The organism is Streptomyces iranensis (assembly GCF_017874715.1).
GTDB lineage: Bacteria > Actinomycetota > Actinomycetes > Streptomycetales > Streptomycetaceae > Streptomyces > Streptomyces iranensis.
This window is the reverse complement of record NZ_JAGGLR010000015.1, coordinates 57672-115342: the sequence shown is the minus strand read 5'-3', so window position 1 is coordinate 115342 and position 57671 is coordinate 57672. Positions and strand designations below refer to the sequence as shown.

Below are 57671 nucleotides of genomic sequence, written 5' to 3'. Positions count from 1 at the left end.
GCTGGCGGCCTGACGGGGGCGGGGTGCGGCTCGGTGGCCGACCTCCCGGTCAGGCCACCGGAACCGGCGCGCCCTCAAGCCACCGGCACGGGCGCGCCCTCAGGCCACCGGAACCGGCGCGCCCTCAAGCCACCGGAACCGGCGCGCCCTCAAGCCACCGGCACGGGCGCGTCCTCAGGCCACCGGAACCGGCGCGTCCAAGGCCGTGCGCCACTGGCCGACCGCGATGGCGTCCACCGGGCCCGACCAGCCGCCGGGGCGGGCCGCGCCGCCGATGTGGAAGGCGTTGACCCCGGCGGCGCGCAGGGTGGGCAGGTGGTCGAGGCGCAGGCCGCCGCCCGCCATGATGCGCGCTTCGTAGCCCGGGGCACCGGCCCGCTCGGCCTCGGCGATCAGGGTGGGCAGACCGTCGTCCACGCCGCGCGCCGACCCGGCGGTGAGATACGTGTCCAGGCCGGGGATGTCGGCGAGCCGCTTGCGCAGGCCGTCGCGATCGGCGGCGCGGTCGATGGCCCGGTGGAAGGTCCAGCGGCTCTCGTCCACGCCACCTCCGGCGCCCACGACCTCGGTCAGCGCGGTCACGGCGGCCAGGTCGACCCCGCCGTCGTCGGTCAGGAAGCCCAGGACGAACTCGTCCGCCCCCTCCGAGTGCAGCGCGGCGGCGGCCTCGCACAGCGCGTCGAACGCGTTTCCGGTCGCGAAGCCGTCCGATGCGCGGAGCATCACCCGCACCGGCAGATCGACGGCCGAACGAACGGCGGCGAAGGTCTCACGGGATGGGGTGAGCCCGTCGGCGGCCATGTCGGTGACCAGTTCGAGGCGGTCCGCCCCTCCGGCCTGTGCGGCGATCGCGTCCGCAGGGGTCAGGGCGATCACCTCGAGCAATGGTCTAGACATGCAGGACAGCTTGCCACACCGCACAAGAGGGCAAACCGCTGCCCCACAATTGGCCCATGCCCGCATCCGCGACCACCCGCCATCCGGCCCATGACGCGCTGCTCACCCGCTGGACGGAGCTCCTCACCAGCGCCCGCGACGCCACGACCCCGTCTCCCGTTCCCTACGGCGAAGATCTCCTGACCCGCTGGGCCGAGCCCCAGCGCCGCTACCACACCACCGATCACCTGCTCGCGGTCCTGGACCGGGTGGACGAGCTGCTCCCCCACGTCCAGGCCCCCGACCCCGCCGCGATCCGCCTCGCCGCCTGGTTCCACGACGCCGTCTACCTCCCCGACCGCTCCACCAACGAGGAACGCAGCGCCCGCCTCGCCGAACGCGCCCTCCCGGAAGCCGGCGTCCCGGAGCCCCGCGTGGCCGAAACCGTTCGCCTCGTCCTCCTCACCCGCGACCACGACCCCGCCGAGGGCGACACCAACGGCGAAGTCCTCTGCGACGCCGACCTCGCCATCCTGGCGGGCTCCCCCGAGAACTATGGCGCCTACGCGGCAGCGGTCCGCGAGGAGTACGGCTTCGTCCCCGACGACGCCTTCCGCGAGGGCCGCGCCAATGTCCTCCGTCATCTGCTGGGCCTGTCCCGTCTGTTCCGCACACCCACCGCCCACGACCGCTGGGAGGCCGCCGCCCGCCACAACATGACCACTGAGCTGGAACTGCTGAGTGCATAACATGTGCCGTTCGCGGCTCTAAAGTTGACGGACCATCCGCGCAACGCCAGGGGGGCAGCATGGACGACAGCGCAGTACACCTCGATGACCAGACAAACTTCATCAACGAGCAGGTCAGCCGCTTCCTGCGGGAAGCCAAGCGGGACGACACGCTATGGATCCTGCTCAGCGGGCACGGCCAGCACTACGAGGGCACCGACCATCTGATCCCCGAGGACGCCAGCTTCCACGTCCACCCCTTCGCCTCCAGCTGCGTCCCCATCGACTAGAGCAAGGAACTCAACGAGACCGCCGCCCCACGGGTGGTCTTCCTCATCGACGCCTGCCGGGAAGGCATCGAACAAGACTCCATGGGCCCAGCGGGTATCGAGGGCTGGAGCAGGCGTAAGCGCGAGGCGGCCCAGCACCGCAAGGTGGCGTATGTGTACGCCTGCTCGCCGGGGCAGTTCGCGCTGTTCGTGCAAGAAGGGGAAACCGTCCGCGACGGCACGGACATCGGAACGTCACCGGGCGAGTCCTTCAGCCTCTTCTCCCGGGCCGTATGCGACGTGGTGACCAATCTCCCGCACACCATGCATCTGGCGGAGTTCGAGGAGGCCACGCAGCAACGCATCGCCGAACTACACACCGCCTACCGCAAGTCCCGGCCACTACAGCGGATCCGGGTACGAACCGACGCCGAGAAGTCGGGCTTCCTGGTGCTGCCCGGCCCCGTCCGCGACGCGCTCAAAGATGTCTCCGTCTCGCTGGCCGCCCATCTTTCGGTCACCTATGAAACGTCTGTGGGCTCGCTGCGCGAAGATCCGACCTCCAGGCGCTTCGCGGCCGTCGTGCCGGACAGCTTCAGCGCACAGGCGACTTCCTCGCAGGTGAAGTTCCAGGCGGTCTCCGCGTCGCGCTCCCGTACGGCCGCCGGAAGCTCCGCCTCGGCTTCCGCTTCCAACGCGGCCAATCTGGGCCTGGTGCGCCTGGATCCACCCCGTATGACGCTCCAGGGCTTTCAGTGCGTCGATCCGGCCGGTGCGGGACAACTTATCCGCGGCCAGGACCGGCAACACGGACGCGGTCTCCGGCCCCGGGGCCGCCGCTGCCAGATAGGCAGCCCATTCGTCCGGTGCCCCCGGGCCGTTCAGCTCGCTGGTCGTCTCCTCCGTCATGTCGATCGCCCCCAGTGATCTCGTCGACCCGCCTCCCCCAGCGGGTTCACATCTCCATCCTTCCTCACTCAGCGTGACGAAACCAGATCACAACCGTCAGTCCACACCATCGAGTGAACGTTCGAGAAGCGCACATCCCGATGTTCCGCGCAGGAATGCCGACGTCGTTCCACGACGTTGAGCCTGGCATGCCCTCCTCCTCCCCAGCGGATTCCGCTCGCCCCCGCATGCCCCTGGCGGTCTACGTCCTCGGACTGTCCGTGTTCGCGCTCGGTACCTCCGAGTTCATGCTGTCCGGGCTGCTGCAACCCGTCGCGCGGGACATGGGGGTGTCGATCCCCACGGCCGGGCTGCTGATATCGGCGTTCGCAATCGGGATGGTGGTCGGGGCGCCGGTGCTGGCGGCGGCCACGTTGCGGCTGCCGCGGCGGACGACGCTGATGGCGCTGCTGGCGGTGTTCGGGCTCGGGCAGATCGCGGGGGCGGTGGCGCCGTCGTACGGGGTGCTGTTCGCGTCCCGGGTGGTGAGCGCGCTCGCGTGCGCTGGGTTCTGGGCCGTGGGCGCCGCGGTGGCGGTGTCGCTGGTGCCGGTGAACGCGCGGGCGAAGGCGATGGCGGTGATGGTCGGCGGGCTGAGCATCGCGAACATCGCCGGGGTCCCGGCCGGGGCGTTCCTCGGGCAGCACGCGGGATGGCGGGCCGCCTTCTGGGCGGTGGCCGGGCTGTCGGTGCTCGGGCTGGCCGGGGTCGTCGCGCTCGTACCGCGTACGAAGGTGCCCACCGGGGACGACCAGCCGCGGCTGCGGGCCGAGCTGCGCATCTACCGCGACCGGCAGGTGTGGCTGGCGCTGGCCGCCACCGCGCTGAGCGGTGGTGCGGTCTTCTGCCTGTTCTCCTACCTCGGGCCACTGCTGACGGATGTGGCGGGGCTGGACGAGGGCTGGGTACCGACCGTACTCGCGCTGTTCGGGGTCGGCGCGCTGCTGGGTACGGTGATCGGCGGGCGGATCGCGGACGCGCATCTGTTCGGCACGATGTTCGGCGGCATCATCGCCTCGACGGTCGTGCTGAGCGCGCTGGCGCTGACCGCGCACAGCGCGGTCGCGGCCGTGACCTTGGCGCTGATGCTCGGCTTCACCGCCTTCTTCACCGCGCCCGCGCTCAACGCCCGGATGTTCAACCTGGCGAACTCCGCGCCCACACTCGCGGGCGCGACGAACACCTCGGCCTTCAACATCGGCAACACCGTGGGCCCGTGGCTCGGCGGCCTCGTCATCGACGCGGGCTGGGGCTACTCGGCCGTGGCCTGGACGGGCGCCGCGCTCGCCGGTACGGGCGCGGTGACGACGGTGGCCGCGATGCGGTTGCACCGGGCGGAGGGCGCGTCCCGCGTCATCGCGTCCTCGGCACCGTCCTCGGCGTCGGCGTCGGCATCGGCATCGGCATCGGCATCGGCCACCTCATACGCTCCGGAGTCCCGGCCGTCGCAGCGTTCGGAGACGCGGTAGCGGAGCCCGGGACCGGGGCCGGGCGCGTCGCCGGTGGAGCCCGGGTCCGTCGCCTGTCTCCGGCACCTGCTCCGGGCTCCGGGCTCCGGCTCCGGTGAAGCCGCGCCGGTGTGACGACGCGACGGCGTGACGGTGTGACGGCGTGAGGCCGCGACGATGGCCACCAGCCCGCCGGGGCCCGGCCGGGCGGGCCCGGTGTCACCGCTCCGCTTCCCGCGCGGATGACACGGGTGGGGACGGCCCCGGTGCGGATGAGACCGACCGTGCTCCGGCACCGGGAGCCCGAGGGCCGGTGGCACCGGGCGAGTCCGGTGCCGGTGCCGGGGCGGGGGCATCGGGGGCGGGCTCCGGTCGCCCGCCGGGCAGGGCCGCGCGCGCCGACCGCAACCCGCGGGCCAGCATGTGCGCGCGCCCGGCGACGACGGGGCCGAGGACGGCGAGGACCAGGACGTAACCGGCGATGAACGGCGCCAGCCTGGCATCGAGTCCGGCGCTGGTCGCCATGGCGGCCAGGATCAGGGCGAACTCCCCGCGCGCCAGAAGCGTGGTGGCGATGTCCGCGGCGGGCTCGGGACCGTAGTGGTAGAGGCGCGCCACGAGCAATCCGGCGATCACGTTCATGACGATGGTCAGCGCCGCGGCTGCGGCCACCGGAGCGGCGACGGACGCGATGTCGCCGGGGTCGATGGCCAGTCCGAAGGCGAAGAAGAAGATGGCCGCGAAGGCGTCGCGCAGCGGGTGCACCAGTTCGCGGATCCGCGGTCCGGAGGGGGTACCCGCCAGGATCAGCCCGGCCATGAAGGCGCCGATGGCATCGGCGACTCCGAGGACTTCGGAGACTCCGGCCACGAGGACCGCGGTGCCGAGGAAGCTGATGACCAGCAGTTCGTTGTCGCGGACCGCGATCAGACGTCCGATCAGCCGAGTGCCGTAGCGGGCCGCGGCCGCCAGCACCAGCAGGAATCCGAATGCCTTGCCCGCCTGCAGAACCGTCTCCTGGATGCCCTGGGCAGCGCTGATGACGGGCTGGAGTGCGGCGAGGTAGAGCGCGAGGAAGATGTCCTCCACCACGATGACGCCCAGGATCAGACGCGTCTCCGGGTGGGCGATACGGCCCAGGTCGATCAAGATCTTGGTGACGATCGCGGAGGACGAGATGCCCAGGACACCCGCGAGCACCAGGGCCTCCCTGGCGCCCCAGCCAAGGGCGAACCCGAACCCGAGGCCCGCGCCGACATTCAGCAGCAGGTAGATACCGCCCGCGGCCAGCAGGCGCCGACCGCCGCTCCGGAGATCGTCGAGGTGGAACTCCAGACCCAGGTAGAACAGGAGCAGCACCAGCCCGAGGGCGGAGAGCATCTCGAAGTCGCGCGCATCCTCGACCAGGACCAGGCCCGGGGTGTGGGGACCCAGAAGGATCCCGGCGAGCATGAACAGCGGGATGGTCGGAAGCCCGATCCGGCTGCCGAGGCGGGCGAGGACAGCAGCGGCGAGGAAGGCGCCGCCCAGAGCGAGCAGGGTGTCGGCATGTCCCACGGGTCACCACCTTCGTCGGCTTCATCGCCTTCGTTGTCTTCGTCGGGTCCGTCAGGTTCGTCAGCGGGAACCGAGCCGGGTGTCGCCGTCGCGACGTCGCGGCGTACGCGTACCCGTACGCGTACGGGGTGGATACGTCCTCCTTCGTCCAGGGGAAGCCGTCCCTTGCCAAGGCAAGTCGCCCTTCAGCTCGGCCTTGGTCCCGCTACGACCCGGGCGCGACGTGCCGCGATGCGGGCTCAGCCGTCCTTCAGCGTGAGCTTGGGTTCCCTTCGGCTCGGGCTCATCCGTGCCTCGGCCCCGGCTCACTCGCGCCGCGCCGGAGGAACCGGCAGCCGGGGCCGGCGCCGGCCGGACCTGCGTCCGCGCGGGGATACGAACAGGTGCGCCGCCATACCCGCCACCACCAGGCCCGCCGCGAGGAGCAGGCCCTGCGGCAGCAGCATGCCGACCACCTGCATCGTCAGTGAGACAGCGAGCAGCGCCCACGCCGGTCCATGCCGGTACTCCCATGGCCGACAGGGCCGCCCCTCCCCCAGGCCACGGGCGAAACGCGGGTCACTCCGGGCCATCCGCTCCTCGAGCTCACGCAGCTGGGTGTCTCCGGGCTGTGCCATCGCTGCTCCTCCCACGGACCGGCCTGCACGGCGTCACTGCCACGGTCACATGGTGGCCGTGCGCCCCACCATCGGTGCCGACACCCATGTCCGCCGGTGGACGACCCCCATCCCGGCACCATCCCGACATCCGTTGCGGCCCGGCCCGTATCCCGACACCTGTCCGCCCCCGCCCCTTCCTCCGGCCGGGACAACGGGCGCGAGTGATAGAGAAAGAGAGAAGAAGCGAACGAGCCCTGCTCATCGGAGCCGAACTCGCCCTCGGGTCCGCTCCGGGAGGCGGCATCGACGTACGCCTGACCGTCTCCGTCTCCGTCCCCGCCCCCGTCACCCGTCACCCGTCGGAGCCAGTGACCATGCCCGAGGCGACCGAAACCCGCATCCTCCTCGCCGACGACCACGCTCTGGTCCGCCGCGGAGTCCGACTCATCCTCGAAGGCGAACCCGACCTCACCGTCGTCGCCGAGGCCGGAGACGGCGCCGAAGCCATCGAGGCCGCCCGCGCCCACCGGCCGGACCTGGCGATCCTCGACATCGCCATGCCCCGCCTGACCGGTCTCCAGGCCGCCCGGGAACTGGCTCGCAGCCAACCGGAGACGCGCATCCTCATTCTGACCATGTACGACAACGAGCAGTACTTCTTCGAGGCGCTGGCGGCAGGCGCCTCCGGCTACGTCCTGAAGTCCGTCGCCGACCGCGACCTGGTCGAAGCCTGCCGCGCCACCATGCGCGGCGAGCCCTTCCTCTATCCCGGCGCCGTCAACGCGCTCATCCACAGCTACCTGGGCCGTCTCCAGGAGGGCGAGGGCATCCCCGGACGTCCCATCACCAGCCGTGAGGAGGAGATCCTCAAGCTGGTCGCCGAGGGGCACAGTTCACAGCAGATCGCCGAGCTGCTCGTCATCAGCGTCAAGACCGTCGAGCGCCACCGCGCCAACCTGCTGCGCAAACTCGGCCTGAAGGACCGGCTGGAGCTGGCCCGTTACGCCATCCGCGTCGGCTTGATCGAACCGTAGGAGCCGTATCACTCCGCGCCCGCGGCCCGCTTGGGGCGGCGGAGGCCCGCGGCCTTGAGGCGGCGGAGGAGTTCCTTGCTGCCGACCTCCTCCGCGCCCGCCCCTACGGCCTTCGCGTACAGCTCGCTCGGCACGTCGTAGTGGTCGCGGTCGAAGCCTCGGCGCGGGGCGCCGATGCGGGCGGCGAAGGCGTGGAGTTCGGCGTAGGAGACATCGCTGACGAGGTGGGACCACAGGCGGCCGTGGCCCGGCCACGAGGGCGGGTCGATCAGGACGGCCATCAGAGGGTGGTGCCCAGCGATCCCACGGGCGCCACCGCGACCGCCGTCTTGCCGCAGACCCAGCGCGGGTCGGGGCCCAACTCGGGCTCCACGTCGAGGGCATGGAGGTCGCCGCCCTGGGTGCAGACGGGGCACAGCGGCCAGCGGCCATACCGTTCCAGCAGGGCGTCCTGGACGTCCTGGGCGACCAGACCCGCCACGTACGCGACGCCTTCCGGCCACTGCTCGACCCACCACCGCCGGTGCGCGATCGCGTCTTCGACCAGCGAGACGATGTCGGCGCGGGCGACCTCCCCCGCCGCGAGGTCGGCCAGGACGAGGGCGCGGGCCGCGTGCAGTGCCTGTTCGAGCTTCATGGGTCCCATTGTCACCTTAGCTTCCTCCCGGCGCCTGTTCGTTTCGTCCACCGTCTCGCCCACGGTCTCGGTCTCGGCCACAGCCACAGCCACAGCCACAGCCCGGACTCCCCCCGCGCCTGTTCGTCCGTCCCGGCTCGCACCGCGCCCGCTCGCCGACCCGCCGCGCCATGGTCCGGAGGGTTGACGGGCATCGTGGCCGGAAATAGTTTTCGCTGGTGAGTAGCGATCTGAAGGAAACTTTCATGCCTCCTCCGCAGCCCGACTCCACACCACCCATTCCCCCCGTCCCGCCCGCCCCACCTGCCCCGGCCGCCCTCGCCGCCAAGGTCCGCACGTTAGCCCCCTCCATGACCCGCTCCATGCACCGCGTCGCCGAAGCCGTGGCGGGCGATCCGGCCGGTTGCGCGGCGCTCACCGTCACCGGGCTCGCCGAGCGGACCGGCACCAGTGAGGCCACCGTCGTCCGCACCTCCCGGCTGCTCGGCTACCCCGGATACCGGGATCTGCGCCTCGCGCTCGCCGCGCTCGCCGCTCAGCAGGCCGCCGGCCGGGCCCCGGCCGTCACCGCGGACATCGCGGTGGACGATCCGATCGCCGACGTGGTCACCAAGCTGGCGCGGGAGGAGCAGCAGTGTCTGGCCGACACCGCCGCCGGGCTGGACACCAGCCAGGTCGAGGCGGCCGTCTCGGCGCTGGCCACCGCCCGCCGGATCGATGTGTACGGGGTCGGGGCGTCCAGCCTGGTCGGCCAGGACCTGGTCCAGAAGCTGCTGCGCATCGGGCTGATAGCCCACGCCCACGCCGATCCGCACCTCGCGGTCACCAACGCGGTCCAGCTGCACTCCGGCGACGTCGCCATCGCGATCACCCACTCCGGGCGCACGACGGACGTCATCGAACCGCTGCGGGTGGCCTTCGAGCGCGGGGCGACCACCGTCGCGATCACGGGGCGGCCGAACGGCGAGGTCGCGCAGTACGCGGACCTGGTGCTCACCACCTCCACGGCCCGCGAGAGCGAGCTGCGCCCGGCGGCCATGTCCAGCCGGACCAGCCAGCTGCTGGTGGTGGACTGCCTGTTCATAGGGGTCGCCCAGCGGACGTACGAATCGGCGGCGCCCGCGCTCTCCGCATCGTACGAGGCGCTCGCGCACCGCCACGATCCGCGTCCCGGGCACCGCTGAGCCCGACCGGTCCCGCCCGACGGCCCCGCCCTCGCGCTCCCACCCCCGATACCGGTCGCTGTTCCGCCCGGTGGCTGCCCTTCCAAGTCACCGTCACCGTCACCCCCACCCCCACCCTCACGCTGACGTACCGGAAAGAGCCGCTTCGCCATGACTACCGCCGACTCCGCACGGCTCCGCGCCCAGCTCGACACCCTGACCACCGAGGCCTTCCGCCCCGAACTCGCCAAGATCGACCGGCTCGAAACCCTCGAGATCGCCCGGATCATGAACGCGGAGGACGCCGCCGTCCCCACCGCCGTCGCCGGTCAGCTCCCCCGCATCGCCGCCGCCATCGACGCCATCGCCGTGCGGATGTCCCGTGGCGGCCGCCTCCTCTATACGGGCGCGGGCACCGCCGGACGGCTCGGGGTGCTCGACGCGAGCGAGTGCCCGCCCACCTTCAACACCCGGCCCGAGCAGGTAGTCGGGGTGATCGCGGGCGGCCCGGACGCCGTGGTGACCTCGGTCGAGGGCGCGGAGGACAGCGCGGAGCTGGCCGCCCGGGACCTCGACCGGCTCGGGATCGGGCCCGACGACACCGTGGTCGGCGTCTCGGCCTCCGGCCGCACCCCGTACGCCGTGGGCGCGGTCGAGCACGCCCGGCGGCGCGGCGCGCTCACCGTCGGGCTGTCCTGCAACGCCGGGTCGGCGCTCGCCGCCGCGGCCGACCACGGCATCGAGATCGTCGTTGGGCCGGAGCTGCTCACCGGCTCCACCCGGCTGAAGGCGGGCACGGCCCAGAAGCTGGTGCTCAACATGATCTCGACCATCACCATGATCCGGCTGGGCAAGACGTTCGGGAATCTGATGGTCGATGTGCGCGCCTCCAACGACAAGCTGCGGGCCCGTTCGCGGAGGATCGTCTTCCTGGCGACCGGCGCCTCCGACGAGCGGATCGAGAGCGCGCTGGCGGCCACGGACGGCGAGGTGAAGAACGCGATCCTCACCATCCTGGGCGAGGTGGACGCACCGACCGCCGAGAAGCTCCTCGCCGAGGCACACGGCCATCTGCGCACCGCCCTGGAGGCGGCCACGGGGTGAGCCCGGGACTGGGAGCCCGGGACTGGGCCCCGCATGCGCACAACCGCGCATCCACACAGCCCCGCAGCCCCGGATACGCCGTCGGGGCGGCACCCCTGGGAGAGGGTGCCGCCCCGACGTTTGGACGGTACGACCGACCGGCGAAGGAACGCGCCGAGTCGATCAGAAGTCCATGTCACCGCCCGGCATGCCGCCCGGAGCGCCCGCCGGGGCGGCCTTCTCCGGCTTGTCGGCGATGACGGCCTCGGTGGTGAGGAACAGCGCGGCGATCGACGCGGCGTTCTGCAGCGCGGAGCGCGTGACCTTGGCCGGGTCGATGATGCCCTCGGCGATCAGGTCCACGTACTCACCGGTCGCGGCGTTGAGGCCGTGACCCGGGGTCAGGTTGCGCACCTTCTCGACCACGACGCCGCCCTCGAGACCGGCGTTGACCGCGATCTGCTTCAGCGGGGCCTCCAGGGCCAGGCGCACGGCCTGGGCACCGGTGGCCTCGTCGCCCTCGAGCTCCAGCTTCTCGAAGACCGAGACGGTCTGGAGCAGGGCCACGCCACCACCGGCGACGATGCCCTCCTCGACGGCGGCCTTGGCGTTGCGCACCGCGTCCTCGATGCGGTGCTTGCGCTCCTTGAGCTCGACCTCGGTGGCGGCACCGGCCTTGATGACGGCCACGCCGCCGGCCAGCTTCGCCAGGCGCTCCTGGAGCTTCTCGCGGTCGTAGTCCGAGTCCGAGGACTCGATCTCGGCGCGGATCTGGTTGACGCGGCCCTGCACCTGCTCGGTGTCGCCGGCGCCGTCCACGATCGTGGTCTCGTCCTTGGTGACCGTGATCTTGCGGGCACGGCCGAGCAGGTCGAGACCGGCGTTCTCCAGCTTGAGGCCGACCTCCTCGGAGATGACGGTGCCACCGGTAAGGATGGCGATGTCACCGAGCATGGCCTTACGGCGGTCACCGAAGCCCGGGGCCTTGACGGCGACGGACTTGAAGGTGCCACGGATCTTGTTGACGACCAGGGTCGCCAGGGCCTCGCCCTCGACGTCCTCGGCGATGATCAGCAGCGGCTTACCCGACTGCATGACCTTCTCGAGCAGCGGGAGGAGGTCCTTCACGCTGCTGATCTTGGAGTTGACGATCAGGATGTACGGGTCGTCGAGCGACGCCTCCATACGCTCCATGTCCGTCGCGAAGTACGGGGAGATGTAGCCCTTGTCGAAGCGCATGCCCTCGGTGAGCTCGAGCTCGAGCCCGAAGGTCTGCGACTCCTCGACGGTGATGACGCCTTCCTTGCCGACCTTGTCCATCGCCTCGGCGATGAGCTCGCCGATCTGGGTGTCGGCGGCGGAGATGGAGGCGGTGGAGGCGATCTGCTCCTTGGTCTCCACGTCCTTGGCCTGCTCGAGCAGCTGGGCGGAGACGGCCTCGACGGCCTTCTCGATACCGCGCTTGAGCGCCATCGGGTTGGCACCCGCGGCTACGTTGCGGAGGCCCTCCTTGACCAGCGCCTGGGCAAGGACGGTCGCGGTCGTCGTGCCGTCACCGGCGACGTCGTCCGTCTTCTTCGCGACCTCCTTGACCAGCTCGGCGCCGATCTTCTCGTACGCGTCCTCGAGCTCGATCTCCTTGGCGATGGACACACCATCGTTGGTGATCGTGGGGGCGCCCCACTTCTTCTCGAGGACGACGTTGCGGCCCTTGGGGCCGAGGGTGACCTTGACGGCGTCGGCGAGCTGGTTCATCCCGCGCTCGAGGCCGCGCCGCGCCTCCTCGTCGAACGCGATGATCTTGGCCATGTGAAGTGGTCCTCCCAGAGACGGGGTGGATTGCTCCGGACCGCGCTGGCGCCCGCGACGGACGGCCTGCCTGCCGTGCGGTTCCTTGCCCCGCATGGCCTGGCGGGCCTCACCGACCCGGTCCTTCTGTCACTCTCAACGTCAGAGTGCTAACGCCAATGATTAGCACTCGGACCTGGTGAGTGCAAGCGGCATTGCACGCATGCGCCCCTCGCGCCAACCCCGTGATGATCAGCGCGGACACGCCGAAGGGCCCGTACCCTGTTCGGGACACGGACCCTACGGACTTGTTCGTTTCAGCTGCGTCGCGTCGGCGCGTCAGCCTACGGCCACGCGGACCATGTCGGCCTGCGGGCCCTTCTGACCCTGCGAGATCTCGAACTCGACCCGCTGGCCTTCCTCGAGGGTGCGGTACCCGTCCATCTGGATCGCGCTGTAGTGGACGAACACGTCCGCACCACCGTCGACCGCGATGAAGCCGTACCCCTTCTCCGCGTTGAACCACTTGACGGTGCCCTGAGCCATTCCTAACTCCCCTATTGCTGGCCCTTGCGCAGGACCGCACTCCGCGGACCCGGGTCAGACCTCACCCCCCGGATGTGGGGGGTGTGCGCCGGAACGCGTCGACCGCCGCTGAATGTATCCGTCCCAACGCCCTCTGCAACAGGTCAATCGGACGAGAATTCTGGGCACGGCCGAACGGTTAAAAGTGAGAAATTATGTGAAGTTCGGGCAAGCCGGGCCGGACATAAGGAACCAACCCGACAATTCGCGCTCACACTTTACGCACAACTTGACGAGTTCTCATATGTGGCTCCGACCCCGGAGCCGTCGGGGAATCCGGGCAACTGTATCGCGATTCCACAGACGGAATCGCCCCGTCCGGTTGTCCCCGGACGGGGCGATGCCAAAGGTGAGGAGGGGGACGCGGGGTCAGCAGCCGCCCGCGACCGCCGGGATGATCGAGATCCCGGCGCCGTCCGGGGTCGCCGTGGCCAGGCCGTCGGCGAAGCGGACGTCGTCGTCGTTGACGTAGACGTTCACGAAGCGGCGGAGCTTGCCGGTGTCGTCCAGGACGCGGGCCGAGATGCCCGCGTGGTTCTTCTCCAGGTCCGCCAGGACCTCGGCCAGGGTCGCGCCGTCGGCGGAGACCTCGGCCTGGCCGCCGGTGTAGGTGCGCAGGATGGTCGGGATTCGGACGTTGACGCTCATGCGAGTCCAGCCTCTCGGAACGAGTCAAGGGTGGGGCGGATGATGGCGGAGGGACCCGTGGTGGGGGCCACCGCGTCGAGGGTCTTGAGGCCGTCGCCGGTGTTGAGCACGACGGTCGTCAGGGACGGGTCGAGCAGACCGTCCTCGATCAGCTTCTTGGTCACGCCGACGGTCACGCCGCCCGCGGTCTCCGCGAAGATCCCCTCGGTGCGGGCCAGCAGCTTGATGGCGTCGACGATCTGCTCGTCGTTCACGTCCTCCACCGCGCCGCCCGTACGGCGGGCGATGTCCAGGACGTACGGGCCGTCCGCGGGGTTGCCGATGGCCAGCGACTTGGCGATGGTCCGCGGCTTCTGCGGCCGGACGACGTCATGGCCGGCCTTGAAGGCGGCGGAGACCGGGGAGCAGCCCTCGGCCTGGGCGCCGAAGATCTTGTAGGGCCGGTCCTCGACCAGACCGATCGCGATCAGCTCCTTCAGCCCCTTGTCGATCTTGGTGAGCTGGGAGCCGGAGGCGATCGGGACGACGATCTGGTCCGGCAGCCGCCAGCCGAGCTGCTCGCAGATCTCGTACGCCAGGGTCTTGGAGCCCTCGCCGTAGTACGGCCGCAGATTGACGTTGACGAAGCCCCAGCCCTCGCCCGCCGGGTCACCGATCAGCTCGCTGCAGAAGCGGTTGACGTCGTCGTAGTTGCCCTCGATGCCGACCAGCTCACCGCCGTAGACCGCGGCCATGACGACCTTGCCCGCCTCCAGGTCGTGCGGGATGAAGACGCAGGAGCGGAAGCCCGCGCGGGCGGCCGCGGCGCCCACCGCGCCGGCGAGGTTGCCGGTGGAGGAGCAGGAGAGGGTGGTGAAGCCGAAGGTGCGGGCGGCCTGGACGGCGATCGCGACGACCCGGTCCTTGAAGGAGTGGGTCGGGTTCCCGGAGTCGTCCTTGATGTGCAGCTCACCGGTGACGCCGAGCTCACGGGCGAGATTGTCGGCCTTGACCAGCTGGGTGAAGCCGGGGTTCAGGCTCGGCAGCTCCGCCACGTCCGCCGGGACGGGCAGCAGCGGGGCGTAGCGCCAGATGCTGTTCGGGCCGGTCTCGATCCGCCGGCGCAGCCCCTCCGGGTCGCCGGCCGGGAGCTCGTACGCGACCTCGAGGGGCCCGAAACAGGCCTCGCACGCGAAGATCGGACCCAGTTCGAACCGCTCACCGCACTCCCGGCAGGACAATGCGACGGCGGGGCCGAAGGCACCGGAGGCGGAGGGAGTGGTTGAGCTTTCTACTGACTGCACGGCCATGGATGGCGAGGCCCTTTCTCCTCATCTTCCTCGCGACGCATTTCGCCACGAGACGGAATTGGCACCTTCCCGAGCTGGGAGCCTCGCTGCGGAATGCGAGATCAGCTGGAGGGTTGCCGGGGCTTCAACGGGCCGTTCCCTCTGCCCCTCTGGATGAGCGGTATGGCACCGGGCGGACCCGGGGCGTTTGTCGGCACGGGCCTCGTCGGTACGTCGGTAAACACCGAGGTCGACCCCGACATACGACGGCCATGTGCGTTGTTCAAGACTGTAACCGAAGGCCCGGATGGTTGAGGTAGCCGTCCGATGCGCGAGATGGATCACAGCAGGGGAGACACACAGGTGCTGGATGAGGTGGAGCGCTGGCTGAAGCGTCGCTCCTGGTCTGCCGACGACCGTCCGCTGGATCGCCTGCTGGCCGCGAAGCGGGCCGCGGGGACGACGGTGAGCGTGGTCCTGCCCGCCCTGAACGAGGAGGCCACGGTCGGCGAGATCGCCGACACGATCCGGCGTGAGCTGATGGGCGAGGCGATGCCGCTGGTGGACGAGCTGGTGGTGGTGGACTCCGGCTCCACGGACCGCACCGCCGAGGTCGCCGCGGCGGCGGGCGCCACCGTCGTCCCCCGCGACTCGCTGCTGCCCCGGCTGCCCGCGCTGCCCGGCAAGGGCGAGGTGCTGTGGCGGTCCCTGCTCGCCACGAGCGGCGACATCGTCTGCTTCATCGACGCCGACCTGCGGGAATTCGAACCGCGCTTTGTCTCGGGGATCGTCGGTCCGCTGCTGACCGACCCCACGCTGGAGCTGGTCAAGGGCATGTACGACCGCCCGCTCGGCGAGGTGGCGGGCCAGGGCGGCCGGGTCACCGAGCTGGTCGCCCGCCCGCTGCTGAATCTGCACTGGCCCCAGCTGGCCGGATTCGTCCAGCCGCTGGGCGGGGAGTACGCGGCGCGCCGCTCGCTGCTGGAACGGCTGCCCTTCCCGGTCGGCTACGGCGTCGAGCTCGGGCTGCTGGTCGACGCGCTGCACACGGTGGGGCTCGACGCGCTCGGCCAGGTGGACATCGGGGTGCGCAAACACCGCCACCAGGACGGGCAGGCGCTCGGCCGGATGGCGGCCGCGATCTACCGCACCGCACAGCTGCGACTGGCCCGGGGCCACTTGGTGCGGCCGCGGCTGACCCAGTTCGACCGGGGCGAGAACGGCTTCGAGCCGCGCACCACGGCCGTGGACACCGAGGAGCGGCCGCCGATGGTCGAGATCCCGGAGTACACGGCGCGACGCGCGGCGTGACGCACGGCGTGGCGCGTGGCACGACGCACGGCATGGCGCGGCGCGACGCGGTAATGCCGCCGGGCTGCGGCTCGGCGCTTACGTGGCTGGCCCCGGAATAGCACCTACGGGGCAAGAAACCGTACGTACGTTTGCGCGGGGCCGCGCCTGGCTAGGCTCGCGACATGGCAGTTCCGCGCACCGCCCCGATCCTGGTCGCGTCCAACCGCGGCCCGGTCTCGTACACCCTGGGCGAGGACGGCTCGCTCACCGCCCGGCGCGGCGGTGGCGGGCTGGTCTCCGGGCTCAGCGCGATCGGCCCCGAGTCGGGCGGGGTGTGGGTGTGCGCGGCGCTCGGCGAGGGCGACCGCGAGGCGGCCCGGCGGGCCGGGGACAGCCATCTGAACCCCGGTGACACCGGCGGCCAGCAGGTGCGGATGCTCGACATCGCGCCGGACGTCTTCGCCGCCGCGTACAACGGCGTCGCCAATTCGGTGCTGTGGTTCGTCCACCACCTGCTCTACCAGACCCCGGTCGAGCCGGTCTTCGACGCGGAGTTCGCCGAGCAGTGGGCGGCCTACGAGAGCTATAACGCGGCCTTCGCGGACGCGCTCGCCCAGGAGGCGGTGGACGAGGCCGTCGTCCTGGTGCAGGACTACCACCTGGCGCTGGTGCCCGCGATGCTCCGCGAGCGCCGCCCCGATCTGCGGATCGGTCACTTCTCCCACACCCCCTGGGCCCCGCCGGACTACTACCGGATGCTGCCGGACGAGGTCGCGGCGGGTGTGCTGCGCGGCATCCTCGGCGGCGACCGCGCCGCGTTCCTCACCGAGCGCTGGGCCACCGCCTTCGCCGACTGCTGCGCGGCGGTGCTGGGCGCCGAGATCATCCGGGACGGTGGCGGCGACGGTGGCGCTGGCGGTATGGCGGCGACGGCCGTGCGCTTCGAGGGCCGGGAGACCCGGCTGGGCGTCCACGGCCTGGGCGCGGACGCGGACTTCCTGCGGGAGCGGTCGCGCCAGGCCGATGTGGACGAACGGCTGAGCACTCTGCGGGCGCAGATCGGGCCGGGCCGGAAGTCGATCGTCCGGGTGGACCGTACCGAGCTGTCCAAGAACATCGTGCGCGGGCTGCTGGCCTACCGGCGGCTGCTGGAGACCCGCCCCGAGTGGCGCGAGCGCGTGGTGCATGTCGCCTTCGCCTACCCCTCGCGTCAGGACCTCGCGGTCTACCGCGACTACACCGAGCGGGTGCGGCGGATCGCGGACGAGATCAACGACGAGTACGGCACGGAGGGCTGGACCCCCGTCGCCCTGCATGTGAAGGACGACTTCGCCCGGTCCCTCGCGGCCTACCGGCTGGCGGACGTGGCGCTGGTGAACCCCATCCGGGACGGGATGAACCTGGTGGCCAAGGAGGTCCCGGTGGTCTCCGAGCGGGGCTGCGCGCTGGTGCTGTCGCGGGAGGCGGGCGCGTACGCCGAGCTGGGCGAGGACGCGCTGGTGGTGAACCCGTACGACGTGGAGGGCACGGCCCGCGCGCTGCACGAGGCGCTGCGCATGAGCGACGGCGAGCGCGCGGACCGCACGAAGCGGCTCGCCGCCGCGGCGACCGCGCTACCGCCACAGGCATGGTTCCTGGCGCAGTTGCGGGCGCTGTAGACCGTCGCTGTCCGGGGGGTAGCGGGCGCTGTCCCGCCGAGCCCTACGCGGCTTCGCCGCTGACCGCGGCGGCCAGCGCCGACAGCAGGTCCACCACGCCCGCCGGGCCTTCAACCACCAGGTCGGCCCGCTTGGCGAGCTCGGTCACCTCCGTGCTGCCGCTGCACACCAGCACCCCCGGCACCCCCTCCTCGCGCAGCCGCTCCACCGCCGCGAACGCGGCCAGGTCGCCCAGGTCGTCGCCCGCGTAGAGCACGGCTTCCGCGCCCGTCCGCCGTACGTACTCGGTGAGCGCGACGCCCTTGTCCATGCCCGGCGGTCGCAGCTCCAGCACGAAGCGGCCGGGCTCGACGATCAGCCCATGGCGCTCGGCGAGGGCGTGCAGCGGCGCGCGCAGCCGCTCGAACGTGGCCTGGGGGTCCTCGGCACGGCGGGTGTGGACGGCGACGGCGCGTCCCTTGTCCTCGATCCAGGTGCCGCGCGAGGCGCCGTGCTCCTCGAGGACGGCGGGGAGTTCGGCCTTGACGGCGGCGACGCCGGGGTCCGGTTCGGGCGCCTGGACCTCACCGCTGCCCGCGTCCCAGCGCTCGGCGCCGTAGAGGCCGAGGACGACGAGCCCGTCCAGCCCCTCGGCCCCGGCGAAGCCGCCGTACCGTACGGCGATCTCGGCGGGGCGTCCGGTGATCACCGCGGCGGAGCGGATCCGCGGGGCCAGCCGGGAGAGCGCGGGGACGGCACCGGGGTGGGCGCGGGCCTGGTCGGGGTCGGGGACGATCTCGGCGAGGGTGCCGTCGAAGTCGAGTCCGACGACGGCGCGTCCGGGCCGTTCGAGGAGGGCGGCGAGGCCCTCACGGCCGGCGGAGGTGGTGGGTACGGGGACGGGGTGACTTCCCATAGCGCTGCCCATGGCGGTGACCCTACCGGGCCCGACAGCACGGCGGGCTTCCCCCGGGCGTCCCCCGGGTGAACCCCGCGCGGGCGCCTGGCCGGTGAACGCCCCACGGGCGCCCGGCCGGTGATACGCACCGCGGGCGTCCGGCCGGTGATACGCCCCGCGGGCGTCCCGCCGTGCACGGCCGCGCGACCGCCGCACCGGTGGACGTCTCACGACCGTCCGACGGGTCAACGGCCCGGCCGTCCCGCCGACGACGCGCGTCAGCGGCGTTCGCGGCGCTCGTCCCTGACCCGGCGCAGCCGGTTGACGGTCACCGGGTCGTGCTCCAGGGCCCTGGGGTCGTCCAGCAGGGCGTTCAGCAGCTGGTAGTAGCGGGTCGGGGAGAGGCCCAACCGCTCCCGTATCGCCCGCTCCTTGGCGCCGGGGCCCGGCCAGCCGCGCCGCTCCACGGCGAGCACGGCCAGGTCGCGCTCTGACAGCCCGGCATCCGGGCCCGGGTCCTGATGATCCGGGCCCGAATCCTGATCCCGCTCCCGCCCCTGGATCTGGTCCTCGACCGGGCCCTGGCCCTGACCCTCGACCGGGCCCTGGTCCTCGCCCTGACCCCGTTCCCCGACCTGGTCGGCGGGGTCGTCGGAAGGGCCGGGGCCGGGCGTGTCCACTGTCATGCCCCCGCATTCTCCATGGCGTCGGCCTCCCGCTGGATCTGGCCCAGCACACTCGCCGGGTCGCCGCCCTTGGCCACGGTCGAGCCGATCTTCTGCTTGATCAGCTTGCTGACCTCCGCCCAGGAGGTCTTGTCCGCCGGGTAGAACTCCGCGCTCTCCAGCTCGTCCAGGAACCGCCACAGCCGCTTGTACTCACGGTCGCCGAGCATCGTCTGCTCGACGGCGGTGGTCACCGGCAGCAGGTCGTACTCGGTGACGAAGTCCAGCACGTTGTTCTCGGTGTAGACGAAGTCGAGGAACTTCCCGATCTCCGTGCGGTGGCCGTTCTGCTTGAAGGCCATCAGCCAGTCGGCGACGCCCATCGTCGACGGGGACTTGCCCCTGCGGCCGGGCAGCGGCGCGGTGCCGTACGTGATGCCGTGGCCGGACGCCTGCTGCATCAGGGTCGGGTGGCCGTTGAGCATGCCGACCTCGCCGCGGGCGAAGGCGTCGAAGGTGTCCTGGCGGTTGGTGCGGGCCGGGGAGCCGGGGCCGGTGAGGTCCGCGCCGACGAGTTCGTCCCGCAGCCATTCGAAGGCCTCGATGTTCTCGGTGGAGTCGATGGTGTAGCTGCCGTTGGCGTCGGTGTAGCCGCCACCGCCGCTGAGCATCCACATCATGGTCTCGGCCTGGCACTCCTCGGGGCCGAGCGGCAGCCCGTACGGGATCTTCACCCCATTGGCCTTGAGCCGGACGGCCGCCTCCTTGAGCTCGTCCCAGCTGGTGGGAGCGGAGGATATCCCGGCCCGGTCGAAGAGCTTCTTGTTGTAGAAGAGCAGCCGGGCGCTGGCCACGAACGGCACCCCGTACTGCACCCGCCGCACCTCACCCGCATGGGCGATCGAGGAGATGAAACCGGCCTGGGTGGGGATGGAGAGCATCTCGTCGGCGCGGTAGAGCTTGCCCTGCGCGGCGTAGTCGGCGTACGCGCCGATCTGTGCGATGTCCGGGGCCTGACCGTTCTTGACCATCTCGGCCACCCGCCGGTCCACCTCGGTCCAGCTGTAGACCTTGACGTCGACCTTAAGGCCGTCGTTCTTGGCCTCGAAGGCCCGAGCCACCTTGTTCCAGTACTTCTGGGAGCCGTTGGCTGTGCTGTCGCCGTAGTCGGCCGCGACCACCTTCAAAGTGGCATCACCGTCGGAGCCGGAGCCGCCGCTGCCACAGGCCGTGAGTCCTGGTGCCGTCGCCACTGCCGCGACACCCGCCGTTGTCAGGCCCAAGAACCGTCGCCGCTGCACCGCTGTTTTCCCACCCTATGGCTTGTTTCATCCTCAAGGGTCCTCCCCCGAGGTCGAGCGAGTCTGTCTCGCAAACCTCCACAAGGTCTACACCATGGGCGTATCGCTTCGGTATCGAAGCCCAAATGCCCAGGTGAGCGGGGTGCTACACGCGTAAGTGGGATGTGTCACCCAGTCACAAACGGAGGGTCTGGTTCACACCAACTTCCCTACGGGCGACGGCGTGATCTCGCGACGAGAAGCGGCGAGTGGACTAGACCTCTCATGGTGGATCGCGCGAGACTGTTCCATGTGAAACACGTCATCGCCCTGGATGTGGGCGGCACCGGTATGAAGGCCGCCCTGATCGGGGCGGACACCGCACTCCTCCACGAGGCCAGGAGGCCCACCGAGCGGGAGCGCGGACCCGAGGCGGTCGTGACCGCGATCCTCGACTTCGCCGCCGAGCTGCGCGCGATCGGCGAGCGGCGGTTCGGCGTGCCCCCACTGGCCGCGGGGGTCGGCGTGCCCGGGATCCTGGACGAGGACCGCGGGGTGGCCGTCTTCGCCGCCAACCTCGGCTGGAGCGACGTCCCGCTGCGGGCCCTGCTCACCGAGCGGCTGGGCGGGATCCCGGTCGCGCTCGGCCATGACGTGCGGCTGGGCGGGCTGGCCGAGGGGCGCATAGGAGCGGGCGAGGGCGCCCGGCGCTTCCTGTTCGTCTCCGTCGGCACCGGCATCGCGGGCGCCATCGGCGTCGACGGGCGCATCAACCCCGGAGCCCACGGCTCCTCCGGCGAGATCGGCCATATCGTCGTCCGGCCGGGCGGCGCCGCCTGCGGCTGCGGTCAGTCCGGCTGTCTGGAGACCCTCGCCTCGGCGGCCGCCGTGGGCCGCGCCTGGGCCGACGCCAGCGGCGATCCGGCCGCGGACGCCGCCGACTGCGCCAAGGCGGTCCGGTCCGGCGATCCCAGGGCCGTGGCCGTGTGGGGGGAGATGGTGGGCGCGCTCGCCGACGGCCTGGTCACCGCCCTCACCCTGCTGGATCCCGGTGTGCTGATCGTCGGCGGTGGGCTGGCCGAGGCCGGGGAGACGCTGTTCGCGCCGCTGCGCTCCGCGGTCGAGGAGCGGCTCACCTTCCAGCAGCTCCCCCGTATCGTCCCGGCGGCCCTCGGGGACACCGCCGGCTGCCTGGGCGCGGGTCTGCTCGCCTGGGACCGACTCTCCACGGAGGTAACCGCCTGATGGTCCAGCGAACGCATCTCACCGGCGCCCGGGTGGTCCTGCCGGACGGCGTGGTCGACAACGGGCGGGTGACGGTCGAGGGCACGCGCATCACGGCGGCGGGACCGGCGGCCGGGCCCGCGGGGGGACCGGCGGCTGGACCTGCCGCGGGACCAGCAGCCGGACCCCCGGCAGGACCCGGACCAGCAGCCGGATCCGCGGCAGGACCCGGGCCAGCAGCCGGATCCGCGGCGGACTCCGCGCCCGGCGGCGGCGGCGAGCGGGCGCTCGACCTGGCGGGCGGCTGGATCGTCCCCGGCTTCGTGGACCTGCATGTACACGGCGGCGGCGGTGCCTCGTTCTCGGCGGGCACCCCCCAGGAGGCCCTGACCGCCATCGGTACGCACCGGCGGCACGGCACCACCACGATGCTCGCCTCCACCGTCACCGGCGACCTGGACGATCTCGCCCGGCAGGCCGCCGCCCTCTCGGAGCTGGTGGAGCAGGGCGAGTTGGCGGGCATCCACTTCGAGGGGCCGTTCATCTCCCCCGACCGCTGCGGCGCCCACCAGCCCTCGCTGCTGCGCGCGCCCGATCCGGCGGATGTGCGCAAGCTGGTGGACGCGGCGCGCGGCACCGCGCGGATGATGACCCTCGCCCCCGAACTGCCGGGCGGGCTGGAGTCCGTACGGCTGCTGGCCGAGAGCGGGGTCCTCGCGGCCGTCGGCCACACCGACTCGACGTACGAGGCGACGCTCGAGGCCATCGAGGCGGGCGCGACCGTGGCGACCCACCTGTTCAACGCGATGCCGTCGCTGCTGCACCGCGCCCCCGGCCCGGTGGCCGCGCTGCTGGAGGACGAGCGGATCACGGTGGAGCTGATCAACGACGGCACCCATCTGCACCCCGCCATCCTGGGGCTGGCCTTCCACCGGGCGGGCGCGGACCGGGTCGCCTTCATCACCGACGCGATGGGTGCCGCGGGCATGAGCGACGGCCGCTATCCGCTCGGCCCCATGGAGGTCGAGGTCAAGGACGGTGTCGCGCGGATCAGCGACGGGCCGACGGCCGGTTCCATCGCGGGCTCCACCCTCACCCTGGACCGGGCATTCCGGCGAGCCGTCACGATCGACGGGCTCGGTGTCGAGGCGACCGTAAGGGCGCTGTCCGCGACCCCCGCCCGGCTGCTGGGCATCGCCGACCGGGTGGGTTCGCTCGAGCCCGGCAAGGACGCCGATCTCGTCGTGCTCGACGACGACTTCCGGCTGCGGGGCGTGATGCGCCGGGGCACTTGGGTGGTACATCCCGAATTGGACTGAAGCGCCCTGATTTGAGGCCGGGGTGACGGTGCGTTGACACGGTCCGACGCCGTCCGGAACGACGCGGAGGTCTGGGCCGAAGCCACTCGTTTTGGCATGATCGCTCGGGCACGGGAACGGCCACGCACGGGCTCGGGTACGCACGGCTCGGGCACGCGCCCGACTCGGGTACGGGTACGGCTCGGCACACAGTCGCGTTCAGCACAGGAGTCTCCGTCCGGCGGGGGGACGGGAGAGGGGATGCCAGGGTGATCCTCACGGTCACGCTCAACACCGCCCTCGACGTCACCTACCGGGTGCCGGAGCTGCGCCCGCACACCACCCACCGCGTCACCGAGGTCACCGAACGGCCCGGCGGCAAGGGCCTCAACGTGGCCCGGGTGCTGGCCGCGCTGGGCCATGACACCGTTGTCACGGGCTTCGTCGGCGGGGTCACCGGCGCGGTGCTGCGGCAGCTGCTCGCCGAGATCGCCACACCCGGCGGCGGCCCCGAGGCAGCTCGCGGCACGATCACCGACGCGCTGGTCCCGATCGCCGGCACCACCCGGCGCACCATCGGCGTCGTGGACTCCGCAACGGGCGACACCACCCAGCTCAACGAGCCGGGCCCGATCGTCACCACCCCCGAGTGGTCCACCTTCATGGACGGTTACGGCCGGTTGCTGCGCGAGGCGTCGGCGGTCGCGCTGTGCGGCAGCCTGCCGCCCGGGGTCCCCGTCGGGACCTACGCCCAGCTCATCCGGGAGGCGCACGCGGCGGGCGTGCCCACCCTGCTGGACACCAGCGGCGAACCGCTGCGCCGGGGCATTGCCGCCCGCCCCCATCTCGTCAAGCCCAACGCCGACGAGCTCGCCGGGCTCACCGGCTCCACCGACCCGCTGCGCGCCGCGCGCGACGCCCGGCGGCGCGGAGCGCGGGCGGTGGCCGCCTCGCTCGGCCCCGACGGCATGCTCATGGTCACCGCCCACGGCGCCTGGCGCGCCACCCCGCCGCGCCGGCTGACGGGCAATCCGACGGGTGCCGGGGACGCGGCGGTCGCGGGGCTGCTCTCCGGGCTGGTCGAGGAGGCGCCGTGGCCGGACCGGCTGGCCCGCGCCGTCGCCCTGTCGGCGGCGGCCGTAAGGGCTCCGGTGGCGGGCGAGTTCGACCCTACGGTCTACGACGAGGCGCTGGCGCGGGTCGAGGTGACAGAGCACCCGGCGGCAGCGTGAGCAGCCGCCGAGTACCGCCCCGGCCCTGGGCCCTTGGTCTTTCCTGGGCCCTTGGCCGGTCCTGGGCCCTTGGCCGGTCCCGGGCCCACGGCCGGTCCTAGCCCTTGCCCTTGGCGAGCCACATCTGATCGATGTTGGCGTCGCACTTGTCGCCGGGGTCACACGACACGGTGATCGTGTTGGTGCCCTTGGCGAGCTGGACGATCGACCAGGTCTCGGTCCAGCCCTTCTCGTAGTCACCCTTCGGCGCGCCCGAGAAGTTCTTCATGTTGAGCGGCCGCGTCTCCTTCTTGCCGTTGATCGTCAACGACATGCTCTGGTCCTCGCCGGGCACCCCGTAGGTGACGTACAGCCGGTAGGACTTCGCCTTGGCCACGTCCAGGTTCCAGGTCGCGGACGAGCCCGGGGTGTTGAGCCCGCCGACGTAGGTGCCGCCCGCGGCCTTGGCGCCCTTGATGTCGCTCGCGGCGGCCGCGCCGCCGGTCAGCTTCATCTTCGCGGCGTCCGTGGTGGGCAGCTTCTCGTCGCCGGGGCCCTTGGCGGGCCCGGAGGGCTGGCGGGGCCGGACGCTGGAGCCCGCCGTGGGCTGGCCGGTCGGGTCGGCCTGGTCGCCCTTGTTGTCGTCACCGTTGGTGATCATGGCGACGCCGATGCCCACGAGGACCACCGCGACCACCGCGATGGCACCGATGAGCAGCCCCTTGCTGTTGGGGCCGCGGCCGCCTCCGCCATGGCCGCCGCGCGGGGCGGCCGCACCGGGCTGGCGGGGCGCGCCGCCGGGCAGGGTCTCGGGGGCGGCGTAGTGGGCGTTCTGTCGACCATGGCCGCCCTGCTGGCCGTACCCCTGCTGGCCGTACCCCTGCTGCGGCTGCTGGTTCGGGATCTGCTGGCCGTAGTTGCGCTCCCCCACCGCGCGGACCTGGTTGTACGAGGTGCGGGGAACCCCTGGCTGGGCCGGGCCTGGGTAGCCATAGCCACCGGTGCGGGGGGCGGCACCCGGCTGGCCCGACTGACCGCCCTCGTTCCCTTGATCGCCCTCCGAGCGATACAGGTAGGCGAACGGATCGTCGTTCTCCGGTGTGCCCGAGCCGTTGTTGCCGGCCGTCATCCCTCGTCACTCCCCTATGCATATGGCCATCGGCGCGGGATCAGAACGCGCCACGACAGCTCATATCAGGGTCGAGAGGGCCTCAACAGGGCGTGTGCTGTCCGGATGGCCAATATTCATGATCGGTTCACTGTCGGCGGCATGGCCGCATCGGCGCAGCCTACCGCGACCGACCGCCCCCCTACCTCATCCGGCCCGGCGGCGCTCCTTGGAGCGGGACCGCTTCTCGATGTACATCCGCTGGTCAGCGGAGTGCAACACGTCTTCGGCCGACATTCCGCAGCCCGCCCAGCCGATGCCGAAGCTGGCGCCGACCCGGACGGCCCGGCCGTCCACCCGGATGGGCGGAGTGATCGCGTTCCGCAGCCGTACCGCCAGGTCAGCCGCGTCGGCCCGGCCGAGGCCGTCGGCGAGGACGACGAACTCGTCACCGCCGAGGCGGGCGACCGTATCCCCTTCCCGCACTCCGTTGGTCAGCCGGCGGGCGACCTCGATGAGCACGGCGTCGCCCGCGTGGTGCCCGAATCGGTCGTTGATGGACTTGAAGCCGTCGAGGTCGCAGAAGAGCACCGCGAGCCCCTTATGGCCGTCGTCGATGTCGGAGTCCTCGTTGGGCGGGACGGTGTGCACATGGCCGTCGAACGGGGCGGTCTCGACCGGGGGCGGGGTGCCGAAGAACTCGAAGTCGTCGAAGCCGTGCAGATGCCCCGCCGCGTCCACATAGACCCCACCGGAGTCCGCGACACCGCCGTCCGACGCGCCCCCGTCCTCATACCCCCCGCCCGGCCGGGGCGGGGTGGCGCACAGCCGGGCGGCGAGCCGGGCGCGCAGCTCGGCGCTGTTGGGCAGGCCGGTCAGGGAGTCATGGCTGGCGCGGTGGGCGAGCTGCAGCTCATGGCGCTTGCGCTCCTCGATGTCCTCGACATGGGTGAGCAGGAAGCGCGGGCCGTCGGCGGCGTCGGCCACCACCGAGTTGCGCAGCGAGACCCAGACGTACGAACCGTCGCGGCGGGCCAGCCGCAGCTCGGCGCGGCCGCCCTCGGCGGAGGTGCGCAGCAGGGTGCCGATGTCCTCGGGGTGGACCAGGTCGGAGAAGGAGAAGCGGCGCATCGCGGAGGCGGGGCGGCCCAGCAGCCGGCACAGGGCGTCGTTGGTGCGCAGCAGCCGGCCGTGCTGATCGCCGCCCATCTCGGCGATGGCCATACCGCTGGGCGCGTACTCGAACGCCTGCCGGAAGGACTCCTCGCTGGCGCGCAGCGCCTGCTGCTCGCGTTCCAGGCGCAGCAGGGCGCGCTGCATGTTGCCGCGCAGCCGGGCGTTGCCGATCGCGACGGCGGCGTGGAAGGCGTACATCTGGAGGGCTTCGCGGCCCCAGGCGCCGGGGTGGCGGCCGTTGCGCGGTTTGTCGACGGACAGCACGCCTATGAGCTCGCCGCCGGACGCGCCCGCCGCGTAGAGCGGGGCGAACAGGCGGTCCATCGGATGCCATTCGTCGGGGAAGCGGGGCGCGGGTCCTGGGGTGTGCCACTGCGGGACGTCGTCGTCGTCGAGGACCCAGCCCTCGCTGTACGGAATGAAGCGCAGATCGCCCCAGCGCTCGCCCATGGACAGCCGGCGCTCCCAGGAGCAGCGGGAGCCGACCCGCCCGGCCATCAGCGCCTCGGCCCCGGCGCTGCCGCCGACGGCGGCGACGAGGAGGTCCCCGTCGGGGCGGACGAGGTTGACGGCCGACAGCTCGAAGCCGAGCCCGGCGATGACACCGTCGGCGACGGCCTGAAGCGTGTCGGCGAGGCTGCGGGCGGTGTTCAGATCGGCGACCACCTGGTGCAGCTGCCGCAGTGTCGCAAGGCGGATGTACGGCTCCGACTCGGTCTCCATCGATCGCACTCCCCCGAGACCTCGACAGCAAACTCCTGGCGTCTTGTCATCCGATTGCCACGGTCACTGAATCACAGCGAGCTGCCCACTCGGTACACAGGGTCAACAATTACTGCCTGCTGTGACTCATGTCACAGACCGTGTTCACCTCTGCAACAGGGCGGATGGGAGCGCTCCTAGTTTTTGTGATCGCAAATCCCGGAACGAGGGCGCCTGGCCATGTGGGGCGGCCGCCCGGGGAGCCCGGACACCCCCGGCCCGGCGCCGGGCTTACGGCCCGCGACCTACGCCCGGAGTGGTCCCCGGGCCCGATGCGGAGACCGGCCGGGGGCGGTTAGCGTCGAAGGGTGTTCCCGACAACTCCTTCCAGCCCAGCCGAGCCCGCCGTCCCCCATGCTGGTGGGGTGAGCGAGGACGAGTTCCGCATCGCGCTGTCGCGGTTCACCGCGGGTGTGGTGCTGGTGACCGCGCACGACCCGGAGGAGGGGCCGCGCGGCGAGGACGTCGGCATGACGGCCACCGCGTTCATGTCAGTGTCACTTGACCCGCCGCTGGTGATGGTGAGCGTTCGCAACGGGTCCCGGATGGACGAGCTCCTGGAGCGACAGCCCCACTGGGCGGTATCGGTCCTGTCGGAAGGTCAGCGGCACATCGCGGGACGATTCGCAATGAAGGGGCGCATCAGCGACAGATTGCTGTTCGAGGACATGCCCGTGGTGCGGGGCGAGCATACGGACGCCCCGCTCGCGGTGGGCGCGCTGGCGACGCTGGAGTGCCGCACCGAGCAGCGGGTGACGGCCGGGGACCACACGCTGGTGGTGGCGCGGGTGCTCGCCGCGGCGGCACCGGCCGCGGAGGGCGGGCCGCTGACGTACTTCAGGGGGCGCTACCGGACGCTGGGGTGAGAGGCGCCGGAGACGTGGCCACCGGGGAGTGGTGACCGGGCGGTCCGGTCCCGGGAGCGGTGACCGGGCGGCCCGGTCGGCTCGATCCGGGGAACGGTGACCGGGGGTCCGGTCGGCCCGGTCCGGGGGCTACGTCCAGCCCCGCCCCGTACGCCCCCGCTTGACGTCGCTTCGCTGCTTCTTCTCGCGCAGCCGCCGCTCGTTGATGCCCCGGGGGATCCGGGTGGGGCGGCGCGGCTTGGGCGGTGGTGCGGTCGCCTCCGCGAGCAGCGACGCGAGCCTTACGGCGGCCGTCTCGCGGTTGCGCCACTGCGAACGGTGCTCGGAGGCCCGTACGGTCACCACCCCGTCCACCAGCCGGCCCGCCAGCCGCTCCAGGGCGCGCTCCTTCCATACGGACGGCAGCGCCTCGGTGCGGGCGAGGTCGAAGCGCAGCTCGACCTGGCTGTCAGTGGTGTTGACGTGCTGTCCGCCGGGCCCGGAGGACCGCGAGAAACGCCACATCAACTCGGCCTCCGGCAAGAAGACCGAACCTCGGATGACATAGGGCGCGGGCATGTCCCCCATGGTCGCCTGCCGACCCCGGCGGCGTCATCTTGTTATCTCGTCGTACCCGGACATCAGGGTTTGGCAAAGAAAGTAAAGAGAGCTGGAACCTGTCGGGCCATTCATGGCGTTGTGGAGGGTGACGACGGCTTCGCCCGTCGCCTCGGACCATCGAGACCACGAAAGGGACTCCCCATGGCTGTAAGCCTGTCCAAGGGCGGCAACGTCTCGCTCACCAAGGAGGCACCGGGCCTGACCGCCGTCACGGTCGGCCTCGGCTGGGATGTCCGCACCACCACGGGCACCGACTTCGACCTCGACGCGAGCGCCATCGCCGTGAACCCGAACGGCAAGGTCTACTCCGACCAGCACTTCGTGTTCTTCAACAACAAGTCCACACCGGACCAGACCATCGTCCACACCGGTGACAACGTCACCGGCCAGGGCGAGGGCGACGACGAGCAGATCAACATCAACCTGGCCGGCCTGCCGGCCGACGTGGAGAAGATCGTCTTCCCGGTCTCGATCTACGAAGCCGAGTCCCGTAGCCAGAACTTCGGCCAGGTGCGGAACGCGTTCATCCGCATCGTCAACCAGGCCGGCGGCACCGAGATCGCCCGCTACGACCTGAGCGAGGACGCCGCCACCGAGACCGCCATGGTCTTCGGCGAGCTGTACCGCAATGGCGCGGAGTGGAAGTTCCGCGCCGTGGGCCAGGGCTACGCCTCCGGCCTGGTGGGCATCGCCAAGGACTTCGGCGTCAGCGTCTGAATCGCCCCCTGACGAAGACCCCCCAACTTTCCCTTGGGGGGTCTTCGGCATGTGTGGGTCAGGGACTGACCAGGCGGCCTGTGCGACCCCTGCCGGGCCGCTCGACGGGCTCCCTTGATGACCTTCGTCTGTGGCCTCATGGTCGCTTCCACGGTCCTCCGGCCAGGCTCCCAGGACTCCGACACCAGGTGCCCGCAGGTGTCGGCAATCGCCCGGATGGACTTGTGACCGGGCCACCGGGCCACCGGCCCACCTCCGGCGGCGAGCATCCGGGCCTCGATGTCCAGCGCTGAGCGCGACGGAGGCGTTACAACAGGCCGCCGATCCTCTCCGTGCAACAGGTGTGGTGGCTCAACGAACGCGTAGTAGCGAGATAGGCATAAGCATTCGTGCGCGGTCGTTCAGGTCGCGGGCGGCATGATTCTTCAGGTGCGGTTTGATCAGTTGCAGCATGCTCTGCATTCGCTGATCAGCCCTTCCTGATTGAACCAGTGGGTAGTCATCGAGTGCGCTGTGCCAGGTAGCGCATGCTGCCTCCACATGCCCTACAGCGATTTGCCGCTCGGCCAGCATGGCGCGCTGTCGGACGCGAGTGCGCCGATAAACGTCATACCTCAATCTGTCCGACTGCTTCATTGCTTCGATTGCACCGGTCACGTCACCAAGTTCGTAGCGAACCTGGCTGGTGTGATAGTTCAAGGCTGCCGGATCGTACGATCCAAATGCCTTCTGCTGAGACTCGGCCTTATCCATGGCGATTTCGGCTTCTCGAAGGTACATGAGAGCATTTACCTTTTCGCCGATCTGCGCCGAAGCATGCGCCTGTTGACCAGCAAGAAATGCTCGCATCCTGGGACCGGCCTTGGGGGATGCGGCAGCGGCGGCGTCGGCAAGCCGCATCGCGGTCCTGCCATGCCCCAGATCAACCGCTTGAACGCTCATCCCTCGCAGCGTGGTGCAGTAAGTCAGATAATCCTCCGAAGCACCAGCCAGCCCCAAAGCCTTCAAGTAATACCGCTGTGCCAATCCGTGAACCCCTTCGTCCACGGCCATGTATCCAGTGAGGTAACACAGGTCCGACGCGGCCGACATCATCGCTTTACGGACTGTTTCTGTGGCGTCGGCCCGAAGATATGGAGCCACCGTATTGACAAGAAATGCTGCGGCCATGGGGCATGCGTGTCGGCCGCCGAACTGATCATCAAGCTCTGAGATCCGTTCGGTCATGGCTACGACCGTATGAACGTCAGGCATCCCTATGCGCTGCGCCCACCCTGTCTGAATGGCTTCCATTCGGCCTACGACGTCCGGCCAGTTGGGCACGGTCAACGCGACAGAGAAGAGACTCGCGCCAAGGACACTGCGGCGCGAGGGGTCCATGTCCTGCCTCCCCAAGTCGATCAACGCCTCAACGGTACCCAGGCGCGCGTTCGACTCGTCGGCAGGCAGGGGGAATCCTGCCTCAGTGTGCGTGATCGGTCGGTTCAGTTTTCTGGCGAACGCTTCCAAGATCAGCGGTCGGGCAGCCTCTTTCGGCATGTACCCGCGAAGCCACTGATGAGCGGATGGTTCCCGGTACTTCTGCGGCGTTCCGCGTTCCGTGCCGATGCGGTTGACCTCCTGCGCAAGCTGCCGCAGCGTCCACCCGGTCTCTCGGTACAGCCGTTCCAAACTCTCGTTCGGCTCCCGCTGGCTCACGCGGCGCTCATCTCCTCAGCAAAGGCGGGCGCTTAAAGCTTTTAAAAGCTTCCGCTCTTGCCACGGTACCGCGATGCGTAGTGGAGCGGTTGCCTAGAGCGAAGAGGACCCCCGCGACCGTGCAACCGGCCCGGGGGCATGGTCAACGCTGCGTAGGGAGCGTCAACATGAGAGAGCGTATCGCCCGATCCATGGACCGGTGGCGACGCACGTTATTCCCCGCCACCGGTCGCCATCGGACAACAAGGTCCATCCCGGTACGGGTCGCCGTGCCAGCCCCCTCTCCGACCTGCGTTGCTGCCTGGCACGAGGACTCGCCCACGCTTCAGCTGCCGCGTATCCCGCCCGCAGAGCGCTACCCCATCGCGTGGGACGCCGACCCCGTGCCGTTGTACGTCCTCCGGCACGAGCGGCAGCGAGCGCTGGGAGCCGCGCGGTGAGCATGAACGAGTCCCCGGCGCAGCCGCAGGAGACGCAACAGGGCCCGCCCAAGCCCCCGAATCCGAAGGAGTTGGACGCGCGTGCGGAGGCCCTGCACCAGCAGATTGACAAGCACCTTGGGCGCGGCGGGCGGACTCGATGACCTCATGTGCCACCTGCGCCCGCCTGGAGCAGGAGAAGGCGAAGGCCATGGACTCTGGTGACTACCGGCTTGCCGCTGATCTCGAACTGAAGATCCGACACCATCCGGACGGCCACGAGATGCCTCCGTTCGGCACCCGCTGGGGGTGGATCGGGTGAACAAGCCGACGCCGTACAACGGGCCCCGGCCGGGCGAGGGAGCTTACGACGCTGCCACGGGGCGTGTGGGAGTGCTTCAAGCCGTCTGTGACGTCGATGAACTCTTCTTCGATCACCAGATGCCGGGCCCGCTCGTCGCGTTTCTCCGCCCCCAGAGGGGCGGACAGGAGTGGATGACTGACTCCAGGAACGTCCAGTTCCCCAAGGAGGCACGGCCGCACCCCGACTCCGGCGGCGAGTTGCCCTGACGCATCCCATGACTCCACCCGCCGGACGGTTGATTCCCGCCTGGTGGGTGGGTGAGCCCCCGCCTCGATCGTTCGCAACAGGAAGGGCTAGCGATCGGGGCGGGTCAGCAAGTGCCGTGCACCACTCCAACCAGGGAGAGATCACAGCAATGACAGCAGTAATGACAGCAGTAGTGACAGCAGTAGTGAACGAACAGCGGACCGGCCGCTCACTGGTCAGCGATGAGTTATTCGGTAGCCTCGCTCACTTCGTGGCCACCCACAACGCGCAGAGCCCGGAGCGGGCCGAGCGCATCGCCGACCAGGCGGTTGCGTTCCTCGCGACCGTGGCCACCGCCACCGTGCCCATGGTCCCGTCTGACGACGTGGACATGGGTCTGCACGCCTTCATCCTGCACACCAAGGCGTACGGAGAATTCTGCAACCAGCATGCCGGACGCTTCCTGCACCACAACCCCGCCCCCGGTGGCGGCGGGCGCGGCCTGGAAGCGGTCACGACCAGCGCGCACGCCATGAAGGCGGCGGGCTTCATGGTCTTCGATGACCTGTGGACCGTGAACGGCAAGCACGCCGCGCAGTGCGATTCCGACTGCGGACGGCCGTACGGACAGGCGGAGTAATCTCCGGCCGGTGATGTGAGACAGAGCCGCCCCTCGGCACATGCTGAGGGGCGGTTCGCTCTTCTAGAGAGGATCAGATTTCGTGGCCGAAGCAGCGTCGTACGAGATCCCCACCAGCGTCTTAGAGACACTGGTGGCTTCAGGAAGGCGGCTCGTACTCGACCGGCGCGGATCAACTGTTTGGGAGGTCGAGACGCAGCAGGGCCGGTATGCCGTGAAGCTCGGCTACCCAATCAAAGCAACAAGCGAATGGGAGGCCCAGGAATGGACGGCCCTGGCCCCTGCCCGCGAGGGTGCGATCTTGCAGCAGCTCAACAGGGACAACGTCAGCTACGGCGAATGGGAACACGGCACCTGGAACATCCAGCCCTGGCACCAGGGCGACAGCCTGTACGACCTGTGGCACCCGCACCGCGCCGATGGGGGCTCGTCAGAACCCGACCTAGGAGAAACGCTTTCCTGCGCGGAAGCCGTAGCCGCCTTGCACACCACCGGGTGGGCACACGGGGATATCCAACCCGCGCACTTGATCATCAGCGAGGAGGGAACGGCGCTCATTGATCTCGCGCTGGCTCACGGCGGCGACATCCCCACCGCGTACGACTTCTGCTATCGGGGCTGTCTCGTCCACTACGAGAGCCCGGAAATCTCACGGAGCGTGCTGGACACCGGTACGGCCACGCCGACCATGGAGGCTGACGTCTATGCCCTCGGTGCCTCACTCTTCATCAGCGCAACCGGACTGCGCCACGTCGCGTACCCGGACGACGCCAGCCGTAAGGATCAGCGCCGAGCCATCGTGGACGGTCCGCACCGCCCGGTGAACGTGCCGGGCATACTCGGCAAGCTCATCGAAGCCATGCTCAGCCACGACCCTGCCGACCGGCCGACGAGTCACGAAGTGTGTAGGGAACTGAGCGGCGGGCGCTGAGCCTGTCTGATCGCCCCCGTGCCGAGTCCGCGACGAGTCACGGTCCCCACGCCGCCCCGCACCCGGGGCGGCCCTCGCCGTGTCCACGGCCATGTCCCCGCTGAAGGGGAACGGGGTCAGAACTCGCTGGCGTCCAGGTCGAACCCGAGGGGTTCGGGCAGCGACAGCGGCTGGGAGATGTCGACCTCGACCTTGCGGGTCTACCTCTTCCCGGCGGGCAGGGAGTGCAGGACGGCCTGGTTCCGCTTTCGGAGCGTGGAACTCCAGGGAGTTCCGGAAACTGCCCTTCGTCGCGATGACAAGATCGGGTAAACCCCTGCCTTCCGGCAAGGTACCCGGGAGGTGGACGCCGGTGTAGCACCTCAGCCCTTTCCGGTGGGCCCTCACCTGACCGGACACGGACGACACGATCTCCGCATGCCCCCATCGCCGGGGCCCGTCACATGGATCACGCCTTCGACGAACTCCACGCGCCATCCCTCCGGGGCCGCCGCGCTCAACGCCCCGAAGACATCCTCGCCAGCCGTAAGTGTCACGGTGGCCCCCTTCCGTGGCGGGATGCTTTCAGCCGGGGCGAACGGCCCGGGGTTGTTTCGGCCGCATGTCACCCGTTCAGGGACTGGTCACCCCGGAAGGCGCCCGAGACCGCCTGGGCCAGGGCCTGCTTGCGGCGGGTGTGGGCCTTGGGCGGGTCGTCGGGGGCGGCGGTGGCGGAGAGACCGGCGGCAGACCAGGTCAGGGCCATGGCGAGGACCAGCGCGAGGACGTCCTGGGGGTCGATCGAGGCGGTGACACGGCCGCCTCGCTGGGCCTCGGCGATCGCCTGGAGTTTGACGGTGACGGCGGATGACTCGGTCACCAGGTTGTCGGTGACCACCCCTTCGAGCTTGGCCCAGGTGGCCAGGCGGACCAGCTCCGGCCGTTCGATGGCGGCCTCGTAGAGCCGCACGGCGTACCGCGGGAGGTCGTCGGCCGTGAACGGGACGGCGTCGACGACGGCGTCGGCGTGGAGGCGGAAGACGGCGCCGAAGAGGCCGAGCTTGTCCCCGAAGTAGGCGTACAGCTGCGCCTTGTTGACGCCCGCGGCGGCGGCGATGCGGTCGACCCGGGCGCCCGCGATGCCATGGGCGGCGAAGTCGGTGGTGGCCGCGTCGAGCAGGCGGCGGCGGGTGGCATCGCTTTTCCGGGGAGACACGGGGTTCAGGTTACCAACTGGTTAGTTGCCAGCGTTGGGCGTGGGCGCGTAGCGTGCGAAAATCCAACCAACTAGTTAGTTAGAAAATGAGGTGGGGACGCATGACCGTGCGCGCGTACGCGGTGGAGCAAGCCGGTGGCCCTGTACGGCCGCTCGAGTACGAGCCGGAGCCCCTCGGGCCCCTGGAGGTCGACGTCGCCGTGACGCACTGCGGCGTCTGCCAGACCGACATCGGCCTGGTGGACGATGTGTACGGCTTGTCGCAGTTCCCGGTGGTCGCGGGGCATGAGGCGGTCGGCGTGGTCAAGGCCGTGGGCAGCGCCGTGGACGGCACGCGGCTGGCCGTGGGTCAGCGCGTGGGTGTCGGCGCGGTGGCCGGGGCGTGCTTCACCTGCGAGTGGTGCCTCACCGGTCGGCAGTATCTGTGCCCGCGCAAGGACGACACGGCGCTGCGCGGCGACGGCGGCGCGTTCGCCACCCGGGTTCGGGCGAGCGACTGGCGGTATGTCCAGCCCCTGCCCGACGCCCTCGCCTCCGAGCATGCGGCGCCGCTCCTGTGCGCCGGGATCACGGTCTTCTCGGCGATCAGCCGGAACGGGGTCCGGCCCACGGACCGGGTCGCCGTGGTGGGCGTCGGCGGCCTGGGCCACCTCGCGATCCAGTTCCTCGCCAAGTGGGGCTGCCATGTGACGGCCATCTCCTCGACGGCGGCGAAGGCGGACGACAGCCGGCGGTTCGGCGCCCATGAGTTCATCGTCGCGGAGGAGGGGCTGCGGCGGGCCGCGGGCTCGTTCGACTTCATCCTCTCGACCGTCTCGGCCGATCTGCCGTGGGACGCGTATCTGGCGGCGCTGCGCCCGCAGGGGACGCTGTCCGTGGTCGGCGTTCCGCATGGGCCGTTCAGCGTCCATCCGTTGAGCCTGCTGCCGGGCGAGAAGCGGATCGTCGGCGGCGTCGTGGGATCAGCGGAGGAGAACCGGCGGATGCTGGACTTCGCGGCCCGGCACGGAATCCGTCCGGTCGTCGAGACGTTCCCGGTCGCGCGCATCGACGAGGCGCTCGACCACGTCCGCCACGGACGCGCGCGCTACCGGGCGGTGCTGGAGTTCTGACCCCGCCCTAGGGAAACGTGGCCGCACACGACCACCGCGCAGAACACGACCACGTCCGCCACGGACGCGCGCTACCGGGCGGTGCTGGAGTTCTGACCCCACCCTCGGGAAACGTGGTCGCACGCGACCACCGCTCAGATCGTCTTCTCGTCGCGTACACAGCAACGCACGGCAACCCCGCCCGCCGCGCCCGCCGATCGCACCGCCGCGCTCGTCACCTGGGCGATCGGCCGGGTCCTGCCCCCGCCGCGGCCGGAGGCACCGATGCGGCAGGGGCATGACGTAGTGGCATAAGTCGGCATCAACCAGCCGTTGTTGCCTCATGCCTCGCTGACCGAATTCGCCCCTACTTGAACAACGTCGAGTCAAATTCTTGTTACGCGCCTATCCCAATCGATCGTTCAATGACAATCTCTGGTCGGCCCGCCGCACGTCTTCTGACTCCGCGGTGAGGCCCTCACGCACCTCTCTGTGCACCACTCGCACCACTCCTGCTCGACCGGACGGCCCACCCATAGCTGTCCGTACCCCCTACACAGGGCCGCGACCCGGCGGCCCCAAGGCAAGGAGACCGAGTGAGACCCAACGCTTCCTCTCCCCGTAAGAAGACCGTCCGCGTGGCGGCGCTCGTCGCCTCCGCCGCCATGGTCGTCATCGGCGTGCAGACCGGCCAGGCAAGCGCCCAGCCGGAGCACTCCCGCGAGGCGGGCGCCACGGCGCTTCCGCTGACCGCGGGCGAGCGCGCCACCGCGATCAAGGCGGCCCAGGCCGACGCCTCCGCGCAGGCCGAGTCCCTCGGGCTCGGGGCCAAGGAGAAGCTCCTCGTCCGCGACGTCATCAAGGACGCGGACGGAACCGTTCACACCCGCTACGAGCGCACCTACGCGGGGCTGCCCGTCCTCGGCGGTGACCTGGTCGTCCATGAGAAGACCAGCGGCGCGCACTCCGTCAACAAGGCCACCGACGCGCGGATAGCGGTCAAGAGCACCGACGCCGCCGTGGCCCCCTCGGCCGCCTCCGGCACCGCGCTGAAGGCGACCACCGGCGAGAAGGCCAAGTCGCCGCGGAAGGTGGTCTGGGCGGCCACCGGCACGCCCGTCCTGGCCTGGGAGACCGTCGTCACCGGCACGCAGGCCGACGGCACCCCGAGCGAGCTGCACGTCGTCACCGACGCCACCACGGGCAAGAAGCTGTCCCAGTGGGAGGGCGTCGAGACCGGCACCGGCACCAGCAAGTACAGCGGCACGGTGCCCCTGGGCACCACCAAGAGCGGCTCCACCTACAGCCTCACCGACTCCACACGGGGCAATCACAAGACGTACGACCTGAACCAGGGCAGCTCGGGAACCGGCACCCTGTTCACCGACGCGGACGACGTATGGGGCGGCGGGCGCCAGACCGCCGGCGTCGACGCGCACTACGGCGCGGCCGAGACCTGGGACTTCTACAAGGAGTTCCTCGGCCGCAACGGCATCAAGAACAACGGCGTGGGCTCGTACTCCCGCGTCCACTACGGCAACAACTACGTCAACGCCTTCTGGCAGGACTCCTGCTTCTGCATGACGTACGGCGACGGCTCGGGCAACGCCAACGCGCTGACCTCGATGGACGTGGCCGGCCACGAGATGAGCCACGGTGTGACCTCGGCCACCGCGAACCTCAACTACTTCGGTGAGTCCGGCGGTCTCAACGAGGCCACCTCCGACATCATGGCCACCGCGGTGGAGTTCTACTCGGGCAACTCCGCGGACGTCGGTGACTACCTCATCGGCGAGAAGATCAACATCAATGGCAACGGCACCCCGCTGCGCTACCAGGACAAGCCCAGCAAGGACGGGGCGTCCAAGGACTACTGGTCCTCGTCGCTCGGCAACATCGACGTCCACTACTCCTCCGGCCCCGCCAACCACTTCTTCTACCTGCTGTCCGAGGGCAGCGGCGCGAAGGTGATCAACGGCGTGAGCTACAACAGCCCGACCTACGACGGCTCGACCGTCACCGGGATCGGCCGGGACAAGGCCATCAAGATCTGGTACCGGGCCCTGACCACGTACTGGACCTCGACGACCAAGTACGCGGGCGCCCGCACCGGCACCCTCAGCGCCGCATCCGACCTCTACGGTGCCAACTCCACCGAGTACAAGGCGGTCGCCGCCGCCTGGACCGCGATCAACGTGAAGTAAGCGGTCCGCTGAAGCGGTGACGGGCCGCACCGGGGGACCGGTGCGGCCCGTTCCGCTCCGACCGGTGCGGCCCGTTCCGGACGGGCCTCGTCATCCCTGTCGTAGCCGCTGGTCGCCACTTACGCTGCTGTCATGACTCAACAGGTACGCGGCGTGGTAGCCCCCGGCAAGGGCGAGAAGGTCAGGATCGAGACGATCGTGGTGCCGGACGCCGGCCCCGGTGAGGCGGTGGTGCGGGTCCAGGCGTGCGGTGTCTGCCACACCGATCTGCACTACCGGGAGGGCGGGATCAACGATGAGTTCCCCTTCCTGCTCGGCCATGAGGCGGCGGGCACCGTGGAGTCCGTGGGCGAGGGCGTCACGGAGGTGGCCCCCGGCGACTTCGTGATCCTCAACTGGCGTGCGGTCTGCCACGAGTGCCGGGCCTGCCGCCGCGGCCGCCCCTGGTACTGCTTCAACACCCACAACGCGAAGCAGCCCATGACCCTGACCGACGGCACCGTGCTGTCCCCGGCGCTCGGCATCGGCGCGTTCGCCGAGAAGACGCTGGTGGCGGCCGGGCAGTGCACCAAGGTCGACCCCTCGGCCTCGCCCGCCGCGGCCGGGCTGCTCGGCTGCGGGGTGATGGCCGGGATCGGCGCCGCGCTCAACACCGGCAACGTCCAGCGCGGTGACGCCGTCGCCGTGATCGGCTGCGGCGGGGTCGGCGCCGCCTCGGTCGCCGGGGCGCGGCTGGCCGGGGCCGCGAAGATCATCGCGGTGGACCTGGACGAGCGGAAGCTGGAGTGGGCCCGCTCGCTGGGCGCCACCCACACCATCGACGCCAAGAGCGCCGACGTCGTCGAGGCCGTCCGGGAGCTGACCGACGGCAACGGCGCCGATGTCGTCATCGAGGCCGTGGGCCGCCCCGAGACCTACCGGCAGGCGTTCTACGCCCGCGATCTGGCCGGCACCGTCGTCCTGGTCGGCGTCCCCACCCCCGAGATGAAGCTGGAGCTGCCGCTCCTGGACGTCTTCGGGCGCGGCGGGGCGCTCAAGTCCTCCTGGTACGGGGACTGTCTGCCGGACCGCGACTTCCCCATGCTGATCGACCTCTACCAGCAGGGCCGCCTCGACCTGGACGCGTTCGTCAGCGAGACGATCGGGCTCGAGGACATCGAGGAGGCGTTCGCCAAGATGCACCGCGGTGAGGTGCTCCGCTCGGTGGTGATGTTCTGATGACCCCTCCGCCCGTACGCGTCGACCACCTCGTCACCTCCGGCACCTTCTCGCTGGACGGCGGCACCTGGGAGGTGGACAACAATGTATGGCTGATCGGCGACGACCACGAGGTGTACGTGATCGACGCCGCGCATGACGCCGACGCCATCGCGGACGCCGTCGGCGGCCGCCGGCTGCTCGGCATCATCTCCACCCACGGCCATGACGACCACATCGACGCGGCCCCGGCGCTCGCCGAGCGCACCGGCGCGCCGATCCTGCTGCATCCGGAGGACGAGGTGCTGTGGCGGATGCGCCACCCGGACCGCGCCCCGGACAGGCCGCTGGCCGATGGTGACGTCCTCACCGTGGCCGGGACGCGGCTGCGGGTGCTGCACACCCCCGGCCACTCCCCCGGCGCGGTCTGTCTGTACGCACCGGCGCTGACCACGGTCTTCTCCGGGGACACCCTGTTCCAGGGCGGTCCTGGCGCGACCGGGCGCTCGTACTCGTCCTTCCCGACGATCATCGAGTCGATCCGGGAGCGGCTGCTGACGCTGCCGCCGGAGACGGTGGTCCGCACCGGCCACGGCGACTCCACGACCGTCGGGGACGAGGCCCCGCATCTGGAGGAGTGGATCGCGCGGGGGCACTGAGCCCCCGCGGTCGGTGCACCCCCGGTCCGCGGGGCCGCGCTCACCAGACCGCGGCCCCGCGGACCGTCTCGGCCACCGCCGCCGGGCGCTGGAAGGAGCGGTCGCAGTAGACGAGCGGGTCGTCCTCGCCGACGTGGGCCGCCACGACCCGGCCGATGAGGACGGAGTGGTCGCCGCCGTCCACGACGCGGTGCAGTGAACAGGCGACCCGGGCGACCGCCTCCGGTATGCCCGGCAACCCCAGCTCCATCGGCAGGGTGTCCCCCGCCGCGAACCGGTCCGCACCGGAGGCGGCGAAGCGCCTCGCGATGTCCGCCTGTCCCTCCGCCAGGATGTTGATCATGAACCTTTCGGCGGTGGTGAACGCCTCATGGGTGCTCGCGGTCTTGCCCAGGCAGATCAGCACCAGTGGCGGGGTCAGGGACAGCGAGCTGAACGAGCTGCCCGTGAACCCCCATCTGCGTCCGGACGCGTCGACCGTCGTGGCCACCGTCACGGGGGCGGGCACCCGGGCCATGGCCCGGGTGAACTCCTCAGAGGTGATGGTCATCGACGCTTCACCACTCGTCCTCAAGCAACTCGATCTCCTCCTGCTCCAGATCCGACAGGGCGAGGTCCGAGGGGGTGTGGCCGCCGGCGCCGGGTCCGGCCGCATGCAGCGCCATCCCGTCCAGGGCGCGCAGCCACACCTCGCCGACCTCCCGTACCTCCGCCTCGGACAGCACATCGGAGGCGTAGGTCCAGGTCACCATGAGCTCCGGGCCACCGGGGCGGTCGATGGTGACGGCGTTCAGCTCCAGTCCGTACGGGGTGCCCGGACCGTCGCCGCCGAGGTCGAGCCCGAGCGCCTCCGGGGCCGGGTGCCAGTCGCCCCCGGGCCCGTCGTGGACCTCGACCCGGCCCAGATAGTTGAAGCCGATCCGCGGCACGGCCGCCCCGGACAGCTCCGCGGCCGTCTCCCGGTCCAGATGGCGCAGCAGACCGTAGCCGATCCCGGTGCCGGGCACCGCGCGCAGCTGTTCCTTGATCCGCTTGACCACGCGCCCGGTGGCCGGGCCGCCCGACCACAGCTCGCCCCACTGCACCTGGCCGGGGTCGAGACGCACCGGGTGAAGGCTGGTGAACCAGCCCACCGTACGGGACAGATCCACGCCCCCGACGCTCTCGTCCCGGCCGTGCCCCTCCACGGCGACCAGCACCGAGGTGGCCGCGGAGCCCAGTCGGCGGCGGCGGTCGGTGACCGCCAGCGCCAGCGCGCTCAGCAGCACGTCGTCCACACCGCAGTGGAACACCGACGGCACCTCGCCGAGCAGCGGCGCGGTCTTCGCGGCCGGCAGCGTCATGGTGACGCGGGCGACCGGTCCGGCCGGTTCGTGCCCGGGGTCCGATGTGGCCCCGCCGAGCCGGGCGTCCGGAGCGGACAGGATGTCCGTCCACAGCGGCAGCTCCGCCCGCCGTTCCGGCCTGCGCACCTCGGCCGCCAGAAGTTCGCTCCAGCGGCGCACCGAGGTGCCCACCGGAGTGAGCTCCGGCTCCCGTCCGGCGGCGACGGCCGACGCGATGTCGGCGAGGTCCCGCAGCAGGATCCGCCAGGACACCCCGTCGACCACCAGGTGGTGGGCGACGAGCAGCAGCCGTCCCGGCCGTCCGGGACCGGCGTCGAACCACACCGCGCGCACCATCTCGCCGTCCCGGGGCGCCAGCTCCGTACGGGCCTCGGCGAGGGCCCGGCCGACCAGCGGGGCGAGATCCCCGGCCGCGGCGTCGGCGATGGCGACCCGGCGGACGCGGTCCGCGCAGGACACCGCTCCGGCCGGTGGCACGCTCAGCCGCCAGCCGCCCTCGCCGTCCTCGGCCAGCCGGGCGCGCAGCACATCGTGCCGGTCGTGCAGCACCTGGAGCGCGAGGGTGAGCGTCGGCAGGTCCAGGCCCGCCGGGGTCCGCACGAGCATCGGCTGGCTGAAGGAGTCGATCGCACCGCCGCGCTCCCGCAGCCAGTGCATGATCGGCGTGGGGGCGAACTCGCCGACGGGGTTGTCCGGTTCGCGGGAGGCCGCGTCGTCGAGCACCTCCGCCACCGCGGCGAGCCCGGCCACCGTCTTGTGCTCGAACACGTCGTTGACGGCGAGGACCAGACCCGCCGCCCGAGCGCGGGCGATGAGCTGCATCGACACGATGCTGTCGCCGCCAAGTTCGAAGAAGCTGTCGTCGATGCCGACCGAGGGCAGCCGGAGCACCTCGGCGAAGACCGCGCACAGCGCCTTCTCGACCGGGGTCCGCGGGGGCCGCGAATCGGCCGCCGCGCCGAAGCTCGGTGCGGGCAGCGCCTTGCGGTCGAGCTTGCCGTTCGGGGTGAGCGGCAGCCGGTCCAGGACCACGAACGCGGACGGGATCATGTACTCCGGCAGCGACTCGCCGAGCCTCTTGCGCAGCACTCCGGAATCCGGCGCCTCGCCGGGGACCTTCGGCACCACATAGGCGACCAGACGCGCGCCGGCGCCCTGGTCGGCGCGGGCGAGCGCCACGGCCTGGCCGACCGCCTCATGGGCGGTCAGCACCGTCTCGATCTCCCCGAGCTCGATCCGGAAGCCGCGCACCTTCACCTGGTGGTCCACCCGGCCCGAGAACTCCAGCCGGCCGTCGGCGGTCCGGCGGACGATGTCGCCGGTGCGGTACATCCGCTCGCCGGGGCCGCCGAACGGGCAGGCCACGAACCGCTCCGCGGTCAGCGCGGGCCGGTTGTGGTAGCCCCGCACGACGCCCGCGCCGGCGATGTAGAGCTCGCCCGGCACCCCGGGGGCGACCGGCCGCAGCCGGTCGTCCAGCACATAGACCCGGGTGTTGGCGATCGGGGTGCCGATCGAGGGCACGCCATGGCCGTCCGTCAGGTCCGCGGCCGTCGACCAGATGGTGGTCTCGGTCGGTCCGTAGAGGTTGGTCAGCCCGGCGGCCGACGAGCGCAGCCGCGTGGCCAGGGCCTCCGGCAGCGCCTCACCGCCGACCAGCACCCGCAGCCCGCGCAACGCCTCCGGCGACGCGGTGACCATGGCCTGCCACAGCGACGGCGTCGCCTGGACGACCCCCGCCCCGGTCTCCTCGGCCATCCGCAGCAGCGCGGCCGGGTCGCGCACGGTGTCCCGGTCGGCGATCACCACGCCCGCGCCGGACAGCAGCGGCAGATAGAGCTCCAGCGCCGCGATGTCGAACGACACCGTGGTGACCGCGAGCAGCCGGTCGGCGGGGCCGAGGCCGAACCGCTCGCCCATGTCGTCCAGGAAGTTGCTCAGCGCGCCGTGCGGGACGACCACGCCCTTCGGGCGGCCGGTCGAACCGGAGGTGTAGATGACATACGCCGGGTGGTCCGGTGAGCACACCGCAGCGGGCGCGGCCGTGGGCGCCGCCGCCAGCTCGGCGACGGTGGCCGGGTCGTCCAGCACCAGCGCCGGTACGCCGCCGCCCACGACACCACCGGCCGCGGCAGCCTCCCCACCGCGGTCCGCCAGGCCCTGCCCACCGCCGTCCCCGCCGTCCCCGCCGTCCCCGCCGTCCACCGCCAGCAGCGGCGCGGTGTCGGAGGTGACCAGCGCCAGCGCGGGGCGGGCGTCCTGGAGGGTGTAGCCGATCCGGTCCCTGGGGTGCTCCGGGTCCAGCGGCAGATAGGCCGCCCCGGTCTTGAGCACGGCCAGCAGGGCGACGAGCAGGTCCGCCGAGCGCGGCATCGCCACGGCCACCAGCCGCTCGGGGCCCGCCCCGCGGGCGGTCAGCAGCGCGGCGAGCCGGTTGGCGCGCGTCTCCAGCTGGGCGTAGGTCAGCTCGACACCGCCGGAGACCACCGCGACGGCCGATGGGGTACGGGCGGCCCGCTCCGCGTACAGCTCGTGGACCCGGCGTGCGGGCAGCGGCCGCGCGGTGTCGTTCCACTCGACCAGCACCCGCTCGCGCTCGGCCGCCGAGAGCACCTCGACCTCGCTGATCCGCAGCCCCGGGTCACCGGTCACCGCCTCCAGCACCTGGATCAGCCGCCGGACCAGCGTCTCCACGCTGTCCGCGTCGAACAGCTCGGTGCTGTACTCGCAGACGCCGGACAGCGCGCCCGGCCGGTCCGGCCGCTCACCGAAGGCGAAGCTCAGATCGACCTTGGCGACGCCCAGGTCGACCAGTTCGGGCCGCAGGGCCAGCCCGCCCAGCGTGGTCTCGGCGGCCGGCATGTTCTGGACCATCAGCATGACCTGGAACAGCGGGTGCCGGGCCAGGGACCGCTCCGGGTCGACCACCTCCACCAGCCGCTCGAACGGCACGTCCTGGTGGGCGTAGGCGTCCAGCGCGGTGCCCCGCACCCGCTCCAGCAGCTGGTCGAACGTCGGGTCGCCCGAGGTGTCGGTGCGCAGCACCAGCGTGTTCAGGAAGACGCCGATCAGATCCTCGAGGGCCTGGTCGGGGCGTCCGGCGATGGGGCTGCCGACCGGGATGTCCTCTCCGGCGCCCAGCTTGGTCAGCAGCAGGGCCAGCGCCGACTGCAGCACCATGAAGGTGCTGACCCCGCGGGCCCGAGCCAGCGCGGTGAGCCGCTCGTGCAGCCCGGGGTCGATCGCGAAGTCCAGGGTGCGGCCGCGATGACCGGACACGGCCGGCCGGGGCCGGTCGGTGGGCAGGGTCAGCTCGTCCGGCAACCCGGCGAGCGCTTGGCGCCAGTACGCCAGCTGACGGGAGGCCAGGCTCTCCGGGTCGTCCTCGTCGCCGAGGTGGTCGCGCTGCCAGAGGGTGTAGTCGGCGTAGGCGACCGGCAGCGGCTCCCAGGCCGGGGCCCGGCCGTCCGCGCGGGCGGCGTAGGCGGCCGACAGGTCGCGCACCAGCGGCGCCGAGGACCAGCCGTCGGTGGCGATGTGATGGATCACCAGGGCCAGGACGTACTCGCTCTCGCCGAGCGCGAACAGGGTGGTGCGCAGCGGCAGCTGGACGGTCAGGTCGAAGCCCCGGGTGACGGTCGCCCGGAGCTGCTCCGGCAACGCCTCCTCGGTCGTCTCCACCACGGTCAGCGGTACCCGCACCGCGTCCGGGTCCCACACCTGCTGCCGGGGTGAGCCGTCAGTCTCGGGGAAGACCGTGCGCAGGCTCTCGTGCCGGCCGATCAGATCGCCCAGCGCCTGCTCCAGGGCCGCCCGGTCCAGCTCCCCGGACAGCCGCAGCACCACCGGCACGTTGTAGGTGGCGCTCGGCCCCTCCATCCGGCCCAGGAACCACAGCCTGCGCTGGGCGAAGGACAGCGGAAGCACCTCGGGCCGCTCGCGGGCGGTCAGCGGCCGCCGGGCGGCCGCCTCCCCGTCCAGGGTCCTCGCCAGCGCCGCCACGGTCGGGGCCTCGAAGAGCGTACGGACCGACAGCTCGACGGCCAGGACCGAACGGATCCGGTTGACGATCCTGGCCGCCAGCAGCGAATGGCCGCCCAGGTCGAAGAAGTTGTCGTCCACGCCGACCGCGGGCACGCGGAGCACATCGGCGAACAGACCGCAGAGGATCTCCTCGCGGGGTGTGCCCGCCGCGCGGCCCGCCGGCGCCGACGTGTACTCCGGGGCGGGCAGCGCCTTGCGGTCGAGCTTGCCGCTGGCGTTCAAGGGCAGGGCCGCCAGCACCACGAACGCGGACGGCAGCATGTAGTCGGGCAGCGACGCGGCGAGCGCGTCGCGCAGCAGGCCCGGTTCCGGTGCCGCACCCGGGTCCTGCGGCACCACGTAGGCGACCAGCCGGCGTTCGCCGCTCCGGTCTTCCCGGGCGACCACCGCGCAGTCGGCCACACCCTGGCAGGCGGAGAGCACGGCGGCGATCTCTCCCGTCTCGATCCGGAAGCCCCGGATCTTCACCTGGTCATCCGCCCGGCCCAGATACTCCAGCAGACCGTCCACGGTCCAGCGCGCCAGATCACCGGTCCGGTACATGCGCGAACCATCGCCCGCGAACGGATCGGCCACGAACCGCGACGCACTCAGCCCCGGCCGCTTCAGATAGCCCTGCGCCACGCCGCCACCGGCCACGTACATCTCCCCCGCCACCCCTGGGGGCACCGGGCGCAGCGCGCCGTCCAGCACATGGATCCGCAGGTCCGGAAGGCCCCTGCCGATGAGCGAGCCCGCGCCCGAGGCCGCCAGCTCCGCGTTCAGCGGCAGCTGGCTGACGTGGACCGTGGTCTCGGTGATGCCGTACATGTTCACCAGCAGCGGCGCACAGGCGGCGCCCTCGCCGTGCCGCTCGTACCAGTCCGGCAACCGTCCCAGATCAAGCGCCTCGCCACCGAACACCACATGGCGCAGCGCCAGCCGGTCGCCCGTCCCCGGATCCTCCCGGTCGGCGTGGACCAGCTGGTAGAACGCCGAGGGCGTCTGGTTGAGGAAGGTCACCCCCTCATCCGCGAGCAGCCGCAGAAAACGCTCCGGCGAACGGGACACGTCGAACGGCACCACCACGAGCCGGCCGCCGTGCAGCAGCGGCCCCCACAGCTCCCACACCGAGAAGTCGAACGCGTACGAGTGGAACAGCGTCCACACATCGTCCGGGCCGAACGCGAACCACTGCCGCGTGTGCTCGAAGAGCCGCACCACATTGCCGTGCGAGACCACCACACCCTTGGGGCGCCCCGTCGAACCCGATGTGTAGATCACATACGCGGGTGCTCCCGGTACGAGCGGCGCGATCCGGTCGGCGTCCGTCAGGTCCGTACCCGGGAGTGCGGCCAGTCGTCCCGCGACCGGCTCATCGCCCAGCACCACCCGCGCCACGCCCTCCGGCAGCTCCACCTCGACCCGGGTGTCCGTCACCACGAGCGCCAGGTCCACGTCCGAGACCGTGTAGGCGATACGGTCCGCCGGATAGGAGGGGTCGATCGGCACATACGCGGCACCCGACTTCACCACCGCCAGCAGCGCCACCACCAGGTCGACCGACCGCGGCAGCACCAGACCCACGAACCGGCCCGGCCCCGCGCCCCGCTCGATCAGCAACCGCGCCAGCGCGTTGGCCCGCTCGTTCAGCTCTCCGTACGTCAGCCCGTCCCCGCCCAGGGAGACCGCCCGCGCACCGGGGCACTCCCGCACCCGCGCCTCGAACAGCTCCGGAAGTGTGGCCACGACCTCACCGGCCGCATCCCCGTTCCACTCCACCAGCACCCGGTGGCGCTCCGCCTCGGAGAGGAGGTCGATCTGCGTGACGCGGACGGCCGGGTTGGCCGCCACCGTCTCCAGGAGGCGTACGAACCGGTCGGCCAGCGCCTGCGCTCCGGCCCGGTCGTACAGGTCGGTGTTGTAGACCAGCGTGCCGGTCATCCCGGCCGGGGAGCCTCCGGCGTCGAAGGTCTCGCCGATGGCGAAGTCGAGGTCGAACTTGGCCGTGCGGTTGTTGGCGGGGTGCAGCCGGGTGTCCAGGCCGGGGAAGCGCAGCGTCAGCTCGGGGATGTTCTCGAACGTCAGCATGGTCTGGAACAGCGGGTGCCGGGAGAGCGACCGGTCCGGGCTCAGGGTCTCCACCAGCAGGTCGAACGGCACCTCCTGGTGGGCGTAGGCGGCCAGGTCCGCTTCCCGGACCCGCTCGACCAGTTGCCGGAAGGTGGGGTCGCCGGACACGTCGTTGCGCAGCACCAGGGTGTTGACGAAGAAGCCGATGCCGTCGACCAGGGACTCGTCGTTGCGGCCCGCGATGGCCGTGCCTACGGGGATGTCCTCGCCCGCGCCCAGCCGGGACAGCAGCGCGGCCAGGCCCGCCTGCACCACCATGAAGAGGCTGGCGCCGCTGGAGCGGGCGATGTCGGTCAGCGCGGTCTGCAGCTCGGGGCTCAGGGACAGCGGCAGACGGTCTCCGTCGTTGCTCAGCACCGCCGGGCGGGGCCGGTCGGTGGGCAGCTCCAGCTGCTCGGGCAGACCGGCGAGGGTCCGCTTCCAGTAGTCCAGCTGACCGCCCAGCAGGCTGTCCGGGTCGTCCTCGGCGCCCAGCAGCTCGGCCTGCCACAGCGTGTAGTCCGCGTACTGCACCGGCAGCGGCCGCCAGGCGGGTGCGGCCCCGGTGCGCCGCGCGGTGTAGGCGGCGACCAGGTCGTCCACCAGCGGGCCGAAGGACCAGCCGTCGGCGACGATGTGGTGCACCACGATCAGGAAGACGTGCTCGGTGGGGCTCAGCACCAGCAGGTCGGCGCGGATCGGCAGTTCGGAGGCGAGGTCGAAGCCGCGCCGCGCCACCTCCGACAGCGCCTCGTCCAGCCGCTCCTCGGCCACTTCGGAGACCCGGACCTCGGCCTGGGCCCGCTCGGCGTCCAGCACGACCTGGGAGGGCACACCGCCGCGGTCGGGGAAGAGGGTGCGCAGGCTCTCGTGCCGGGCGATGACGTCGTGCAGCGCGGTGTGGAGCGCGGCGCGGTCGAGCCGTCCGGTGAAGCGCAGCGAGACACCCAGGTTGTAGGTGCCGTCCGCGTGGGCCAGCTGGTTGATGAACCACAGTCCGCGCTGCGGGTACGCCAGCGGCACCTCCTCGGGGCGCTCCCGGGGCGTCAGCGGGGTGCGGGCCCCGGTGGCCCGGTCGACCAGCCGGGCCAGCTCGGCGACGGTCGGCGCGTCGAACAGGTCGCGCACCGCCACGTCGGCGCCCAGGACGGCCTGGATGCGCAGCACCAGCCGGGTGGCGAGCAGGGAGTGCCCGCCCAGGGAGAAGAAGTTGTCGTCCACCGACACCGAGGCCAGTTCGAGGATCTCGGCGAAGAGTCCGCACAGCACCTGCTCCTGCGGGGTGCGCGGGGACCTGCCCGCTCCCTCGCCGGTGAGCTCCGGCTCCGGCAGCGCCTTGCGGTCGAGCTTGCCGTTGGGGGTGAGCGGAAGGGTGTCCAGGGCCAGCACGGCGGAGGGCACCATGTAGTCGGGCAGCGCCTCGGCGAGGTCCTCGCGCAGCGCGGATGTGTCGAGGCGGTGGCCCGGGGCGGGCACCGCGTAGGCCACCAGCCGCTTGTCGCCTGGGCGGTCCTCGCGCACGACCACGGCGGCGGAGGCGACGCCGGGGCGGCGGGCGACCGCGGCCTCGACCTCGCCCGGCTCGATCCGGAAGCCCCGGATCTTCACCTGGTCGTCGGCGCGGCCGGCGAACTCCAGCGCCCCCTCCCCGGTCCAGCGGGCGAGGTCGCCCACCCGGTACATCCGGCCGCCCGCCGGACCGTACGGGTCGGCGACGAACCGCTCCGCGCTGAGCGCGGGCGCCCGCCAGTAGCCGCGCGCCAGACCCTCGCCGGCGATGTACAGCTCGCCGACCACGCCCGGCGGCACCCGGCGCAACTGGCCGTCCAGGACATGGGCCCGCGTGTTGTCCAGCGGGGCACCGATCGGTACGACGTCGGGCACCCGGTCGGCGGAGGTCACCCGGTGGAAGGTGGCGAAGGAGGTGGTCTCGGTCGGGCCGTAGGTGTCCTTGAACACCATGCCGGGGAACCGCTCGAGCAGGGCACGCACCGCCGTACCGGGCACGACGTCGCCACCGGCCAGCAGCTCCCGCACACCGGCCAGACAGTCCAGGTCGTTCTCGGCCACGACGCGGAAGAGCCCGGCGGTCAGGTGCAGTCCGGTGATGCCGTGCTCGGCGATCATCCGGCGCAGGGTGCGGACGTCCATGTCCTGCGGCGGGGCGATGACGACGGTGCCGCCGGTGAGCAGCGGCACCCACAGCTCGTAGTTGGCGGCGTCGAAGGCGTGCGGCGCGTGCAGCAGCACCCGGCGGTGGGCGTCGGCCTCGAAGCAGCCGTCCAGGGCGAACGCCAGCAGATCGCGGTGGGTGACCGCGACGCCCTTGGGGCGGCCGGTCGAGCCGGAGGTGAACATCACATACGCGAGCCGCTCGGGGTGGACGGCCACGTCGGGGGCGGCGTCGGCCAGGGGCTCCGCCGCGGGGGCCTCGTCGTCCACCACGACGGTGGTGGCCCGGTGGGTGAACTCCGGCTCCGGCTGGGCCCGGTCGAGGAGCAGCACCGACGGTTCGGTCCGCTCCATCACCTGCTCCCAGCGGGCCTGCGGGGCGCGCGAGTCCAGCGGCACGTACGCGGCACCGGCCTTGAGCACGGCGAGCAGGGAGACGACGAGCTCCACCGAGCGCTGCTGGAGCACGGCCACCCGCGCCTCCGGACCGGCGCCCGCGGCGAGCAGCCGGTGCGCGAGCCGGTTGGCGCGCGTCTCCAGCTCCCGGTAGCTGATCTCCGTGCCGTCCGCGGCGATGAGCGCGGTCGCGTCCGGGGCGGCGGCCACCCGTTCGGCGAACCGGGCGGGTACGGAGCCGGTGAGCGCGGGCACCTCGCGGACCGGTCCGGCCCACTCCACGGCCAGCCTGCGGGTCTCCTCGGGTGCCAGGACGTCGATCTCGGCGATGCTCGTCGCGGGCCGCGCGACGGCCGACTCCAGCACCTTCAGGAACCGCGCCACCATCCGGCGCACGGTCCCGGCGTCGTACAGATCCGTGGCGTACAGCACCTGGCCGCCGATCCCGGCGGGCGCGCCCGCCTCGTCCCGGCGCTCCTGGAAGTCGAATTGCAAGTCGAACTTGGCGATGGTGAGGTCGCCCGGGGCCACCGAGGCGGTCAGACCGGGCAGTTCCAGCGAGCGGTCCGGGTGGTCCTGCATGCTCAGCAGGATCTGGAACAGCGGGTGCCGGGACCGCGAGCGGTCCGGGTTGAGCACCTCGACCAGCCGCTCGAACGGCACGTCCTGCTGCGCGTAGGCCGCCAGGTCGGCCCGGCGGACCCGGTCGACCAGCTCGGTGAACGACGGCCGCCCGGACGTGTCGGTGCGCAGCACCAGCGTGTTGACGAAGAACCCGACCAGGTCGTCCAGGGCCTCGTCGGTCCGTCCGGCGATCGGGCTGCCGACCGGGATGTCGTCGCCCGCGCCGAGCTTGGACAGCAGTACGGCCAGTGCCGCCTGCAGCACCATGAACACGCTGGCGCCGCCGGCGTGGGCGACGGCGAGCAGCTCACGGTGGAGCTCGGGGCCGATCTCGCAGTCCAGTACGGCGCCGCGGTGGCTGGCCACGGCGGGCCGGGGCCGGTCGGTGGGCAGGGCCAGTTCCTCGGGGAGACCGGCCAGCGCGGTCTTCCAGTACGCCAGCTGACGGGCCAGCGGACTGGTCTCGTCGGAGTCCTCGCCCAGCAGCGACCGCTGCCAGAGGGTGTAGTCGGCGTAAGCGACCGGCAGCGGCTCCCAGCCGGGGGCCCGGCCGTCGCAGCGGGCGGTGTAGGCGGCCGACAGATCGCGCACCAGCGGCGCCAGGGACCAGCCGTCCCCGGCGATGTGGTGGACCACGACGGACAGCGCATGCTCACCGCCGCCGAGGTGGAACAGCTCGGCGCGCAGCGGCAGTTCGGTGGCGAGCCGGAAGCTGTGGCCCGCGGCGGCCGCCAGGGCGGCAGGCAGGTCCGCGGCGGCGACCTCGGACGCGTACGGCAGCGGCGGCAGCTCCTCGGCGGGCACCACGTGCTGCCGGGGCTCGCCCGCGGTGTCGGGGAAGACGGTGCGCAGGCTCTCATGCCGCAGCAGGACGTCGCGCAGCGCCGCCCGCAGCGCCGGGACGTGCAGATCGCCGGACATCCGCAGCACGAAGGGGATGTTGTACGTGGGGTTGGGGCCGTCGAGCCGGTCGAGGAACCACAGCCGGGCCTGGGCGAACGACAGCGGCATGGGCTCCGGCCGGTCCACCGGGACCAGCGCGGGCCGCGCCGCCCTCGCGGTGTCCAGCAGTTCGGCGAGCATGGCCACGGTGGGCCGGTCGAACACCTCGTGCACGGCGAGTTCCACGCCGAGCACGGAGCGGGCCCGGCCGGCGAGCCGGGTGGCGGCCAGCGAATGGCCGCCGAGCGCGAAGAAGTTGTCGTCCACGCCGACCCCGGGCACGCCGAGCGCCTCGGCGAACAGCCCGGCGAGCACCTGCTCGCCCGGGGTGCGGGCGTCCCGTCCGGCCGCCCCGCCGGTCACCTCCGGCTCGGGCAGCGCCCGTGTGTCGAGCTTGCCGCTGGGGGTCAGGGGCAGTGCGGGCAGGGTGACGAACGCGGCGGGCAGCATGTAGTCGGGCAGCGACTCGCCGAGCTTCTTGCGCAGCAGTCCGGGATCCAGCGCCTCGCCGGGGGCCTGCGGCACCACATAGGCCACCAGCCGCCGCTCACCGCCCCGGTCGTCCCGGGCGACCACCGCGCAGTCGGCGACGCCCTGGCAGGCCGACAGCGCGGCCGCGATCTCGCCGGTCTCGATCCGGAAGCCACGGATCTTCACCTGGTCGTCGGCGCGGCCCAGGTACTCCAGCAGCCCGTCGGCGTTCCAGCGGGCCAGGTCGCCGGTGCGGTACATCCGGCTGCCGTCGCCCGCGAACGGGTCGGCCACGAACCGGTTGGCGCTCAGGCCGGGCCGCTTCAGATAGCCCTGCGCGACACCGGCGCCCGCCACGTACATCTCCCCGGCCACGCCCGGGGGCGCCGGGCGCAGCGCGCCGTCCAGCACCCGCACCCGCAGATCGGGGATGGACCGGCCGATCAGCGAACCGGCGCCGGAGGCGGCGAGTTCGGGGTCCAGGGCCAGATGGCTGACGTGCACCGTGGTCTCGGTGATGCCGTACATGTTGACCAGCAGCGGTGCGCAGGCGGCGCCCTCGCCGTGCCGTTCGTACCAGTCGGCCAGCCGCCCCAGGTCCAGCGCCTCACCGCCGAAGACCACATGGCGCAGCGCCAGCCGGTCGCCGGTCGCCGGGTCCTCCCGGTCGGCGTTGACGAGCTGGTAGAAGGCCGACGGGGTCTGGTTGAGGAAGGTCACCCGCTCGTCCGCCAGCAGCCGCAGGAAGCGCTCCGGCGACCGCGACACCTCGAACGGGACGACGACGAGCCGCCCGCCGTGCAGCAGCGGCCCCCACAGCTCCCACACCGAGAAGTCGAAGGCGTAGGAGTGGAACAGGGTCCACACCTCGTCGGCCCCGAAGGGGAACCACCGGCGGGTGGCGGTGAACAGCCGGACCACGTTGTGGTGGGAGACCACGACGCCCTTGGGGCGCCCGGTGGAACCGGAGGTGTAGATGACGTACGCGGGGGCCACCGGCAGCAGGGGCGAGGGCCGGTCGGCGTCGGTCAGATCGGTGCCGGGCAGGGCGGCGAGCCTCTCCCGCACCCCCTCCTCGCCCAGCACCACCCGCTCCACGCCCGCCGGGAGCGCCACCTCGACCCGGGCGTCCGTCACCAGCAGGGCCAGGTCCACATCGGAGATGGTGTACGCGATGCGGTCCGCCGGGTACGCGGGGTCGATGGGCACATAGGCGGCGCCCGACTTCACCACCGCCAGCAGCGCCACCACCAGGTCGATCGAGCGGGGCAGCACCAGACCCACGAACCGGCCGGGACCGGCGCCCCGCGCGACCAGCAGCCGGGCCAGCGCGTTGGCCCGCGCGTTCAGCTCGGCGTAGGTCAGCGTGTCCGCGCCGAGGGACACCGCCCGCGCGTCGGGGCACTCCCGCACCCGCGCCTCGAACAGCTCGGTGAGGGTGGTGGCGGTGGCGGCCCGGACCGTGCCACCGTCCGTCGCCGCGGGAAGCGCGGCTTCCGCGGGAAGCGCGGCGGTCGCGGCCGGGTCACCGGCGAAGTCCGTCAGCACCTGCCGGCGCTCGGCCTCGGTGGCGATGTCCAGCAGTCCGAGCGGCCGGTCCGGCGCGCCGGCGCCCAGGGCGCGCAGCAGCCCGGTCAGGCGCTCGCCGTGGCGCTCCACCTCGGCGGCGGAGTACAGCTCGGGGCTGGCGTTGAGCTCCACCCGCAGCCCGCCGTCGCCCGCCCGGTTGTCGACGACGACGGTCAGATCGTCGTCGTGACCGATGGTCAGGTTGTGCACCACGCCCGGGTGGCCGCCGAAGTCCAGGTCGTAGTCGAACATGATGATGTTGACGCGCGGGCCGACCAGACGGCTGCCGTCGGCCAGCGTGCCGGCGTCGCGGCGCAGCTCCTCGTAGCGGTAGCGCTGGTGACGCAGCGCGCCGCGCATCCGCCGGGAGACCTGGCCCAGCAGCTCGGCGACGGTGTCCCCGGGCCGGACGGACAGCCGCAGCGGCACGAGGTTGGACACCATGCCGGGCACGCTCGCGGCGTCGCCGCCGGGCCGGGCCGCGACCGGGAGGGCGAGGACGACATCGGTGCGGCCGGTGATCCGGTGCAGATACAGCGCCTGGGCGGCGACGGCCACCGTCGGCCAGGCGGTGCCCGCCTCGCGGGCCAGCGACCGGATCGACTCGACGGCGGTCGGCTCCAGCGTGGAGACCACCCGCAGCAGCGGGCCGTCCGGATAGCGGGTGGGCTGTGTGGTGAGGCCCTGGACCTCGGGGCGGTCGGCCAACTGCTCGGCCCAGTACCGCCGGTCGCGGACTATCTCCTCGGACCCGCCGTACGCGGCGTCGGCCTCGATGAGCTCCCGCAGACCGCCGTGGCCGGACTCCGGGCACGGCTCCCCCGCCACGGCGGCCGAGTACACGGCGGCGACCCGGCGCGCGATCATGCCCACGCTCTGGCCGTCCAGCACGATGTGGTGATGGCGCTGGTACCAGACGTGCCGGTCCTCGGCGAGCCGGAACAGCGCGAAGGTGAACAGCGGTCCGGCGAAGAGGTCCACCGGGCGCTTCTGGTCGGCCGAGGCCCATGCGCGCACGGCGGCCTCCGGATCGTCCTGTCCGGACACGTCCACGAGGTGGAACGGCCAGTCGAGTCCGGGCGCCACCACCTGGTACGGCCCGTCGGCGTCCGCGCCGAAGGACACCCGCAGGGCCTCGGTCTCATCCACCACCCGCCGCAGGGCGGCCTCGAACAGCCCGGGGTCGACGGGGCCCTGGATGTCCACCCGCTCCGCCAGGCCGAAGAGCGGATTGGCGGGATCGCCCTGGACGGCGTACCAGATTCCGCGCTGGCCGTCGGTCAAGCGGAATCGAACACCCTGCGGGACAGACATGCACTCACTCCACACTCGATGGGAGAAAGGAGACAGTCGGCTGAACAGCCTTCACTCATCGCAGCCTGTCCGACGCCCGTGAGGTGCGACAACGACAGTGCAAAGAATTGAGTACGTGATCCGGGAGGCGTAGCGGGGCTTCCGATTTGAACTATTCAAGGCGATGTAGGCGGCATCCCTCGCCACGGGCACCATGTGAGCCATGAACCTCACAGGGCAGAATGCCGAGCGCCACGAGCAGGCCCCGGCGGCGATGACCGCCGAGATCACCCACACCGCGTCGCTCGAGACGTTGCTCGCGGCCCCTTGTCCGGACTTCCCCGTTCTGCCCGGGGTGTGCGTCCTGGAGTATCTGCGGGCGAGCGCCGAGGCCTACCCGCCCGCCCCGGGCCTGCGCTGGCGCGCGGTGGACCGGGTGCGGTTCCTGGGCGCGGTGTTCCCCGGTGAGGAACTGACGGTCCGGCTGACCTGGCAGCGGTCGGGCGAGGACGAATGGACCGGGCTGGCCACCGCGAACACCGTGCGCGGTACAGCGGCCTCCGCCCGGCTGCGCTACGTCGGAGAGGCCGACCGGTGATCGAACTGGACGGGGTGCGCCAACTGCTTCCGCGCCGCCGCCCCATGCTGCTCGTGGACCGGGTGCTGGAAGTCGTCCCGGGTGAGCGGATCGTCGCGGCCAAGGCCGTCACCTGCAACGAGCCGTGGTACGCGCGGCTCCCCGAAGGCACCCCCGCCGAACGGCTCGGCTATCCGTCGGCCCTGGTGATCGAGTCGTGGGGCCAGGCCGCCGGGATCCTGTCGCGGCTGAGCGGTGAGCTGCCCGAGGGCATGATGCTGCTCGCCGGGATGAGCGATGTCCTGGTGCACCGCACGGTCCTGCCCGGAGTGCTGCTGGAGCACCGGGCGAGGATCGTCAGATCCCTCGGCGACCATCTGATCTTCGAGGGGGAGAGTGTGGTGGACGGGGACACGATGGTGTCCATCGGGCGGATGGTGATGGCGTTCCGCCCCGAGAGCGCGCTGCTCCCGCCGGACGGGGACGGGCGCTGAGCCGACGGGCACCGAACCACTGACACCGGGCCGCCTGGTGCTCCCGCGGGGGGAGCACCAGGCGGCCCGGTGCTGGATCGGCGCTCAGGAGTCGGCGGTGGCCAGCCCCGCCTCGTCCGGGCGGAACCGGACCGGCAGGGTCGACATCCCGGTCATCAGATTGGAGTGGATCCGGCGCGGCTCACCGGTGAGCTCGACGCCGTCCGTGAACGTCCGCATCGCGTCCAGCATCTCCTTCACCTCGACCCGCGCCAGATAGGCGCCGAGGCAGAAGTGCGGACCGTAGCCGAAGGTGATGTGCTTGTTCGGCGAACGGCCCAGGTCCAGGACGTACGGGTCGTCGAAGACCGCATCGTCGCGGTTGGCCGAGGTGTTCCACAGCGTCACCACGTCGCCCGCCTTGATGGTTCCCCCGGCCATCTCGATGTCGACCAGCGCGGTGCGGCCGAAGTTCATCGCGGGGGTGGCCCAGCGCAGCGCCTCCTCGGTGGCCGACTCCAGCGTCACCGAACCCTCCTTGAGCCGCTTCCACTGCTCCGGCTCACGGCTGAGGGTGTAGAGGGAGTCGATCATCGTGAGCCGGCTGGTCTCGTCGCCGCCCAGGATGAGGCTGTAGCAGTTGAAGACGATGTCCTGATCGGTCAGCGGCACACCGTTGATGTCACTGGCGGTGAGCGTGCTGATCACGTCGTCCTGCGGATCGGCGCGCCGCTCGGCGACCAGGTCGCTGAAGTACAGCAGGATCTCGTTGCGCGCCAGGAACGCCTCCTCCGGGGCCTGGTCCGCCTCGTCCGAGCTGAGCGAGGACTTGGTCAGACCCAGCAGATAGGTGTGGTCCTTCACCGGCACTCCGAGCAGGCCGCCCACGGTGGTCAGCGGGATCACCTGGGCCACCTCGGCCGCGAAGTCCCCCTCCCCCCGCCGGACCGCGTCGGCGATCATCCGGCGCGCGTTGACCCGGACCAGCGCCGCGACCTTGGACAGGGCTCGCGGCGAGAACGCCTTGAGCATCACATTGCGCAGGTCCTTGTGGCGCTGGCCGTCGGTCACCGCCAGCATCTGGCCGGCGGCCGAGTCGCCGCCCGCCAGCAGCGTCACCAGGACGTTGCCCTTCTCCGAGGTGAGCCGCTGGTTGTCCCGGTAGAGCGCCATCACGTCGGCGTAGCGGCTGACCACCCAGAAGCCGGGAGTGCCGTCGACCGGCGGATGCCAGTACAGCGGGTGGTCGGCGCGCAGCCGGCGCCAGTACGCGTCCATGTCGTGCTCGAGGTAGGCCTTGGGGTCGACCAGGTTGACCGCCGAGATCTCCTCCGGTATCTCTTCGCGGCTCATCGCTGTCTGCACGCTCATCTCTCCACCAATCGGGTCACTTGAGTTCCCGGAGCTTCTCGTTGAGTACGCGGCCGATCTCGGCGGCCGGTTCGGGCCGCATCAGGTACGGGTGGGCGTAAGGGATCCGCCGGTACTCGATCCGTCCGTCGACAAAGGGCCGCCACTGCTCGGCGCGCCCGGCCAGATCGGCCGCGGGCACCGAGGGGTCCTCCTCGGCCACCAGCACCAGCAGGTCGCCCCGGTAGCGGGCCGGCTCATAGGCCATGAACAGCCGGCGGTTGTTGGCGAAGGCACGGGCCAGGGCGGCCACGTTGTCCTCGTCCAGGCTGGCCAGCACCGACTGCCGCTCCCGCAGCATGGTCACCACCTG

44 protein-coding genes, 1 pseudogene and 1 riboswitch (2 of these 46 cut by a window edge) are annotated in these 57671 nt (G+C 71.5%); of the genes and pseudogenes, 24 read left to right on the top strand and 21 right to left on the bottom strand.

Annotation, left to right across the window (positions count from 1 at the left end):
• Positions 1-13: the 3' end of a HelD family protein gene (locus J2Z30_RS26795; RefSeq protein WP_372453313.1), read on the top strand. It extends 2189 nt beyond the left edge of the window; only the last 13 of its 2202 coding nucleotides appear in the window; the start codon falls outside the window, past its left edge; it ends in the stop codon at positions 11-13.
• A 161-nt stretch (positions 14-174) separates the two neighbouring features.
• Here the strand turns inward: J2Z30_RS26795 and J2Z30_RS26790 are convergent, their stop codons facing one another.
• On the bottom strand, positions 175-897 hold the full coding sequence (locus J2Z30_RS26790; protein ID WP_044573657.1) for a copper homeostasis protein CutC: 723 nt from the start codon (positions 895-897) through the stop codon (positions 175-177).
• A 56-nt stretch (positions 898-953) separates the two neighbouring features.
• On the opposite strand from J2Z30_RS26790, the gene J2Z30_RS26785 reads away from it, so the two are divergent.
• From J2Z30_RS26785 to J2Z30_RS26770, 4 genes and pseudogenes are all read left to right on the top strand, one after another.
• Positions 954-1625 (top strand): HD domain-containing protein, encoded by a 672-nt coding sequence (locus J2Z30_RS26785; protein ID WP_044573654.1) that lies wholly within the window; start codon positions 954-956, stop codon positions 1623-1625.
• Between the two features lie 59 nt (positions 1626-1684).
• On the top strand, positions 1685-1894 hold the full coding sequence (locus J2Z30_RS26780; RefSeq protein WP_044573652.1) for a hypothetical protein: 210 nt from the start codon (positions 1685-1687) through the stop codon (positions 1892-1894).
• A gap of 30 nt (positions 1895-1924) precedes the next feature.
• A pseudogene (locus J2Z30_RS26775) lies at positions 1925-2800 on the top strand (caspase family protein); the annotation flags it as partial.
• A 209-nt stretch (positions 2801-3009) separates the two neighbouring features.
• A complete protein-coding gene (locus J2Z30_RS26770) occupies positions 3010-4290 on the top strand; it encodes a Cmx/CmrA family chloramphenicol efflux MFS transporter (protein ID WP_078956816.1) in 1281 nt (426 codons plus the stop codon).
• Between the two features lie 198 nt (positions 4291-4488).
• Here the strand turns inward: J2Z30_RS26770 and J2Z30_RS26765 are convergent, their stop codons facing one another.
• Positions 4489-5826, bottom strand: a complete 1338-nt coding sequence (locus tag J2Z30_RS26765; protein WP_078956815.1) for a cation:proton antiporter — start codon at positions 5824-5826, stop codon at positions 4489-4491.
• 305 nt (positions 5827-6131) lie between these two features.
• Positions 6132-6443, bottom strand: a complete 312-nt coding sequence (locus J2Z30_RS26760; protein ID WP_044573642.1) for a DUF3040 domain-containing protein — start codon at positions 6441-6443, stop codon at positions 6132-6134.
• Between the two features lie 356 nt (positions 6444-6799).
• Between J2Z30_RS26760 and J2Z30_RS26755 the strand changes: the two genes are divergently transcribed.
• Positions 6800-7459, top strand: coding sequence for a response regulator (locus J2Z30_RS26755; RefSeq protein ID WP_044573639.1), 660 nt, complete (start codon positions 6800-6802; stop codon positions 7457-7459).
• Between the two features lie 8 nt (positions 7460-7467).
• Here J2Z30_RS26755 and J2Z30_RS26750 read toward each other — a convergent pair whose 3' ends face one another.
• Positions 7468-7740 carry a DUF4031 domain-containing protein gene (locus J2Z30_RS26750; RefSeq protein ID WP_020870495.1) on the bottom strand — a complete coding sequence of 91 codons (273 nt, stop codon included), beginning with the start codon at positions 7738-7740 and terminating at the stop codon, positions 7468-7470.
• A complete protein-coding gene (locus J2Z30_RS26745; RefSeq protein ID WP_107073339.1) occupies positions 7740-8096 on the bottom strand; it encodes a DUF8819 family protein in 357 nt (118 codons plus the stop codon). Before J2Z30_RS26745 ends, J2Z30_RS26750 begins: the two co-directional genes overlap by 1 nt.
• A gap of 218 nt (positions 8097-8314) precedes the next feature.
• On the opposite strand from J2Z30_RS26745, the gene J2Z30_RS26740 reads away from it, so the two are divergent.
• Both J2Z30_RS26740 and murQ read left to right on the top strand, forming a co-directional pair.
• Positions 8315-9280: a MurR/RpiR family transcriptional regulator gene (locus J2Z30_RS26740; protein WP_044573624.1), complete on the top strand. Its 966-nt coding sequence runs from the start codon at positions 8315-8317 to the stop codon at positions 9278-9280.
• A 150-nt stretch (positions 9281-9430) separates the two neighbouring features.
• Positions 9431-10363, top strand: a complete 933-nt coding sequence (murQ, locus tag J2Z30_RS26735; RefSeq protein WP_044573622.1) for an N-acetylmuramic acid 6-phosphate etherase — start codon at positions 9431-9433, stop codon at positions 10361-10363.
• A 162-nt stretch (positions 10364-10525) separates the two neighbouring features.
• Here murQ and groL read toward each other — a convergent pair whose 3' ends face one another.
• The 4 genes from groL to thrC form a co-directional block, all read right to left on the bottom strand.
• Positions 10526-12151 carry a chaperonin GroEL gene (gene groL, locus J2Z30_RS26730; RefSeq protein ID WP_020870491.1) on the bottom strand — a complete coding sequence of 542 codons (1626 nt, stop codon included), beginning with the start codon at positions 12149-12151 and terminating at the stop codon, positions 10526-10528.
• Between the two features lie 318 nt (positions 12152-12469).
• Positions 12470-12676, bottom strand: coding sequence for a cold-shock protein (locus J2Z30_RS26725; RefSeq protein WP_009716982.1), 207 nt, complete (start codon positions 12674-12676; stop codon positions 12470-12472).
• A 408-nt stretch (positions 12677-13084) separates the two neighbouring features.
• Positions 13085-13363, bottom strand: a complete 279-nt coding sequence (locus tag J2Z30_RS26720; protein ID WP_044573609.1) for a MoaD/ThiS family protein — start codon at positions 13361-13363, stop codon at positions 13085-13087.
• A complete protein-coding gene (gene thrC, locus J2Z30_RS26715) occupies positions 13360-14652 on the bottom strand; it encodes a threonine synthase (RefSeq protein WP_044573606.1) in 1293 nt (430 codons plus the stop codon). The genes J2Z30_RS26720 and thrC overlap by 4 nt, the downstream gene beginning before the upstream one ends.
• 18 nt (positions 14653-14670) lie before the next feature.
• A riboswitch (SAM riboswitch) is annotated at positions 14671-14812 on the bottom strand.
• Positions 14813-14994: 182 nt separating this feature from the next.
• Here thrC and J2Z30_RS26710 point away from each other — a divergent pair.
• Positions 14995-15942: a glucosyl-3-phosphoglycerate synthase gene (locus tag J2Z30_RS26710; protein WP_044581778.1), complete on the top strand. Its 948-nt coding sequence runs from the start codon at positions 14995-14997 to the stop codon at positions 15940-15942.
• Positions 15943-16106: 164 nt separating this feature from the next.
• Positions 16107-17582 (top strand): alpha,alpha-trehalose-phosphate synthase (UDP-forming), encoded by a 1476-nt coding sequence (locus tag J2Z30_RS26705; RefSeq protein ID WP_044573602.1) that lies wholly within the window; start codon positions 16107-16109, stop codon positions 17580-17582.
• A gap of 43 nt (positions 17583-17625) precedes the next feature.
• Here the strand turns inward: J2Z30_RS26705 and otsB are convergent, their stop codons facing one another.
• From otsB to J2Z30_RS26690, 3 genes are all read right to left on the bottom strand, one after another.
• Positions 17626-18489 (bottom strand): trehalose-phosphatase, encoded by an 864-nt coding sequence (otsB, locus tag J2Z30_RS26700; RefSeq protein ID WP_044573600.1) that lies wholly within the window; start codon positions 18487-18489, stop codon positions 17626-17628.
• Positions 18490-18737: 248 nt separating this feature from the next.
• Entirely contained in the window at positions 18738-18956 is a 219-nt protein-coding gene (locus J2Z30_RS26695; RefSeq protein WP_044581777.1) for a DUF3263 domain-containing protein, read from the bottom strand.
• 185 nt (positions 18957-19141) lie between these two features.
• Complete coding sequence (locus tag J2Z30_RS26690) at positions 19142-20425, bottom strand: extracellular solute-binding protein (RefSeq protein WP_044573598.1); 1284 nt, start codon at positions 20423-20425, stop codon at positions 19142-19144.
• A 291-nt stretch (positions 20426-20716) separates the two neighbouring features.
• On the opposite strand from J2Z30_RS26690, the gene J2Z30_RS26685 reads away from it, so the two are divergent.
• The 3 genes from J2Z30_RS26685 (at position 20717) to J2Z30_RS26675 (ending at position 24158) form a co-directional block, all read left to right on the top strand.
• The gene (locus J2Z30_RS26685; protein WP_044581776.1) at positions 20717-21649 is read left to right on the top strand and encodes an ROK family protein; all 933 of its coding nucleotides are present in this window, start codon (positions 20717-20719) and stop codon (positions 21647-21649) included.
• Complete coding sequence (gene nagA / locus J2Z30_RS26680) at positions 21649-22947, top strand: N-acetylglucosamine-6-phosphate deacetylase (RefSeq protein ID WP_044573596.1); 1299 nt, start codon at positions 21649-21651, stop codon at positions 22945-22947. Before J2Z30_RS26685 ends, nagA begins: the two co-directional genes overlap by 1 nt.
• 248 nt (positions 22948-23195) lie before the next feature.
• The gene (locus tag J2Z30_RS26675; protein ID WP_044573593.1) at positions 23196-24158 is read left to right on the top strand and encodes a 1-phosphofructokinase family hexose kinase; all 963 of its coding nucleotides are present in this window, start codon (positions 23196-23198) and stop codon (positions 24156-24158) included.
• Positions 24159-24255: 97 nt separating this feature from the next.
• Here J2Z30_RS26675 and J2Z30_RS26670 read toward each other — a convergent pair whose 3' ends face one another.
• Positions 24256-25266: a CBM35 domain-containing protein gene (locus tag J2Z30_RS26670; RefSeq protein WP_044573591.1), complete on the bottom strand. Its 1011-nt coding sequence runs from the start codon at positions 25264-25266 to the stop codon at positions 24256-24258.
• 186 nt (positions 25267-25452) lie between these two features.
• A complete protein-coding gene (gene cdgB, locus J2Z30_RS26665; protein WP_044573587.1) occupies positions 25453-27144 on the bottom strand; it encodes a diguanylate cyclase CdgB in 1692 nt (563 codons plus the stop codon).
• 404 nt (positions 27145-27548) lie between these two features.
• On the opposite strand from cdgB, the gene J2Z30_RS26660 reads away from it, so the two are divergent.
• Positions 27549-28049 carry a flavin reductase family protein gene (locus tag J2Z30_RS26660; RefSeq protein ID WP_044573584.1) on the top strand — a complete coding sequence of 167 codons (501 nt, stop codon included), beginning with the start codon at positions 27549-27551 and terminating at the stop codon, positions 28047-28049.
• Positions 28050-28178: 129 nt separating this feature from the next.
• Here J2Z30_RS26660 and arfB read toward each other — a convergent pair whose 3' ends face one another.
• Positions 28179-28616, bottom strand: coding sequence for an alternative ribosome rescue aminoacyl-tRNA hydrolase ArfB (arfB, locus tag J2Z30_RS26655; protein ID WP_044573581.1), 438 nt, complete (start codon positions 28614-28616; stop codon positions 28179-28181).
• Between the two features lie 174 nt (positions 28617-28790).
• Here arfB and J2Z30_RS26650 point away from each other — a divergent pair, with 174 nt between their 5' ends.
• On the top strand, positions 28791-29366 hold the full coding sequence (locus J2Z30_RS26650) for a TerD family protein (protein ID WP_044573578.1): 576 nt from the start codon (positions 28791-28793) through the stop codon (positions 29364-29366).
• A gap of 351 nt (positions 29367-29717) precedes the next feature.
• Here the strand turns inward: J2Z30_RS26650 and J2Z30_RS26645 are convergent, their stop codons facing one another.
• Entirely contained in the window at positions 29718-31064 is a 1347-nt protein-coding gene (locus J2Z30_RS26645) for an NsdA family TPR-like regulatory protein (protein ID WP_044573575.1), read from the bottom strand.
• A gap of 579 nt (positions 31065-31643) precedes the next feature.
• Between J2Z30_RS26645 and J2Z30_RS26640 the strand changes: the two genes are divergently transcribed.
• The 3 genes from J2Z30_RS26640 to J2Z30_RS26630 all read left to right on the top strand — a co-directional run bounded on the left by J2Z30_RS26640 (position 31644) and on the right by J2Z30_RS26630 (position 33604).
• On the top strand, positions 31644-31805 hold the full coding sequence (locus J2Z30_RS26640; RefSeq protein ID WP_209468858.1) for a hypothetical protein: 162 nt from the start codon (positions 31644-31646) through the stop codon (positions 31803-31805).
• Positions 31806-32226: 421 nt separating this feature from the next.
• Positions 32227-32673 (top strand): glycine-rich domain-containing protein, encoded by a 447-nt coding sequence (locus tag J2Z30_RS26635; RefSeq protein WP_044573569.1) that lies wholly within the window; start codon positions 32227-32229, stop codon positions 32671-32673.
• 82 nt (positions 32674-32755) lie between these two features.
• Positions 32756-33604 (top strand): protein kinase domain-containing protein, encoded by an 849-nt coding sequence (locus J2Z30_RS26630; protein ID WP_044573566.1) that lies wholly within the window; start codon positions 32756-32758, stop codon positions 33602-33604.
• Between the two features lie 604 nt (positions 33605-34208).
• Here the strand turns inward: J2Z30_RS26630 and J2Z30_RS26625 are convergent.
• On the bottom strand, positions 34209-34799 hold the full coding sequence (locus tag J2Z30_RS26625; RefSeq protein ID WP_044573563.1) for a TetR/AcrR family transcriptional regulator: 591 nt from the start codon (positions 34797-34799) through the stop codon (positions 34209-34211).
• A 101-nt stretch (positions 34800-34900) separates the two neighbouring features.
• Here J2Z30_RS26625 and J2Z30_RS26620 point away from each other — a divergent pair, with 101 nt between their 5' ends.
• From J2Z30_RS26620 to J2Z30_RS26605, 4 genes are all read left to right on the top strand, one after another.
• Positions 34901-35911, top strand: a complete 1011-nt coding sequence (locus J2Z30_RS26620) for an NAD(P)-dependent alcohol dehydrogenase (protein WP_044573560.1) — start codon at positions 34901-34903, stop codon at positions 35909-35911.
• A gap of 575 nt (positions 35912-36486) precedes the next feature.
• Positions 36487-38094: a M4 family metallopeptidase gene (locus tag J2Z30_RS26615; protein WP_044573556.1), complete on the top strand. Its 1608-nt coding sequence runs from the start codon at positions 36487-36489 to the stop codon at positions 38092-38094.
• 132 nt (positions 38095-38226) lie between these two features.
• Complete coding sequence (locus J2Z30_RS26610) at positions 38227-39312, top strand: S-(hydroxymethyl)mycothiol dehydrogenase (RefSeq protein WP_044573554.1); 1086 nt, start codon at positions 38227-38229, stop codon at positions 39310-39312.
• Complete coding sequence (locus tag J2Z30_RS26605) at positions 39312-39950, top strand: MBL fold metallo-hydrolase (RefSeq protein WP_044573552.1); 639 nt, start codon at positions 39312-39314, stop codon at positions 39948-39950. The genes J2Z30_RS26610 and J2Z30_RS26605 overlap by 1 nt, the downstream gene beginning before the upstream one ends.
• Positions 39951-39990: 40 nt before the next feature.
• On the opposite strand, the gene J2Z30_RS26600 is transcribed toward J2Z30_RS26605, so the two are convergent.
• Positions 39991-40500, bottom strand: coding sequence for a flavin reductase family protein (locus J2Z30_RS26600; protein ID WP_044573549.1), 510 nt, complete (start codon positions 40498-40500; stop codon positions 39991-39993).
• A 7-nt stretch (positions 40501-40507) separates the two neighbouring features.
• Positions 40508-54919, bottom strand: a complete 14412-nt coding sequence (locus J2Z30_RS26595; protein ID WP_044573547.1) for a non-ribosomal peptide synthetase — start codon at positions 54917-54919, stop codon at positions 40508-40510.
• Between the two features lie 202 nt (positions 54920-55121).
• Between J2Z30_RS26595 and J2Z30_RS26590 the strand changes: the two genes are divergently transcribed.
• Positions 55122-55496, top strand: coding sequence for an ApeI family dehydratase (locus J2Z30_RS26590; protein ID WP_044573545.1), 375 nt, complete (start codon positions 55122-55124; stop codon positions 55494-55496).
• Complete coding sequence (locus J2Z30_RS26585) at positions 55493-55969, top strand: 3-hydroxyacyl-ACP dehydratase FabZ family protein (RefSeq protein ID WP_308280075.1); 477 nt, start codon at positions 55493-55495, stop codon at positions 55967-55969. Before J2Z30_RS26590 ends, J2Z30_RS26585 begins: the two co-directional genes overlap by 4 nt.
• Positions 55970-56053: 84 nt before the next feature.
• Here J2Z30_RS26585 and J2Z30_RS26580 read toward each other — a convergent pair whose 3' ends face one another.
• Positions 56054-57319, bottom strand: coding sequence for a cytochrome P450 (locus J2Z30_RS26580; RefSeq protein ID WP_044573543.1), 1266 nt, complete (start codon positions 57317-57319; stop codon positions 56054-56056).
• A 16-nt stretch (positions 57320-57335) separates the two neighbouring features.
• Positions 57336-57671 carry the 3' portion of a non-ribosomal peptide synthetase gene (locus J2Z30_RS26575; protein ID WP_052701503.1) on the bottom strand. The gene runs 11436 nt beyond the window's last position, so the window shows 336 of its 11772 coding nt (coding positions 11437-11772); its start codon lies beyond the right edge, outside the window; it ends in the stop codon at positions 57336-57338.

Bases quoted from the DNA above. Each gene is read 5' to 3' on its own strand.
- J2Z30_RS26600 (WP_044573549.1), bottom strand. From the start codon at position 40,500: ATGACCATCACCTCTGAGGAGTTCACCCGGGCCATGGCCCGGGTGCCC.
- J2Z30_RS26780 (WP_044573652.1), top strand. From the start codon at position 1,685: ATGGACGACAGCGCAGTACACCTCGATGACCAGACAAACTTCATCAAC.
- otsB (WP_044573600.1), bottom strand. From the start codon at position 18,489: ATGGGCAGCGCTATGGGAAGTCACCCCGTCCCCGTACCCACCACCTCC.
- J2Z30_RS26605 (WP_044573552.1), top strand. From the start codon at position 39,312: ATGACCCCTCCGCCCGTACGCGTCGACCACCTCGTCACCTCCGGCACC.
- J2Z30_RS26670 (WP_044573591.1), bottom strand. From the start codon at position 25,266: ATGACGGCCGGCAACAACGGCTCGGGCACACCGGAGAACGACGATCCG.
- J2Z30_RS26610 (WP_044573554.1), top strand. From the start codon at position 38,227: ATGACTCAACAGGTACGCGGCGTGGTAGCCCCCGGCAAGGGCGAGAAG.
- J2Z30_RS26725 (WP_009716982.1), bottom strand. From the start codon at position 12,676: ATGGCTCAGGGCACCGTCAAGTGGTTCAACGCGGAGAAGGGGTACGGC.
- J2Z30_RS26755 (WP_044573639.1), top strand. From the start codon at position 6,800: ATGCCCGAGGCGACCGAAACCCGCATCCTCCTCGCCGACGACCACGCT.
- thrC (WP_044573606.1), bottom strand. From the start codon at position 14,652: ATGGCCGTGCAGTCAGTAGAAAGCTCAACCACTCCCTCCGCCTCCGGT.
- J2Z30_RS26650 (WP_044573578.1), top strand. From the start codon at position 28,791: ATGGCTGTAAGCCTGTCCAAGGGCGGCAACGTCTCGCTCACCAAGGAG.
- J2Z30_RS26640 (WP_209468858.1), top strand. From the start codon at position 31,644: ATGACCTCATGTGCCACCTGCGCCCGCCTGGAGCAGGAGAAGGCGAAG.
- J2Z30_RS26785 (WP_044573654.1), top strand. From the start codon at position 954: ATGCCCGCATCCGCGACCACCCGCCATCCGGCCCATGACGCGCTGCTC.
- groL (WP_020870491.1), bottom strand. From the start codon at position 12,151: ATGGCCAAGATCATCGCGTTCGACGAGGAGGCGCGGCGCGGCCTCGAG.
- J2Z30_RS26750 (WP_020870495.1), bottom strand. From the start codon at position 7,740: ATGGCCGTCCTGATCGACCCGCCCTCGTGGCCGGGCCACGGCCGCCTG.
- arfB (WP_044573581.1), bottom strand. From the start codon at position 28,616: ATGGGGGACATGCCCGCGCCCTATGTCATCCGAGGTTCGGTCTTCTTG.
- J2Z30_RS26760 (WP_044573642.1), bottom strand. From the start codon at position 6,443: ATGGCACAGCCCGGAGACACCCAGCTGCGTGAGCTCGAGGAGCGGATG.
- J2Z30_RS26580 (WP_044573543.1), bottom strand. From the start codon at position 57,319: ATGAGCGTGCAGACAGCGATGAGCCGCGAAGAGATACCGGAGGAGATC.
- J2Z30_RS26595 (WP_044573547.1), bottom strand. From the start codon at position 54,919: ATGTCTGTCCCGCAGGGTGTTCGATTCCGCTTGACCGACGGCCAGCGC.
- cdgB (WP_044573587.1), bottom strand. From the start codon at position 27,144: ATGGAGACCGAGTCGGAGCCGTACATCCGCCTTGCGACACTGCGGCAG.
- J2Z30_RS26745 (WP_107073339.1), bottom strand. From the start codon at position 8,096: ATGAAGCTCGAACAGGCACTGCACGCGGCCCGCGCCCTCGTCCTGGCC.
- murQ (WP_044573622.1), top strand. From the start codon at position 9,431: ATGACTACCGCCGACTCCGCACGGCTCCGCGCCCAGCTCGACACCCTG.
- J2Z30_RS26770 (WP_078956816.1), top strand. From the start codon at position 3,010: ATGCCCCTGGCGGTCTACGTCCTCGGACTGTCCGTGTTCGCGCTCGGT.
- J2Z30_RS26590 (WP_044573545.1), top strand. From the start codon at position 55,122: ATGAACCTCACAGGGCAGAATGCCGAGCGCCACGAGCAGGCCCCGGCG.
- J2Z30_RS26720 (WP_044573609.1), bottom strand. From the start codon at position 13,363: ATGAGCGTCAACGTCCGAATCCCGACCATCCTGCGCACCTACACCGGC.
- J2Z30_RS26620 (WP_044573560.1), top strand. From the start codon at position 34,901: ATGACCGTGCGCGCGTACGCGGTGGAGCAAGCCGGTGGCCCTGTACGG.
- nagA (WP_044573596.1), top strand. From the start codon at position 21,649: ATGGTCCAGCGAACGCATCTCACCGGCGCCCGGGTGGTCCTGCCGGAC.
- J2Z30_RS26705 (WP_044573602.1), top strand. From the start codon at position 16,107: ATGGCAGTTCCGCGCACCGCCCCGATCCTGGTCGCGTCCAACCGCGGC.
- J2Z30_RS26790 (WP_044573657.1), bottom strand. From the start codon at position 897: ATGTCTAGACCATTGCTCGAGGTGATCGCCCTGACCCCTGCGGACGCG.